This window comes from Methylosinus sp. Sm6, assembly GCF_019802345.1.
Classification (GTDB): domain Bacteria; phylum Pseudomonadota; class Alphaproteobacteria; order Rhizobiales; family Beijerinckiaceae; genus Methylosinus.
Genome location: NZ_JAINDZ010000024.1, coordinates 1 through 57,671 on the forward strand (window position 1 = coordinate 1; position 57,671 = coordinate 57,671).

At 63.9% G+C, this 57,671-nt stretch carries 43 protein-coding genes and 3 pseudogenes (1 of these 46 running past the window's edge); 19 read left to right on the forward strand and 27 right to left on the reverse strand.

The annotated features are described in order from the left end of the window. From K3F48_RS15670 to K3F48_RS15740, 15 genes and pseudogenes are all read right to left on the reverse strand, one after another. A partial coding sequence (locus tag K3F48_RS15670) for a TetR/AcrR family transcriptional regulator (protein ID WP_222576371.1) occupies positions 1 to 408 on the reverse strand: 408 nt, incomplete at its 3' end. Positions 409 to 604: 196 nt separating this feature from the next. After that, on the reverse strand, positions 605 to 823 hold the full coding sequence (locus tag K3F48_RS15675; RefSeq protein ID WP_370631435.1) for an MFS transporter: 219 nt from the start codon (positions 821 to 823) through the stop codon (positions 605 to 607). A gap of 167 nt (positions 824 to 990) precedes the next feature. Then, positions 991 to 1,332, reverse strand: a pseudogene (locus K3F48_RS24960) (MetQ/NlpA family ABC transporter substrate-binding protein); the annotation flags it as partial. 201 nt (positions 1,333 to 1,533) lie between these two features. Continuing rightward, positions 1,534 to 2,430: an S-adenosyl-l-methionine hydroxide adenosyltransferase family protein gene (locus K3F48_RS15685; protein ID WP_222576373.1), complete on the reverse strand. Its 897-nt coding sequence runs from the start codon at positions 2,428 to 2,430 to the stop codon at positions 1,534 to 1,536. 37 nt (positions 2,431 to 2,467) lie between these two features. Beyond that, the gene (locus K3F48_RS15690) at positions 2,468 to 4,300 is read right to left on the reverse strand and encodes a DUF885 family protein (RefSeq protein ID WP_222576374.1); all 1,833 of its coding nucleotides are present in this window, start codon (positions 4,298 to 4,300) and stop codon (positions 2,468 to 2,470) included. A 242-nt stretch (positions 4,301 to 4,542) separates the two neighbouring features. Beyond that, on the reverse strand, positions 4,543 to 5,043 hold the full coding sequence (locus tag K3F48_RS15695) for a RidA family protein (RefSeq protein ID WP_222576375.1): 501 nt from the start codon (positions 5,041 to 5,043) through the stop codon (positions 4,543 to 4,545). Between the two features lie 27 nt (positions 5,044 to 5,070). Beyond that, positions 5,071 to 5,511, reverse strand: coding sequence for a cytochrome c (locus tag K3F48_RS15700; RefSeq protein ID WP_222576376.1), 441 nt, complete (start codon positions 5,509 to 5,511; stop codon positions 5,071 to 5,073). After that, on the reverse strand, positions 5,492 to 7,105 hold the full coding sequence (locus tag K3F48_RS15705; protein WP_222576377.1) for a flavin monoamine oxidase family protein: 1,614 nt from the start codon (positions 7,103 to 7,105) through the stop codon (positions 5,492 to 5,494). The genes K3F48_RS15700 and K3F48_RS15705 overlap by 20 nt, the downstream gene beginning before the upstream one ends. A gap of 265 nt (positions 7,106 to 7,370) precedes the next feature. Beyond that, positions 7,371 to 8,207 carry an SAM-dependent methyltransferase gene (locus K3F48_RS15710; protein WP_222576378.1) on the reverse strand — a complete coding sequence of 279 codons (837 nt, stop codon included), beginning with the start codon at positions 8,205 to 8,207 and terminating at the stop codon, positions 7,371 to 7,373. Positions 8,208 to 8,256: 49 nt separating this feature from the next. Continuing rightward, a complete protein-coding gene (locus K3F48_RS15715; RefSeq protein WP_222576379.1) occupies positions 8,257 to 9,000 on the reverse strand; it encodes an SDR family oxidoreductase in 744 nt (247 codons plus the stop codon). Between the two features lie 9 nt (positions 9,001 to 9,009). Beyond that, positions 9,010 to 9,777, reverse strand: coding sequence for an SDR family NAD(P)-dependent oxidoreductase (locus tag K3F48_RS15720; RefSeq protein WP_222576380.1), 768 nt, complete (start codon positions 9,775 to 9,777; stop codon positions 9,010 to 9,012). Positions 9,778 to 9,787: 10 nt separating this feature from the next. After that, a complete protein-coding gene (locus tag K3F48_RS15725) occupies positions 9,788 to 10,939 on the reverse strand; it encodes an NADH:flavin oxidoreductase (RefSeq protein ID WP_222576381.1) in 1,152 nt (383 codons plus the stop codon). Beyond that, positions 10,923 to 12,149 (reverse strand): AfsA-related hotdog domain-containing protein, encoded by a 1,227-nt coding sequence (locus K3F48_RS15730; protein WP_222576382.1) that lies wholly within the window; start codon positions 12,147 to 12,149, stop codon positions 10,923 to 10,925. Before K3F48_RS15730 ends, K3F48_RS15725 begins: the two co-directional genes overlap by 17 nt. Before the next feature lie 114 nt (positions 12,150 to 12,263). After that, on the reverse strand, positions 12,264 to 12,992 hold the full coding sequence (locus K3F48_RS15735) for a hypothetical protein (RefSeq protein WP_222576383.1): 729 nt from the start codon (positions 12,990 to 12,992) through the stop codon (positions 12,264 to 12,266). Positions 12,993 to 13,189: 197 nt separating this feature from the next. Continuing rightward, on the reverse strand, positions 13,190 to 14,311 hold the full coding sequence (locus K3F48_RS15740) for an LLM class flavin-dependent oxidoreductase (protein WP_222576384.1): 1,122 nt from the start codon (positions 14,309 to 14,311) through the stop codon (positions 13,190 to 13,192). A gap of 434 nt (positions 14,312 to 14,745) precedes the next feature. Here K3F48_RS15740 and K3F48_RS15745 point away from each other — a divergent pair, with 434 nt between their 5' ends. The 8 genes from K3F48_RS15745 to K3F48_RS15780 all read left to right on the forward strand — a co-directional run bounded on the left by K3F48_RS15745 (position 14,746) and on the right by K3F48_RS15780 (position 24,196). Continuing rightward, positions 14,746 to 15,714, forward strand: coding sequence for a LysR substrate-binding domain-containing protein (locus K3F48_RS15745; protein ID WP_222576385.1), 969 nt, complete (start codon positions 14,746 to 14,748; stop codon positions 15,712 to 15,714). Positions 15,715 to 15,858: 144 nt separating this feature from the next. Next, positions 15,859 to 16,821 carry an NAD(P)-dependent oxidoreductase gene (locus tag K3F48_RS15750; protein WP_222576386.1) on the forward strand — a complete coding sequence of 321 codons (963 nt, stop codon included), beginning with the start codon at positions 15,859 to 15,861 and terminating at the stop codon, positions 16,819 to 16,821. 4 nt (positions 16,822 to 16,825) lie between these two features. After that, the gene (locus K3F48_RS15755) at positions 16,826 to 17,989 is read left to right on the forward strand and encodes an acyl-CoA dehydrogenase family protein (RefSeq protein WP_222576387.1); all 1,164 of its coding nucleotides are present in this window, start codon (positions 16,826 to 16,828) and stop codon (positions 17,987 to 17,989) included. 189 nt (positions 17,990 to 18,178) lie between these two features. Beyond that, positions 18,179 to 18,970, forward strand: coding sequence for a class II aldolase/adducin family protein (locus tag K3F48_RS15760; protein ID WP_222576388.1), 792 nt, complete (start codon positions 18,179 to 18,181; stop codon positions 18,968 to 18,970). 90 nt (positions 18,971 to 19,060) lie between these two features. After that, positions 19,061 to 20,698: an ABC transporter substrate-binding protein gene (locus K3F48_RS15765; RefSeq protein ID WP_222576389.1), complete on the forward strand. Its 1,638-nt coding sequence runs from the start codon at positions 19,061 to 19,063 to the stop codon at positions 20,696 to 20,698. Continuing rightward, positions 20,695 to 21,642, forward strand: coding sequence for an ABC transporter permease (locus K3F48_RS15770; protein ID WP_222576390.1), 948 nt, complete (start codon positions 20,695 to 20,697; stop codon positions 21,640 to 21,642). The genes K3F48_RS15765 and K3F48_RS15770 overlap by 4 nt, the downstream gene beginning before the upstream one ends. Before the next feature lie 5 nt (positions 21,643 to 21,647). Next, entirely contained in the window at positions 21,648 to 22,559 is a 912-nt protein-coding gene (locus tag K3F48_RS15775) for an ABC transporter permease (protein WP_222576391.1), read from the forward strand. Further along, positions 22,556 to 24,196: an ABC transporter ATP-binding protein gene (locus K3F48_RS15780; RefSeq protein WP_222576392.1), complete on the forward strand. Its 1,641-nt coding sequence runs from the start codon at positions 22,556 to 22,558 to the stop codon at positions 24,194 to 24,196. Before K3F48_RS15775 ends, K3F48_RS15780 begins: the two co-directional genes overlap by 4 nt. A 31-nt stretch (positions 24,197 to 24,227) precedes the next feature. Here K3F48_RS15780 and K3F48_RS15785 read toward each other — a convergent pair whose 3' ends face one another. Genes K3F48_RS15785 through K3F48_RS15800 form a run of 4 tightly spaced genes read right to left on the reverse strand, consistent with a single transcriptional unit; the run spans position 24,228 to position 29,662 of the window. Continuing rightward, on the reverse strand, positions 24,228 to 26,225 hold the full coding sequence (locus K3F48_RS15785; protein WP_222576393.1) for an ABC transporter ATP-binding protein: 1,998 nt from the start codon (positions 26,223 to 26,225) through the stop codon (positions 24,228 to 24,230). Continuing rightward, positions 26,222 to 27,133, reverse strand: a complete 912-nt coding sequence (locus K3F48_RS15790) for an ABC transporter permease (protein WP_222576394.1) — start codon at positions 27,131 to 27,133, stop codon at positions 26,222 to 26,224. Before K3F48_RS15790 ends, K3F48_RS15785 begins: the two co-directional genes overlap by 4 nt. Continuing rightward, positions 27,130 to 28,047, reverse strand: a complete 918-nt coding sequence (locus K3F48_RS15795) for an ABC transporter permease (RefSeq protein WP_222576395.1) — start codon at positions 28,045 to 28,047, stop codon at positions 27,130 to 27,132. Before K3F48_RS15795 ends, K3F48_RS15790 begins: the two co-directional genes overlap by 4 nt. Before the next feature lie 10 nt (positions 28,048 to 28,057). Continuing rightward, entirely contained in the window at positions 28,058 to 29,662 is a 1,605-nt protein-coding gene (locus tag K3F48_RS15800; RefSeq protein WP_222576396.1) for an ABC transporter substrate-binding protein, read from the reverse strand. A gap of 198 nt (positions 29,663 to 29,860) precedes the next feature. On the opposite strand from K3F48_RS15800, the gene K3F48_RS15805 reads away from it, so the two are divergent. Further along, complete coding sequence (locus tag K3F48_RS15805; protein WP_222576397.1) at positions 29,861 to 30,982, forward strand: LLM class flavin-dependent oxidoreductase; 1,122 nt, start codon at positions 29,861 to 29,863, stop codon at positions 30,980 to 30,982. 46 nt (positions 30,983 to 31,028) lie between these two features. Here K3F48_RS15805 and K3F48_RS15810 read toward each other — a convergent pair whose 3' ends face one another. The 4 genes from K3F48_RS15810 to K3F48_RS15825 form a co-directional block, all read right to left on the reverse strand. Then, positions 31,029 to 32,594: a rhodanese-like domain-containing protein gene (locus tag K3F48_RS15810; RefSeq protein WP_222576398.1), complete on the reverse strand. Its 1,566-nt coding sequence runs from the start codon at positions 32,592 to 32,594 to the stop codon at positions 31,029 to 31,031. Between the two features lie 5 nt (positions 32,595 to 32,599). Further along, positions 32,600 to 33,196, reverse strand: coding sequence for a cysteine dioxygenase (locus tag K3F48_RS15815; RefSeq protein ID WP_222576399.1), 597 nt, complete (start codon positions 33,194 to 33,196; stop codon positions 32,600 to 32,602). Positions 33,197 to 33,332: 136 nt separating this feature from the next. Next, positions 33,333 to 36,476, reverse strand: a complete 3,144-nt coding sequence (locus K3F48_RS15820) for an amidohydrolase family protein (protein WP_222576400.1) — start codon at positions 36,474 to 36,476, stop codon at positions 33,333 to 33,335. Between the two features lie 63 nt (positions 36,477 to 36,539). Further along, positions 36,540 to 39,005, reverse strand: a complete 2,466-nt coding sequence (locus K3F48_RS15825) for a TonB-dependent siderophore receptor (protein ID WP_222576401.1) — start codon at positions 39,003 to 39,005, stop codon at positions 36,540 to 36,542. Between the two features lie 654 nt (positions 39,006 to 39,659). Here K3F48_RS15825 and K3F48_RS15830 point away from each other — a divergent pair. The 5 genes from K3F48_RS15830 (at position 39,660) to K3F48_RS15850 (ending at position 48,381) form a co-directional block, all read left to right on the forward strand. Next, the gene (locus K3F48_RS15830) at positions 39,660 to 42,092 is read left to right on the forward strand and encodes a TonB-dependent siderophore receptor (RefSeq protein ID WP_222576402.1); all 2,433 of its coding nucleotides are present in this window, start codon (positions 39,660 to 39,662) and stop codon (positions 42,090 to 42,092) included. 56 nt (positions 42,093 to 42,148) lie between these two features. Continuing rightward, complete coding sequence (locus K3F48_RS15835) at positions 42,149 to 43,507, forward strand: LLM class flavin-dependent oxidoreductase (protein WP_222576403.1); 1,359 nt, start codon at positions 42,149 to 42,151, stop codon at positions 43,505 to 43,507. Between the two features lie 256 nt (positions 43,508 to 43,763). Further along, complete coding sequence (locus tag K3F48_RS15840; RefSeq protein ID WP_222576404.1) at positions 43,764 to 46,220, forward strand: TonB-dependent siderophore receptor; 2,457 nt, start codon at positions 43,764 to 43,766, stop codon at positions 46,218 to 46,220. A gap of 102 nt (positions 46,221 to 46,322) precedes the next feature. Then, the gene (locus K3F48_RS15845; protein WP_222576405.1) at positions 46,323 to 47,615 is read left to right on the forward strand and encodes a dipeptidase; all 1,293 of its coding nucleotides are present in this window, start codon (positions 46,323 to 46,325) and stop codon (positions 47,613 to 47,615) included. A 148-nt stretch (positions 47,616 to 47,763) separates the two neighbouring features. Next, entirely contained in the window at positions 47,764 to 48,381 is a 618-nt protein-coding gene (locus tag K3F48_RS15850) for a TetR/AcrR family transcriptional regulator (RefSeq protein ID WP_222576406.1), read from the forward strand. Positions 48,382 to 48,480: 99 nt separating this feature from the next. On the opposite strand, the gene K3F48_RS15855 is transcribed toward K3F48_RS15850, so the two are convergent. After that, positions 48,481 to 49,680: an MFS transporter gene (locus K3F48_RS15855; protein ID WP_222576407.1), complete on the reverse strand. Its 1,200-nt coding sequence runs from the start codon at positions 49,678 to 49,680 to the stop codon at positions 48,481 to 48,483. A gap of 83 nt (positions 49,681 to 49,763) precedes the next feature. Here K3F48_RS15855 and K3F48_RS15860 point away from each other — a divergent pair, with 83 nt between their 5' ends. After that, positions 49,764 to 50,756 carry an AraC family transcriptional regulator gene (locus K3F48_RS15860; RefSeq protein ID WP_222576408.1) on the forward strand — a complete coding sequence of 331 codons (993 nt, stop codon included), beginning with the start codon at positions 49,764 to 49,766 and terminating at the stop codon, positions 50,754 to 50,756. A gap of 294 nt (positions 50,757 to 51,050) precedes the next feature. Here the strand turns inward: K3F48_RS15860 and K3F48_RS15865 are convergent, their stop codons facing one another. Next, positions 51,051 to 51,389 (reverse strand): SMC-Scp complex subunit ScpB, encoded by a 339-nt coding sequence (locus tag K3F48_RS15865; RefSeq protein WP_222576409.1) that lies wholly within the window; start codon positions 51,387 to 51,389, stop codon positions 51,051 to 51,053. A gap of 507 nt (positions 51,390 to 51,896) precedes the next feature. Between K3F48_RS15865 and K3F48_RS24425 the strand changes: the two are divergent. From K3F48_RS24425 to K3F48_RS15890, 4 genes and pseudogenes are all read left to right on the forward strand, one after another. Beyond that, positions 51,897 to 52,196 (forward strand): annotated as a pseudogene (locus tag K3F48_RS24425) (transposase domain-containing protein); the annotation flags it as partial. Positions 52,197 to 52,248: 52 nt separating this feature from the next. Then, complete coding sequence (locus tag K3F48_RS15880; protein WP_222576411.1) at positions 52,249 to 52,578, forward strand: hypothetical protein; 330 nt, start codon at positions 52,249 to 52,251, stop codon at positions 52,576 to 52,578. Between the two features lie 77 nt (positions 52,579 to 52,655). Then, the gene (locus K3F48_RS15885) at positions 52,656 to 52,808 is read left to right on the forward strand and encodes a hypothetical protein (RefSeq protein ID WP_222576412.1); all 153 of its coding nucleotides are present in this window, start codon (positions 52,656 to 52,658) and stop codon (positions 52,806 to 52,808) included. A gap of 222 nt (positions 52,809 to 53,030) precedes the next feature. Further along, a pseudogene (locus tag K3F48_RS15890) lies at positions 53,031 to 53,464 on the forward strand (transposase). 233 nt (positions 53,465 to 53,697) lie between these two features. Here the strand turns inward: K3F48_RS15890 and K3F48_RS15895 are convergent. Together K3F48_RS15895 and K3F48_RS15900 are read right to left on the reverse strand one after the other, a co-directional pair. After that, on the reverse strand, positions 53,698 to 55,092 hold the full coding sequence (locus K3F48_RS15895) for an efflux transporter outer membrane subunit (RefSeq protein ID WP_222576413.1): 1,395 nt from the start codon (positions 55,090 to 55,092) through the stop codon (positions 53,698 to 53,700). Then, positions 55,089 to 57,671: the 3' portion of an efflux RND transporter permease subunit gene (locus K3F48_RS15900; protein WP_370631434.1), read on the reverse strand. The gene runs 702 nt beyond the window's last position; 2,583 of the gene's 3,285 nt are visible here — the last part of the coding sequence; its start codon lies beyond the right edge, outside the window; the stop codon is at positions 55,089 to 55,091. The genes K3F48_RS15895 and K3F48_RS15900 overlap by 4 nt, the downstream gene beginning before the upstream one ends.

Below are 57,671 nucleotides of genomic sequence, written 5' to 3' on the forward strand. Positions count from 1 at the left end.
CCTGTCCGGCCCGTTCTCGTAAAATAGCTTGCCGAGTTCGGGAAAGCGCCGGGCCTCGGCTGCGACGATCCGGTTCGTGGCCACCACGTCGGGCGACAGCAATAGATCGAGCACTGCGCCGGCGAGACGCTCCATTTTGTTTCTCAAATCTACGGCGCCTGTTACCCCCGACACCAGGCCAGATGAAAACCGGTCGCCGGCCGACCAGATCACAGCCGTGAACAGTTCGTCCCGGTTGCCATAGTGCGCGTAGAGCGTCGCCTTGCTGACGCCGGCTTCCTGAGCGATCGCCTCCATCGAAGTTCCGGCGAAGCCTCTGCTGAGAAACAGCCGATGAGCCGCCTCGACGATGCGCTCGACGGTACGCGGTCCTCTCGTCCTGACTTTCGGCCTGCCGGGCTCCGCCATTGCGATCCTCATTCGATACCCGTAACTGAACGATATCGTTCAATAGTTGACGGTTGACTTTGTTATTGATAGCCTTTTGCAGTGGAAATACAAAACCAACCCGTTCATTTGAACGGGGCGCGATGTTTCGGAAGAGATGGTCGCGGCGCGGAGACACGCTGCGCGCGCCCGTCCAATCCCACAAAGGACGCCATCGTCAGGGTAGGCGAAAGGGGATCATGAGCAACATTGTCCCGATGAGGACGAAGGCCGCGAGCATCACCGTTTTACGGCCGAGGCGATCGCCGAGCTGCCCCTGGGCGACGACTCCTGTCAGGGAGCCGAAAGAGCCGGCGGCGAATACCGCGCCGAGTTCGGTCGGCGCGATGCCCAATTCCTTGATGATCTCGGGAGGCGGCGAAAGCGATGGCTTGATTGTCGAAGCCGTCCGCCATCGCCAGCAGTCCGCAAAGCGTGACGATCACGATCTGTGGTCGGCCGATCCTGTCCTTCATGCGCAGAGCCGAAGATATGCGATCCTCGGCTCGAGGGATTATATACGACCCTCAGCGGGAGTCGGCGCCGCTCGTTCAAGCAGCCCAATCAAGCCGGCCAGCCGAGCCAATTCTCGAGTTTCAGGCTTCTGACCCGGTTGAACTCCGCTCCTGCGCGATGCGATCCTCGGCCGGCGTCAGGCCGGATTAATTGGTGTTGACCAGACGTGATGTGATAGCCGCGCGTCCTGACCTGATTGTCGAGATATGGCTTGTGCTGAAACGCATTGGCTTCGATGTCGCCGCGCTCCAAGGCTTCGTTGAGCTGCGTGTAGTCGTTGAAGACGGTCTTCAGGGTCACCCCATTCTGGGCCGCCACCACTTTCCAGAGGTCCCCGTCCTCGCCGCCGATGATGCCGACGCGCACGGTCTCGGCTGCGGACCCCAAAGAGCGAGAGCGAAGCCGCAACGAGCGCGACGACGACGTCGGATCCCGCACCGTTCGGAGATTTGGTCATAGCGTCCATTGTCAATATAGTCGCGATCGGGAACGACCCCGACCCGCCGGAGCGCGACCTTGGCCCTGCGCTCGGGTCACGAGACATCTTTCGCCGCCGGCGTGACAGAACCCGATTTTTTCGGAGGCTCGCGATTATTTTTGGCGTGCGAGATCGATCGTCCAGTCGGGACCGGAATCGACGCCGTAGCTCTTGGCGAAATCCCCGAGATTGAGCGCGATGGCCATATCGAAGAGGCTATTGACATAGACGAGCGCCCGTCCCTGCGGAACATCGCCGAAAGTGCGTTGATACGGAGCGACGAGATCGGCGACGAGGCGATCGCCGTGGCGGATCCGCACATGGACGTCCTCGCCGAGAGAGAGCCCCAGCTCGTCGAACTGGGACTTCGGTATGTTCGTCCAGACATTCCCGAAATGCGCGTCGAGCACGGGAATGATTCCGGTGATCGCATCGCCTCTGCGCTCGGCGGCGCGATAGGGAACAACAACCAACGCTTCCTCCGGCAGCTTTCGTCCGATCTGCTCGAAGGACTGAAAGCCGGCGGCGAGGCGCGCGCCGGCATAGACGAAAATATCCCGTCCGTGAAACGTATGCGACTGCTCGGAGCCGGGTCTTCGATTCACGCTCTCGTCGATCTCGCGGAGTTCCTTCACGCCCTCGCGCTCGGCGACGAAGGTGAGCAGCCCGTTGTTGGGCGCGAGAAAAAAACGCCCGCTCTTCGTCTCCAGCGCTATGGCGAGCCTCCCTGTTCCGACCCCGGGATCGACGACGGCGACGAAGACCGAGCCTTTCGGCCAATAGGGCTCGGCCTGATAGAGACGATAGCCGCCGGCGAATATGCTTCCCGGATCCTCATGGCTGAGATCGGCGATCAGCAAATCCTGCGAGATCGAATAGGCGACGCCTTTCATGGCCGCGACGGCGCCGTCGGACGTTCCGAAATCGGTGAACAGCACGAGTGGGGAGCGGGCGGCCGCGGCTCCGCAGGACAGACAAAAGAGCAGAGCGACTATGATCGAGCGATGCATGCGTTCTCCTCTCCCGCGGCGATGCGAAGGCTGACGCTCATATTTTTCCGCTCCGCGCGTAATCGCCGATCACCCGTTCCAGAACCGCGAGCGGCATGGCGCCGGACAGCAGGCCCGCGTCATGAAACTTGCGCAGGTCGAAATCCGGCCCGAGCGCCCGGCGCGCCTCGTCGCGCAGACGCAGCCAGGTGAGCTTTCCGACCATATAGCTGCAGGCTTGACCGGGCCAGACGCAGTAGCGCTCGACCTCGGTGGTCGCGACGCCCGGCGTGTCGCCGAGCGCTTTGACAAAATAATCGATCGCCTGCTCGCGGCTCCAGCCTTTCGCATGCAGGCCCGTGTCGACGACGAGCCGAACCGCGCGGAACAGCGCCGCCTGCAACTGCCCGACATGGCCGAGCGGGTCATCGTCATAGAGGCCCATCTCGACGGCGAGCTGCTCGGAATAGAGCGCCCAGCCTTCGCCATAGCTCGCGAACCAGATGATCTTGCGCAGCAGCGGCAAGTCCGACGTTTCATTGGCCAGAGTGATCTGCAAATGATGTCCGGGGATCGATTCGTGGAAGGTCAGCGTCGGCAGCCTCCAACGGGCGTGCTCCGCCGTGTCGCGCAGATTGATGTAATAGGCGCCGGGACGAGAGCCGTCGAGCGGTCCGGGCTCGTAATAGCCGCTCGGCGTCGCGAGCTCGATCTCCTTCGGCACGCGCCGGATTTCGACGGGCGCCTTGGGCAGGGCGCGGAAATAGCCGTGGAGCTTGCCCTGCACGACCACGACCTTACGATTGAGGTCGGCGATCAGCCGCTCCCTGCCGGCGTCGGTGTTTTCATAGAGAAATTGCGGATCGGCGCGCAGCGCCGCGAGCCTGCCGCCGACCGAGCCGCCGGGAAGCCCCTGAGCGTCGAGCAGAGCCGCGATCTGCGACGACAATTGCGCGACGAGATCCAGCCCGGTCCGATGGATTTCCTCCGGCGAGAGAGTCGACGTCGTTTGATCCTTCAGCGACAGGCGATAGAACTCCTCGCCCTCGGGAAGCCGCGCGACGCTGGCCGTATGAACGGCGCGCGGCAGAAGCTCCCGAATATGGCTCGCCTGACGCTCGAGCGCCGGCAGAATGCGACGCGCGTAGATCGCCTCCGCGCGGCTCTCCCATTCGCCGCCGAGGGATTTTTCGGCGGCGCGGCGCGCGAGCGAGCGCACCAGCGTCGACTTTTCCGCCGGCGTGCGCAGCAGCGTCGTCAGCTGCGCCACGGCTTTCTCGATGACGAAATCGGGCGGGATCGCGCCGGCGTCGACATCGTGCTTCGCGAGCTCCAGCTCCTCGTCGAGAAGCGCGGCGAAGGCCTCGAGGCGCGCGAGATAGAATTCGGCGTCGCCGACCGTCTCGATGCGATGCTTCTTATCCAGAAAGTCGGGAATCCAGCGATAAGAGCCGTTCAATTGGCTGAGCACATAGGGCTCCCCGGCGCCGCCGCCGCCATAGTCGAAGTGGCGATCGGCCTCGGTGCGAACGTCGAGGGTGAAGAGAAGCGTGTCATAGCCGACCGCGTCGGCGCCCGAGAGAGACGTCCGGTCGATGCGCCGAAGTTCCTCGAGCGCCCGAGCGGCCTCGGCCGCCTCGCTCGCGACGGCGGCGGGAGACCGCTCGCCGAGCTTTCCCTTGGCGTCGGCGAGCTCGCCCTTGTCGAGACCGAGACTCGTGACCAGCGTCGGACTTCGCCGCAGACGCTGTTGCGCGAGCTTCTCGAAGAGATCGCGGAGGGCTGCGCTCGCTCGCGATCCTGCGGTCGCGGATGCGTCGCCGAAGGCGGGCGGCACGCGCGCCGCCGCAGTGACGGCGACTGCGGCGAGAAAGTCGCGACGGTTGAACATTTGAAACCCCTCGATCGAATGACTGGAAAGACGATAGCGTCGCCGATTTTTGCAGTCCCGAGCCGAGCGCCCGCCGTTCAAAAGCTCTACGGCATCTCGCGCTGCGAAACTAGATCGCTATCCGACCTGATCGGATCGGATAGCGATCTAGAGTCGACGACTCTCGGAATTCGCGGCGCCCGGAATCGCCGCGACGGCGGCCGGCGCAAATTCGCCGATCCGCCGCTCGCCCGCGCCGATCGTTACTTGCGCGCAGCGACGACTTCGATCTCGACGAGAAAATCCGGACTGGCGAGCCCCGCCACCTGGACAACGGTCCGCGCCGGCAGCGCCGGTTGCTCGGCGGTTCCGAAGAACTGCTTGTAGGCCGCATTGAAGCCGTTGAAATCGAGCTTGCCGCCTGTGGCAGGGTCTCCGACGAGATAGGCTCGAAGATATACGACATCGCCCAGCGTCAGATGCAACGATTCGAGCGATTGGCGAATGCGCTCCAGCGTAAGCTTCGCTTGCGCTTGCGTGCCGTTCGGCGGCGGCGGCGTCTTGCCGTCCTTGTCTGGGAGGGAAAACGGTACCGCGCCACTCAAAAGCACGAGGGCCTTGCCGGCAGGAAGCTCGACGCCGAGCGAGATCGGCACGATGGGCGTCGGCAGAGGATAGCGGACGATCTCCTCCGCGCGCCCGCTGGAGGAGACGAGCGTCGCTGCAGCGACGCCGATCGAGAAAAATGGCGAAAGCTTCCACATATTCGTCTCCCGACTGAAGGCCGCGCGTCAATGACGCGCGCGCCGCACATCCGCCGCCTCCAAGGTCGGCGAAAAGGCGTTTCCGAGCGCTACGCCGCGCGCATAGTTCAGAACCGCGGCGATCTGCTCGTCGTCCAGCAGCTCCTTGAATGACGGCATGGCGCCTTTGCCGGAGACGACAATGTCGATCGCATAGGCTCCATGCGCGAGCTTCGCGCTGCCCGCCAGCGCGGGATAACGGCCGGCGCCCGTCGCCCCTTCGCCGCGCGGCTGATGACAGCCGGCGCAGATGAGCGCATAAACCTCGTCGCCGCCCCGCACCGTCTCGAAAGAGGCCTCGGGAAGAAGAATGTAGAGCGGGTTGCGGCTGGCTGCGCGCGGAGCCTTCGCAGAAGGAGCGAGCGTGACGAGCGCCGCCGCGACTCCGGCGCCGAGCGCCGAGAAACGTCTAATGCTTCGCTGCGACATGCTCGGCTTTCTCCAAAATGCGCTTGTGCAGACGCGTGACGGCGTCGAGCGCCGACAGCGCCGCGCCCTCCTGCCATGCCGGAAGCAGCGAGACATGCTCGCCCGCCAGCACGAGCCTGCCGTCGATCTCCGCGACATTCTTGTAATGCTCGGCGCGCGCCGCATCGCTCCAGAGGCCCGCGCAGCCGAGCGAGAAGGGCGCGCGATGCCAGGCGACGGCGACGCCGTTCTCGAACTCGCTCGGATATTGCGGATGAATCCGAGCGCCGAGCGAGACCGCGCGCCGCACGCGCTCCACTGCCGAAATCGAGCTATATTCGAGCGCCGGCGAGCCGAAGACATAGGCGCCGAGCAGGACGCCCTTGCCACGCCCCAGAAATTCCGAGTTCGGATAGCCGATCTGATGAATCGGCAAATCGGTCGTCGTCACGCCGCCGAAGATGAGATCGTCCTCCTCCCAGAAGCGACGCCTGAATTGAAGGCCGATCTTGACCGCGGCGCCATAGGGCACCGCGGCGACGCCGGCCTTCAAGGCGTCGCTCGCATCGAAATCGATCTGGCTGAGGATCGACAAGGGAATCGTGCAGACGACCCAGTCCGCGGCGATCTCCCTGACCTCGCCGCGCGCGCGCAAATCCTCATAGGCCACGCGCGCGCCGCGCTCGTCCTGGCGAATGGCCACGACCTTGGCGTCGAAACGAACGATATCTCCGAGCTCGCGATAAATCGCCTTCGCGATCTGATCCATGCCGCCGACCGGCTGGAACAACGTCGTCTGAAACAACTGGAGCGATCCCGGCAGCAACGACTGCCAGAGGCCCGGACGCAAGATGTCCTCGAGCGCCAACGGCTTGGAGAGCGTCGGAAAGGGATCGATCCCGCCCCCGAGCGGCTTGTCGAACCCGCGCCGCATGCTCGACGCGAAGCTTGTCGAATAACGCAGATCCTCGTCGAGCGCCCCCCAATTGCGCAACGCCTCGATCAATATTTCCTTGTCCTCCTTATCGACAGCTTCGTCGAGCTTGGATTGGCCGAGGCTCTTGGCGAGAAGCTCGGCGACATATCCCTGGAAATCCGCCGCCACCTCGCGATAGCGGACCGGCCGGCCTCCCAGCGCCTTCGAGCTATGGACCAAAGCATTGTGATTGACCTGGACGAAGGGCTCGAGCGCGACGCCGAGCTTGCGGCAATAATCGAGGATCGCATAATGATGATAGGGAATGCGCCAAGGGCCGGGATTGAAATAGAGCCCTTCGCCGAAGCCGACTTTCTGCGTCTCGTTGCCGAGCTCCGTGTAGACGTCGCCGCCACGGAGCGTCCAGCTCCGTCCGCCGACGCGCGAATTATATTCGAGCACCTCGACCTGATAGCCCGCCCTCCGCAGTTCATAGGCCGAGATGAGCCCCGCCAGCCCAGCGCCGAGCACGAGCACGCGCACGCCCTGAGGAGCGCCCGAGAGATCGGGCGCTGCGCGATAATTCGATTCCCCGGCAAGGCCGAGGCTCGACATAGCCATGGTCATGGCCGCCGGCCCGGCAGCGGCGCCGATCAGAGCGAGCAGATCGCGACGCGATAAGCTGCGTGTTTCTGACATTTTTCCCCACGATCGATCTTCTGCCGCGGCGAGCTCGAGAACATGAAGCAAATGGGTGCTTCTCCCCCGCGAATAGACCTCGCCGTCGCCGTCCGGAGGCCGATTTCGGAGAGTGCGAATCTTGCCGACCTCTCGCCATATCGTTTGTGATCGTCACCTTACCGGAGGCCGACATCGATCGACAAAACAGTAATTTTCAAGAGTCGAGTGACGATCCCGCATTCGACGGCGCGACGCCATACGAGATCAGCTACCGCCCTACCCATCACGAGTTATCGCCTTGTCCTCCTTCCAGCGTGCAGATCCAATAATAGTCGAATATCCGCGAATCGGGCGTCTTGCCGGGCCAATAGCGTCGATAGAGCTCTGCGATGGAAAATCGGTCGGCGACCTGCGCGCCGATCGTGTCGGCGAGAGACTCGATGTCGCTGACCCCGAAGGTCCAAGGCGCTCCCATCGCCGCGAAGCGCGCCACGACCGCGGCTGTCTCCGGATCGCCGGTTTCATTGGCGATCAGCTCCTGCCCGACATAGTCGAAAGAGATCGAGAATCGCCGGAGATTTTGTGCGATGCCATCGAGAACGAGCGCGACCGCCGTGGCGTCGAGATAGGCCGTATTCCCTTCCCAGATAAAATGCGTCGGCAGCGAAAAATCGAAACCATTACGCCGAAGAAGCGTCGTGAGATCGTCCGCGACATAGTCGCCGGAAATATAAACGACTCCCGGATCGAGCCCATTCTCTCGCAAGCGGGCGCTTTTGAAAGCGAGCGTCGCGCCATTGTCGATCTCGAAATAGGCTACCCCCGGCGAAGCTTTTCGTTGTGCGCGAGTGTCCAATCCGGCCCCTAGGATTGCGACCTGACGAAAGCCTCTCTGCAATTGCCGATCGAGCCAATCGTCGACATAGCGGGTTCTTACGCGCACGCTCGATCTCCACTGCGGAAAGGAGACGAAAATGCGATCCGCCACACGTTTCGATTCCTCGTCGAGAAACAAGCTCACGACAGGGTCGAGGTAGAGAGGATTGTCTTCACGGTTTTCGTCGGCGCGACATTCGGCCGCCACGAATGCCGTGCCGGCGACGTTCTGGATGAGAGACATGATGGATCCTCGATCTGTATTGAATTTACGAAAGGCGCGCGGTCACAGGTCAATTCGAGCAGGAATGCGTCAGCTCACGAATCTCCTTGAAGCGACCCGATTGCAACCCGAGTTCCGCGCGCTGTTCGAGAACCGCCGCCAAATGCCGCGCGCGCTCGTCGGGCGACGACAGATAGCCGGGGATGGTCATAGCGCGACCACGCAGCGCGACGAGATCGTCGAAGCGGTCATCGGCCTGCATGATCGTTCTCGCGACCTTGGTGTCGACGTTGCAAAGTCCGAGCACCGCGAAGAAGACATCGGGGTTTTCTATTCCATAGAGCTGCGCGAGGGCGTTCAGCGCCGCCTTGGACACCGCGTAGGAGAGCATGCCGGCGCGAGGGCGGAGGGCCGAGATCGACGCCGAGAACACGACACATTGCGGCCGCTCGCTCCGAGACAGACATGCGTCGAGAACGGCCTTTACGGCGACGAGATTGACCGCCAGCGTCTCTTGAAACTCGGAGATCGACGTTTCGTCCGCACGCTTCGGCGGCGATCCGAATCTGCCTGCATTGAGAAACAATATTTCCGGAGTGGCGACATGGGCTCGGCTCAGCAGCTCGTCGACCAATGACGCGATCCCCTCGAAGCGAGTCAGATCATATCGAATGAAGATCATTTCCGGATGATCGGCCAAATCCAGGGGCGTGCGTCTCGAAACGCCGCAGACTCGAAATCCGCGCGATAGATAGAGCTTCGCGAGCGCATGCCCGATCCCCGTGCTCACTCCGGTGATGAGAACTGTCCGCACGCTCGCCTCTCAGAACTTTCCCGCATGATAGCCGCCATCGACATCGAGGACCGCCCCGGTGATATATCCGGCTCCTGGTCCGAGGAGATAAAGTATGCTGTCGACCACCTCCTCCGGACGCGCGAACCGCTTCATTGCCGTCACCTCGATCTTTCTTCTCGAGCCTTCTGGATTGGCGGCCAGTCGCTCGGCCGTGTTCATTCCGCCGAGAATGGGTCCGGGCGCCACGGCGTTCACGCGGACAGCGAAGCCGCCGTCGTGATCGGTCGCGTTTTCGATCGCCGCCACCTGCGTGAGAATATTCAACGCCGCCTTGCTGGAGACATAGGCGGCCTGATTGGGAATCGCGAGCCGTCCGGCGCAGGACGAGACGTTTACGATCGCGCCGCCGGCCGCGCGACGAATGAGCGCGATCTCGCGCCGCAGGCAATAAAACGGCCCGCTGCAATTCACGCTGATCAGCCGATCCCAATCACTCGGCTCCATGCGCCTGATCGGCGCATGGAGACCTGTGACGCCCGCATTATTGACCGCGAAATGCAGCTCCGATCGATCGGCGAGAGCATCGAAGGCGGCGTCGACGCGTCGTACATCGCCGACGTCACATTCGAGGAATCGCACGCCATCGCCGAGGGCCGCCGCCGCGGCTTCGCCCTTCTCCTTCTGCCGCCCCATGATCACGATGTGACTTCGCAGCTCCAAGAGCTTCCTGGCGATCTCGAATCCCAGTCCGGCCGTGCCGCCGACGACGAGGCTCGTCTTTCCCTTGAATGGCACTCCCCCCTCCTCACGCATATCGAATATGCTCTGGCCGCTTGTATTTCGGATTCACGCAGCAATACACTCTGTCGAGCGCCGGATTGGCCTTGTCTCGAAAGCAATTGCCATCGAAATGACACGCCTCGACAGCGCTCTGCCGACCCGCCAGCGACTTGGCGACGAGATCATTATCGGCGAAAATCGCGCGGGTCATACCGATCAGATCGGCAGTGCGATCGGCGAGCAGGCTTTCTGCCTGCTCCATCGACGCCGTGAATCCGGCGAAGCCGACTGGCAGCGAAGTATGGGCGCGTATATGCTGGACGCCCTCGATCAACCGCCGTCGCATTGCGAGCGTCGGATGGATCAAATAATGAAACGTCTCGCGGATCGACATCGAGCACATGATCGCGGCGACGCCCACTCGCTCGAGCGCTCGCACCACGCCGCCGAGAAGATGCGGCTCCTGTCCCTCTGGACCGAGGCAATCGTCGACGCCCAACCGAACGGTCACATCGATGCCGCCGCGCGTCGCGTCGTGAATGTCGCCGACGACCTCGAGAAGAAAGCGCGCTCTGCGTAGAGCCGACCCGCCATAGGCGTCCTCGCGTCGGTTCGTGTAAGGTGAGAGGAAGCTGCCCAGTAGATATCCGTTCGACGCCTGCAGCTGGATCATTGCAGCGCCGGCGCTTTGCGCGAGGCGCGCCGCGTTTGCAAATTGACGACGCACCGCGGCGATGTCGTGAACGTCCATGATGCGCCACGTCCTATACTCGCCGGATGCGCGTGGCGGATATTTCTTCGGCGCGCTCGGCGCGAGCAGAGGCATTCCGGTGAATCGGCTGCCGCCCTGCGCGCCGTAATGCTGCAATTGGATAACCACCGGACAATTGCGAGACGCTCCATAGGAGAGCAGCGGCTCGAGCTTTCGTGCATGATCATCGTCGTACAAGCAAAGGCCTCGCTCGTGCAAACGTGTCGACGGATCGATCGACGAGTTTCCGAGCACGACCATCCCACATCCTCCGTCGATGACGCCCCTGTAGAACCGCGCCAACTCTTCCGACATGCCGCCGCATTCGTCAGCCATGTCGAGGCCCATGGGCGCGAAATAGATGCGGTTCTTCAGGCTGAGGCGCCCGAGCCGCAGCGGCGCGGTCACCTCAGGATAGAGCTGCATAGCGCGGCGCCGCCCGATCTTCGGAGTTCGATGGCCTGGCCTCGGACAGCCTAGCCGAGGCGAGATCTTCCCGCGCCACGAAGAAGAAGTGCGACTTTATCGCCTCCTTCAACGCGACCGATTGCTCGCGAGACAAGGTGTCGAACCTCAGCACGACGCGATCTCCCGACACGTCGAACGCGCCGATCGGGAAAGACAGAAATCCGACCCCATCGACGTGGATCGATACGCTCTTGAAGTCGTTGCGTCCCTCCAGCGCGGCCGAGTTCCTGACGGAAACGCCTTTCAGTGAAAGCATCTGGAGATCGGCGCGCAGCGAGAGCCGCTCGTCGGTTCCGACGAGCACATTGCAAAGCACGCGATCGGATGGCGCAAACCAATGGCTGTCCGGAAAGTTCAAAATGCGCATGCGCTTGAACAAAGGCATCTTCATCGCCCCGCCCTGCAGACGGACACTCGCGACCTCTCGTCCGTTTTGAAAAAATCGCGCCGTCTTGTCGACGAATTTCGGCATCGTGCGCGCAATGCCTTCGGTCTGGCTGATCAAGACATCGACCGCATAGGTCGACTCGACATAGGAAGAGAAGCGCACGTCGAGCTCGGACATGGAGATCGACACGTCGCCGCGGTCGTAGCCGCTCGCGCTATAAAAATAGTGATACATCGCTTGTCGCGCGACCTCGATGAGCATCAGACCCGGCACGTGCTCATGCGATTTGCGATAAAAGAAATAGTTCTTGGTGTCGTTCAACATTCTGTACGAATTGACCCGCGCTTCGCTCCATCGCTCCGCTTCCGCGAGTCTGATCGCCAAGATCGCCGCATCTTCGCCGCCCACCGGCGTGACATGTGGCAGAAAAGCTCGTCGAAGATGCTCCTCGACGCTCGGCGGCAGATAGGATGCAGAAAGATGCAGGCGCTCGCCGTCACGACGATAAAATTCGGGGAGATTTAGCTCGAACTCCGACAGAACGATCGTGGCGCTCTGGTCGATCGATACCGGGACGCTGCGGAGAATATAGACCTGTTCTTCCGCGCGATAGGTATCGAAGAACAATCGTCGTTCTTCAGGGCCCCAATCATGTACGATCGAATCGGCCAATTCCCGCTCGATGCGAGCCGGGATCAGGGCGCGAACGTCGCTCAACAGAACGTCGTCCACATTGTCCTTATGGAGAATTTGTGGAGTAATCGGCTTTTGAAAGGTCATGACGCCTTGGCCTCTTCATTGCGTTCACAATGGCCGTTCCCGGTTTTCCGAAAGCGGCAAGACTTTTTAATTTTTGTAAAGACAGCGTTTCGCGACAGCGGCGGCTCTCGGCTCTCATTGAACCGATTGCTTCGACTCGGCCAACGTCGCAATGCCGTGTTCGGCGATGCTTTGCCGACCTCTTCGTTCTGCATTGGCGACGAGAATGGTGAGGATGACTCCTGGCGCGATGAAGCCGAGCGTGATGACGAGACCCAGCAGCAGATGCGTGTATGGCTCCGGCAGTGAGGCGATGAATTTCGTCGGCGAGAGCCAGGGCGACAATTGGATGAACAGCACAGCAAGAAAAGCCGCCGGCCAGGCGAGGCTCACTCTGCGTCTCGCGGCGAGCCGCCAGGCCCCGGCGACGAGCAATGCGGAAAATGCGCCTTCGAGCAGCCAGGCTCCGATTCCCAAGCTGGCCCAAAGGCCGCCGCCGAGATGGCGCTCCGCATGAGGATAGAGAGCGAGGTCGCTGTTGTGCAAAGGCAGGTCGAGCAGGAAATGAGAGAAGCTGGCGACGCCGGCGAGCAGCGCCAAGCGCGCGTCACGAAAAAACAGCGCGCCCCAGAAGACCGACAGGAGGATCGCCATGAGCAGAGAATGGTCCCAATCGATGAAGGTCAAATCGAAATACAGATAGGGACCGCTCGCGAGATTCGGCGTGACGTGGTCGATGCCTGTCATGACCGCCAGGCCATTCACGATATCGAGAAGACCGACGCCCATCAGGATCGGCAGCGGCTTCACCGTCGGCGCCTTGGCGATGATGAGCAATCCGGCCGCGAAATGCCCTACGTACATGACGTGTCTCCAAATATAACATGCGTGTCGAAACAATTTACCTATTGTCACTTGCGGCCGGCTACCGATCAAGAATCCGGGCCGCGCCACGAAGGCCCGGCGCGGCGTGCCGATCGGAAGCCCGCGGAATGGCGTTCGATCCAGTAGAGCAAGCGGGTAGCGCCCGTCGTAAATGCGCTAACGAACCACAGCCTTGTTCATTCGGCGGCGGTGACGGCGGGATCGGCGTCGCGGCCGGCAATCTCCTGCTTCACGATGGGGATCAACGCCCGACCATAGTCGACGGCGTCGGAAAAGGGATCGAATCCCCGCAAGAGAAATTGGGTCACTCCGAGATCGTAATAATCCAGCAAGGACTCCGCCACCTGATCGGGCGCGCCGACGAGAGCCGTGGTGTTCCCGCTCGCATTCGGCAGAGCGACCATTTCGGTCCACAGCCGCTTGTCGACGACCGGCCCCTCCGCCGCGGTTCGCAGCAGACGAATCGTGCCGACATTGCCCGGGGCGCCTTGCTTGAGACGGCTGAGGCTGGAAAGAGGCGCCGGGCTCGCGCCGGCCAGCGCTGTGGCGCGCGCCAAAATGCTTTCGGCTCGTTCCCACGCGGCTTTCTCGGTATCGGCCAAGATCGGCCGAACGGATAGGCTGAAACGAATCTGTTCCGCTCGTCCGTATTTTGCGGCGGCGGCCTTGATGCGCAAGATCTGGTCGCGCGTTCCGGCGAGCGATTCCGCCCACAACATGTAGACATCCGCGACTCGCGCGCCGACAGCGATCGCCGCATCCGACGAGCCGGAAAAATAGATTGGAATATGCGGCTTCTGGACGGGCTTCACCGCGGAAAAATTATCGTTGAAGCGATAGTGCTTTCCTTCGTGATCGAACGGCCCTTCGCTGGTCCAGGCGGCTTTCAGGACATCGACGAATTCAGCCGTGCGCTCATAGCGCTCGTCATGCGACAGGTAGTCGCCGTCACGGCGCTGCTCCGTATCGTGACTGCCGCTGATGATGTTGACGGACACGCGGCCATTAGTGAACTGGTCGAGCGTCGCGAACTTGCGCGCCGCGACAGTCGGCGCGACGAAGCCCGGGCGATGAGCGATGAGCACGCCGAGCCGCTTCGTATGGGCCGCCGCGTGCTGCGCGACGACGAAGCCGTCGCCGACATTCGAGGCGTAGCCGATCAACACGCGATCGAAACCGGCGTCCTCCTGCGCCCGCGCGAAGTCTCGCACGAAATCGGGTTGGACCGCAGGACCTCTCGGCGCGAGACTCTCGGATGTCTCCTGATAATGGACGAAGCCGATGAATTGGACTGGCATGCGAGCCTCCGTGACTGAAAATCCGAGCCCCATACCCTCGCGGGCGACCGTCTCACCCCTCTAGATTAGTAGATTTTGAGATGTTGAATATTTCATTCGTCAAATGAGACGCTTGAGAAAAGCTAATTGGCTCTCCAGGCGTCGTGGAGGTGCGGGATCCGTGGATGCGCGCTAGTTTTCCGAAGCTTCGGCGGAATCAATCGATCGCGCCGATGCGTCGCTTGCGACGGTCGACGACGTCCTGGATTCCGACCGGCCGCCGGGAGGCTTCCGAACCGAAACGGAGCCCACGCTTCAAAATATATAAATATGATCGATATTATGGACGAATATCCCTCGGGGTGCTACCCTGTCTACAGAGATGCCGGACGCCTCGCGCGGTCCGCAAAAAAAAAACAATTTGTTGCGTACGGGCGTCGCAAAAGAAAGTCTGCATGATGTTGCCGATCAACCTCGACATGGACGTTCTCCGCTCATTGGTCGTCGCCACCGACCTCGGGAGCTTCGTCAAAGCGGCCGGCCGCCTCGGCCGCACTCAGTCCGCGATCAGCCTGCAGATGAAGAAGCTCGAGGATCAGATCGGGCACGCGATCTTCCGCAAGAACGGCCGAGGCGTCGCGCTCACCGACACGGGCGACGTGCTGCTCGGCTACGCCCGGCGAATTCTGGCGTTGAACGACGAGGCGGTCACGGCGACGCGCGGCGGCGCAGTCGCGGGCTCGGTGCGGCTCGGCCTGCCTCAGGATCTCGCGGATCAATGGCTGACCGGCGTCCTCGGTCCGTTTCACAGCGCCTATCCGCATATCGTCTTCGAGGCGGTCATCGGACGCAGTCGCGATCTTCGCGAACAGGTCGCGCAAGGGGCGGTCGATATCGCCCTCGTCTTCGGGGAGATCGGCAGAGCCTGCGACGAGCCCGACGCCGTCGCCTATCTTCCCGTGGCGTGGATCGGCCCGCGCGACTTCGTGGCTCGTCCGGAGGAGCCCTTGCCGCTCGCTCTGCTGGACGCCCCCTGCATGTTCCGCAATTTCGGCATTGGAGAGCTCGACGCGGCGAGCCGGACTTGGCGTATCTCCTTTACCAGTCCGAGCCTTCCCGGGCTTTGGGGCGCGCTGGAAGCCGGACTCGGCGTGACCGTCCGCACGGCGTTCGAGCTTCCGGCCGCGCTCTGCGTGCTCGACGAGCGCAGCGGCCTGCCGCCGATCGCCGGCGTGACGCCCTTGTCACTGCTGCTGACGCCCAACAGCCGCAGCGAAGCGCTCGAGCATCTGCGATCCATGCTGCTCGAGTCTCTGCTCGCGCATCTGCCGGAAGGCGCATTGCGCGGGCCGGCACTGTTCCCGGCGCCCGCGCGCCCGGGCAGACGACCCCGCGCGGTCCCGAGGCCCATCGCCGCCGAATAGTTGAAAACCAATCATGAAAGGCTGAAGAAAAACTGGCTATTTCGCTATCCTTCAATCGGTATAGTGCCGTTGGCTCACGTAACGGACAGAGCGGCCGACATGATCTTTCGTGAATACGAACCGCCATGCGGAACGCAAGGAGGCATGACGAGATCGTCTGCGACCACTTCGTCGATCCTCGTCGCTCACCAGCTCGGCGAGAGATTTCACGCAGACGTAACGCCGTTGCTGCCGCCCGACGTCGCGCTCGCCGCCTTGTCGCCAGCGAATTTCTGGGATGTTCCGAACGAGGCGCAAGCCCTGATCGCCATTCCGCCGCGAGGAATCGCACGACCGGAAAAGCCCTCGGGCTGGCCCGGCAATCTGCGCTGGGTTCAGACCGTCTCGGCGGGGGTCGATGAGTTTCCTCGATGGATCTTCGATGCGCCCGTGGTCACATGCGGACGCGGCGCGACATCCGTCCCATTGGCGGAATTCGTCATCGCCAGCCTGCTCACCCTCGAGAAGCGCTTTCCCGAAATTTGGCTCGCCGGCCCGCCGAACGGCGCGCCGCCGGAGATCGGCGCGCTGTTCGGCAAGACGCTCGGCCTGCTCGGCGTCGGCTCGATCGGGATCGAAGTCGCGAAGCGGGCGCAAGCCTTCGGCCTGCGCGTTCTGGCGCATCGCCGCACCGACGCGCCGAGCCCCGTCCCCGGCGTCGAATTGACGGAGCTGGAGCCGCTTCTCGCGCAATCCGATCATGTCGCCGTCCTGTTGCCCCTGACCGCTCGGACACGCCACCTGCTCGATGCGCGGGCCTTCGAAGCGCTCAAGCCCGGCGCGCATCTCGTCAATATATCGCGAGGCGGCGTCGTCGATCATGCCGCTCTTCTCGCCGCTCTCGAGACCGGGCGCGTCGGCTTCGCGACCCTCGACGTGACCGAGCCGGAGCCTCTGCCCGCCGGCCATCCGCTGTATGCGCATCCGCGCGTGCGCATCTCGCCGCATGTCGCCTATGGCGGGCTGCCGCTTCGCGAGCTGCTGGTCCGACAGTTCCTCGCAAATCTCGCGCGATTTCTCGCCGGCGAGCCGCTCGCCGAACAGGTCCGCCCCGAAATCGGATATTGACGCCATGAGCTCAGCCAGGATCGAGCCCGATCCCGCAATCGTCGAAGCCGCCATCGAACTCGGCGCGAGATTTTCGCTCGACGCCGCCGCCCTCGACGAGACGGCGCGATTTCCGGTCGACAATCTCGCCGAGCTGCATCGGCGCGGTTTTTTCCGCGCTGTCGTTCCGCCGCCGTTCGGCTCGGCCGGAAGCCTCGTCGAAGCGCTGAAGGTCGTCTCCGCTCTATCGAAAGGCGAGCCCAACACCGGGCTGACTATCGCGCTTCAATATCTCCTCCATTCGCCCCTGCTGCGTCTCGACCGCGATGCGCCATCCTGGCGGCTGCGCGCGCGCATCGCGGAGAGCGCCGTGGAGGATGGCGCGCTCATCAATGTGCTGCGAGTCGAGCACGAGCTGGGCACGCCGGTGCGCGGCGGCCTGCCGGCGACGATCGCCCGGCGGGTGACCGGCGGCTGGCGCCTCACGGGACGTAAAATCTACAGTACGGGCGCCGGCTATCTCGCCTGGAACGCGGTCTGGGCCCGTAGCGACGATGACGCTCCTCTCGTCGGCGTGTGGGTGACGCCACGCGGAGCCGAGGGTGTCGGCGTCGTGAAGAGCTGGAATCATCTCGGCATGCGCGCGAGCGCGAGCGACGAGGTCACCTTCGACGATGTCTTCATTCCCGACGATCATGCGCTCGACATTCGCAGACCCGAGGAATGGGCGCAGCCGGACAACGTCGAGCTCGCCTGGACCTTCGTTCTCTTCTCCGCCATCTATGACGGCGTCGCGCGGGCCGCGCGTGATTGGTTCGTCGAATTCTTGAAGCGGCGCAAGCCGACCAATCTCGGCGCGTCTCTCGCCACGGTTCCTCGCCTCCAGGAGGCGCTCGGCGAGATCGAGCGGCTTCTCTACATCAACGAGACGCTGCTCTTTTCGACCGCCGCCGCCGTCGATCGCTTCGTAGCGCCTTCGGCGACGCAAACGAGCTTCCTCAAATGCACCGTCGCCGACAATTCGATCGCCGCTGTCGAGAAAGCGCTTTCGCTGACTGGAAATCATGGCCTCTCCCGTCACAATCCACTGCAACGTCATTATCGGGACGTGCTCTGCAGCCGGATCCACTCGCCACAGAGCGACACCGTGCTCGCAGCCGCCGGCGCCGCCGCGCTGCGTCGGCCATAGAAAGGAATTGTCTTTCGATCGGCGTCGGCCGAATGAGCCTCATCGGTATGGGAGCGACATTCGAGATGGTTTCGTCCGTTCGGTTTTTCGCATGATCGAATTGAGAATTACTCGCTATGGAGATCCGGTCGATCGTGCGAATGACCGTGGCGTCCCGCTGAATGTCGAGAGCACAAGAGGACCGACAGGATGAGCGCGATAACGTTCAATGTTTCGGAATCGGAGGGACTCGAGAGAAACGTCGGCCCCGAGGAATGGGCGACGCGCGTGGAGCTCGCCGCGCTCTATCGGCTGACGGCGCTCCATGGCTACGACGATTTCCTCTACACGCATATCTCGGCGCGGATTCCCGGACCGGATCGCCATTTTCTGCTCAATCCGTTTGGTCTCTGTTTCAGCGAGGTGACGGCGTCGAATCTCGTGAAGATCGATCTCGACGGCAATGTGCTGCAGGGCGATCATGGAATCAATTACGCGGGGTTCGTCATCCATTCGGCGATCCACGCAGCGCGAGAGGATGCGCGGTTCGTGGCGCATTTCCACACCGACGACGGCGTCGCGGTGTCGTCGCAGAAGGAGGGGCTGCTGCCTCTCAATCAGCGCGCGCTCGCGCTCGCCCCTCGGCTCGCCTATCACGATTATGAAGGCGTTGCGCTCAATCTCGACGAACGCGCGCGTCTCGTCGCGGACCTCGGCGAGAAGTCGCTGCTGCTGCTGCGCAATCACGGGACCTTGGCGCTCGGGCCGACGGCGGTTCGGACCTGGCTCGACATCTGGTCGCTCGAGCGCGCGGCGACCGCGCAAGTCCGGACGCTCTCGGCCGGGCGCGAGAATGTGCTGATCGCGCCCGAGGCGGCGCAGGCGGAAGTTCTTCGTCAGCTCGAACGCCTCGGCGACGATTTCGTCGCCAACCACGACCGGCTCGCCTGGGCGGCGCTCCTGCGTCGCCTCGACAGGGAGCTTCCGGGCTATGATTCATGAAGGTCCATCGACCATCGCGCAACGCGGAGCGCTGGTCGCGGAGAGAGCAGGAGCGCCGAGGTGAAAGTCTTGCGACGATGTTTCATTCGAATGTTTCGCCGCCGCGCCGCTTCCGCGACCATTGTCGCGCTCTCGGCTTTGACGTTCGTCGCAGCGTCCCGCGAGCAAGCGAGCGGCGCGGGCTCGCGCGCCACGACGTTGCGCATCGCCTTCAACGCGGACAATCCGCTTCTCACCAGCCTCGATCCGTTCCAGGTCTATTGGATCGAGCATCGCGTGGTGCTGCGCAATGTGGTCGAGTCGCTCACGGATCAAGACCCGGCGACGGGCAAGATCATTCCCTGGCTGGCCGAGAGCTGGGAGACCGGCGCCGACGGCGCGAGCTATCTGTTCAAGCTGCGCGAGGGCGTGACCTTCAGCAATGGCGAGCCCCTCGACGCCGAGGCTGTAAAGACCGCCTTCGACGCCGACAAGGCGTTTCTCGCAACCTCCCCGGGAGCCTTCGGCGCCGCCTTTCTCGAAGGCTATGACCATGCCGAGGTGATCGATCCCCATCGAATCAGAATCGTCCTGTCGAAGCCGAACGCCGGCTTTCTGCAGGCGACGTCGACGACGACGCTGGCCATTCTCGCGCCCGAATCCTACAAGCGCAGCGCCAAGGAGCGATCTCTCGGCGCGATCATCGGCACCGGACCTTTCGTCCTCGCCAGCTACACGCCGGACGTCGGCCTCGAGCTGGTCCGGCGCAAGGGCTATGGCTGGGCGTCGCACGCGGTCGACAATGGCGGCGAGGCCTATCTCGATCGGATCGAGGTCCGCTACGTGCCGGAGGCCAGCGTCCGCAATGGCCAATTCACTCTCGGAGAGACTGATATTCTCTGGCCGAGAGATCCTTTCAGCGAGGCGGATATTCGCGTGTTCAAAGGCAAGGGCGCCGCGATCGCGAGCCGCTCGCTGCCGGGACCGGCCTATAATCTCTATCCCAATGTCGCGGCCGGACGACCGCTCGCCGATCCCGGCCTGCGCAAGGCGTTGCAAAAGTCCATCGACCGGACGAGCTATGCGAGGACGGTCTACAGCGACGACTTCCCCGTCGTGCAAGGCGTTCTCGACGCGACCACGCCCTATTTCAAATCCGAGAAAGAAAAGCTGGCCTATGATCCGGAAGGCGCGGCGCGGCTGCTCGAAGCGGCGGGCTGGACGCTCGGCAAGGATCGCTACCGATACAAGAACGGGAAGCGCCTGTCGCTGCTCTACGTTCTCTGGACCAAGGAGACCGCGGGCGATCTTCTGCTTCAGGATCAGTTGCGGAAAGTCGGAATCGAACTGAAGCTGAGCTTTCTGGTTCCGGGCGAGATGATCACGGCGCTCTCCGCCGGAAAATATGATTTGGTGGCGCTCTATCTGACGCGCGGCGATCCGATCGCGCTGCAGAGCGTTCTCGATCCTCGCTTCGCGCCGACGGGCAGCCGCGCCGCGGCGCGCAACGTCTTTCCGCCAGAAATCGGCCCTGCGGCGGAGAAATTGTTCGACGCCGGGCTTGTGGCGACGCGCGGCGACGACAGGGCCCGCGCCTATGGCGAGCTCCAGGATCTTCTCATCGACAATAATCTCGCCTTTCCGCTCTTCGAGCGCGTCTGGCAAACGGCGCTCACCGGCAAGGTAAGTGGGTTCGCGTGGACGGCCGAGGGTTTCGCGACATTGAGCAGCGTGAGGAGAACGCCGTGACGCGCTATCTCCTCTCGCGGACCGCGCAAGCTCTGCTCGTGCTCCTCGGCGCCTATACGATCGCCTATCTCATTCTCTATCTGCTGCCCGGCGATCCCTTGGCCATTCTGCTCAACGCCGCAGGCCGGGACATCGACGCATTGTCTCCGGCGGAGATCGCCGAGGCGAGACGCTTCTACGGCCTCGATGGGACGCCGCTCGAGCGTTATTTCGAGCTTCTCTGGAACGCCCTCCATGGCGACTTCGGCTTTTCGGCGAGCAAGAACGCGCCGGTCGCGCAATTGATCTTGGAGCGGTTGCCGCAAACGCTCGCGCTGGGCGGGCTCGCCGTCGCATTTTCGATCGTCGAGGGCGTCGGCTTCGGCTATCTCGCCGCCTCTGTGCGCTCCCCCGTCCTCGCTCGCTTTCTCGCGCGTCTGCCGGCCTTCGGCGTCTCCCTTCCGAGCTTCTGGCTCGGGCTCCTGCTGATCCATCTTTTCGCCTTCACGCTCGGTTGGCTCCCGGCAGCCGGAAACGACGGCTTTCGATCGCTGATCCTGCCCGCCTTCACATTGTCGCTCTACAGCGCGGCGATCTATGCGCAGCTTTTGATTCGCGGGCTCGAGGCGGCTTCACGCGAGCCCTTCATCGTCACCGCCTACGCCAAGGGCCTGACCCGAGGCGAGGTGCAGTTCCGGCACGCCTTCCGCAACGCCGCCCTGCCCATTGTGACGCTGGTCGGCCTCCAGATCGGCAACACCTTTTCGGGAGCCGTTCTGATCGAGACCGTGTTCACTCGGACTGGCGTCGGACGCCTCGCCGAAGAAGCGGTCCTCCGGCAGGACATTCCGGTGGTGCTCGCCGTGGTGACGCTGTCCGCGGCGGGGTTTGTCTTCATTAATCTCCTCGTCGACCTTCTCTATCCGATCCTCGATCCGCGTATCGACCACGCGTCGAAAGGATGATGTCAATGGTCGACGACAGCCGCTCCGAGCTTTCCACGGCTCGCCTTCGCCTCGCAGCCGGGCGAGCTGCGCTCGGAAGGAGCTTGCGGCCATCTCTGCGCGGCGCCGAGCGTCTCGGACATCTGCTGCGGCGACCGGGCCTCGTCCTGTCGCTCGCCATCCTTGCTTTCGTCTTCGTCGCTGCGGCGGCGCCGACGCTTCTGACATCCTATGATCCCTATCTGACCGTGCCGGCCGATCGGCTGGCGCCGCCGGGCGCCGAGCATTGGTTCGGCGCGGACGAGATCGGCCGCGATCTGTTCGCGCGCATCGTTCATGGCTCCTCGCTGTCGGTGCAGGCCTCCTCGATCGCGGTCGGAATCGCCTTCTCGGCCGGCCTCGTGCTCGGAGTGATCGCTGGATTCGCCGGCGGATGGACCGATGCCGCCATCATGCGCTTCATCGACGTGCTTCTGGCTTTGCCGAGCCTGCTCCTGTCGCTCGCCATCATCACCGCGATCGGCTTCGGAACCATTCCGGTCGCCGTTGCGGTCGGGGTCGGAATCATGCCGGGCTTCGCGCGCACGACGCGCTCCGAGGTGCTGCGCGTCAAGACGCTCCCCTATGTCGAAGCGGCCCGGCTCGGCGGCGCCAGTCGCGCGCGGACCTTGCTGCGCCACATTCTGCCGAATTCCTGCGGACCGGTGATCGTGCTCGCGACGCTCGATTTCGGCGTCGCCATCATCGCCGTCGCCGGCTTGAGCTTTCTCGGCTTCGGCGCCGCGCCGCCCGCCGCCGAATGGGGCACGCTGATCGCCAATGGACGCAATTTTCTCGTAACGGCCCCGTGGCTCTCGCTCATTCCCGGCCTCTTCGTCATGGCTGTCGTTCTCGCCGCCAATCATATCGCGCGGACGCTCGAGGACGGGCGGCCATGAGCATCCGCCCGCCGCTTCTCAGCGTCCGACGCCTCTCCATCGCCTATCGCGCCGGCGGATCGCTCGTCGCCGCCGTCCAGAATGTGGAGCTTTCGATCGGGCGCGGCGAGACGCTCGCCATCGTCGGCGAGTCGGGCTCCGGCAAATCCACCATCGCTCTTGCGATCCTCGGCCTTCTTCCCGCCAATGCGCGAATTCTCGCCGGCGACATCCAGGTCGACGGCGGTTCGTCCGTCTCGATGGCCGATGTGGAGACGCTGGGCCTGCGCGGCAGAATCGTCGGCTTCGTGCCGCAGGATCCGATGGTGGGCCTCAACCCCACCATGCGCATCGGCGGACAAATCGGCGAGGCGGTGACGAAAGCGAGCGGCCTGCACGGCCGCCGAGCGGACGCCGAAACCATCGCGCTTCTCGAGCAGGTCGGCGTCGACGAGCCGGCGCTCCGCGCGCGGCAATATCCGCATCAATTGTCGGGAGGCATGCGCCAGCGCGTGCTGATCGCGATCGCCCTCGCCGGAAATCCGGCCCTCATCATCGCCGACGAGCCGACCAGCGCGCTCGATTCGACGGTCCAGAAGAGCATTCTCGACCATCTCGCTCGGCTGGCCGGGGAGCGCGGCGTCGCGCTTCTCGTCATCACCCATGATCTCGGCCTGGCGGCGGATCGCGCCGATCGCGTCCTCGTCATGAAGGATGGCCGCATCGTCGAGCAAGGTCCCCCGCGCGCCATTCTCACGGCGCCCGCCGAGGCGTATACGCGCGCGCTCATCGCCGCCGCGCCGGCTCTCGACGGGAAAGGCCTTTTCGGCGTTCGGCGCGCGAGCCGGCCCGCAGGGGGCGAGCTTTTGCGTTTCGAGGGCGTGTCCAAGCGCTTTCCCTCGCCGATGACTGGCGAACCGTCTCGCGCTTCGACGGCGCTGGACAATGTCGGCTTCACGGTCCACGCCGGCCGAACCCTGGCGGTCGTCGGGGAATCTGGATCTGGAAAAACCACGATCTGTCGGATCGCGCTCGGCCTCGAGAAGCCGAGCGACGGCCGCGTGCTGTTCGAGAATCGCGACATCAGCGGATTGAGCTGGCCCGAGTTTCGACCTCTTCGTCGGCGCATCCAGCTCGTGCAGCAGGATCCTTTCGCCTCGCTCGATCCGAGATTCACCATTGCCGAATGCGTCGTCGAGCCGCTCGTCTCCTTCGGGCTCGAAAAGGGCAAGGGGCTGCAGGCCGCCGCGAGCCGACTGATCGATCTCGTCCAGCTGCCGCGCGAGGCAGCGAGCCGCTATCCGCGCGAATTGTCCGGCGGACAGCGGCAACGCGTCGCGATCGCGCGCGCTCTCGCGCTGAAGCCCGAGCTGCTGTTCCTGGACGAGCCCGTCTCGGCGCTCGACGTCTTGATCCAATCGCAGATTCTCGCTTTGCTCGACGAATTGCAACGCGCGCTGGGCGTCGCCTATGTCCTCGTGTCACACGATCTTTCCGTCGTGACTTCTGTGGCCGATCACGTCGTCGTCATTCGCAAAGGCAGAATCGTCGAGCAAGGACCGGTCGCTGAAGTTTTCGGCGATCCGGCCCATCCCTACACGCGGGAGTTGCTCGAGGCCACGCCCGGTCGCCGCTCGGCGGCGCTCGTCGCCGTCTGAACCAGCGAGCGCGCGTCGGAGCGCTTTGGCCTCAGGCCGAGACATGACAAGCAACAGCACGCGAATCCTCGCCGATCGGAACGAGAGCCGGCGTCTCCTCACGACAGCGCGCAGTCACGGCCGGGCAGCGTGGATGAAAGGCGCAGCCGGACGGCGGCGATACAAAAGACGGGATTTCCCCATCGATCGGCGCGAGCCCGCAGCGAAGACGCGGATCGAGCTTCGGGATCGCCGCGAGCAGAGCCTTCGTATAGGGGTGCGCCGGATGGCGGAAGAGCGTGTCGGCGGGGCCGATCTCGACGAGCCGACCCAGATACATGACGCCGATGCGGTCGGAAACATGGCGCACGACGTCGAGCCCATGTCCGATGAAGAGCATGGTGAGGCCGAGGCGCTCCTTCAGCTCCTGCAGCAGATTGACGATCTGCGCCCGAACCGAGACATCGAGCGCCGAGACGGCCTCGTCCGCGACGATGAAGCGCGGACGTAGCGCGATCGCTCGCGCAATGGCGATGCGCTGGCATTGCCCGCCGGACAATCGATGCGGATACGCGCGCTCCAGCGCCGGATCGAGCCCGACTTCGGCGAGCAGCTCGGCGACCTTGTCCCGCCGTTCCGCGGCGGTCCCCCACTCATGCGTCGCGAGCGGCTCGGAGACGATCTCGCCGACGGTCCAGCGCGGATCGACCGAGCCGTGCGGATTCTGGAAAATCATCTGCATATCGCGCCGCATCTGTCGCAGCCGCCGCCCGCCGAGCCGCGCGAGATCGACGCCGTCGAAGGCGACGTGGCCGGCGTCCGGCCTCTCCAATCTCAGCAGCAAACGGCCGAGCGTCGACTTGCCGCTGCCCGACTCGCCGACGAGGCCGAAGGTCTCGCCGCTCGTGATCGCGAACGACACGTCGTCGACGGCGCGCAGGCTCGCCCGCCGCGCGCCCGGCCGCGCGGAACCGATCGGATAATGGCGGCTGAGCGCGACGGTTTCGATCAGCGGCTCAACAGAGGCCGGCCTCACCGTATGAGGTGGCGCGGGCTCCGCGACCGACGTCGCGAGACTGAGGCTCTCTTCATGCGGATGCCAGCAGGCGACGCGAGCGGCGTTTGTCTCGATGAGCGGCGGCGCCTCGACCAAGCAGCGCCAACTCGACCGCGAGCAGCGCGGATGAAACCGACAGCCCGTCGGCAGAGCCGCGAGGCCGGGAATGGACCCCGGAATGGCGGGCAGCGGCGCGCGGGGGGACGCGGCCTCGCCGACTATGGACCGCAACAGTCCCCGTGTGTAGGGATGCGCGGGCCGCGCGAACAGATCGGCCGCGGGCGCATCCTCGACGATGCGTCCAGCGTACATCACGACGATCCTGTCGGCGATCTCGGCGGCGACGCCCAGATCGTGGGTGATGAGCAGCACCGACATGCCGGTCTCGCTCTGCAGCTCCTGCAGCAGCCTCAGGATCTGCGCCTGAATGGTCACGTCGAGCGCCGTCGTCGGCTCGTCGGCGATCAGCAGATCGGGGCCACAGGCGAGCGCCATCGCGATCGATGCGCGTTGACGCATCCCACCCGACAATTCATGCGGAAGCTGATCCATGCGCAGCTCTGGATCCGCGATGCGGGTCCGGCGCAGCAGAGCGATCGCGTCCCGCCGCGCATCCGCGGCGCCGACGCGTCGATGGCGCCGGATCGCCTCGGTGATCTGGCTGCCTATGGTGAAGAGCGGATCGAAGGCCGTCATCGGGTCCTGGAGCACGACGCCGATCCGTCGGCCGCGCAGCGCGCTCATCTCTTCTTGCGTCCGACGCGCGAGATCGTGGCCGCCGAATCGAATTTCGCCGGATGTGATCGCGCCGCCCGCATAATCGATGAGGCGCAACACCGAGAGCGCCGTCACGGTCTTGCCGCTGCCGGACTCGCCGACGAGACAGACCGTTTCTCCGGCGCCGATCGTCAGATCGATCGCGTCGAGCGCCTCGACACGGGCTCCGCGCCCCTGCAGAGCGACCGAAAGCCCGGCGATCTCGAGGCGCGTCATCGCGGCGCCCGCGTTTCGAGACGCGGGTCGAGCCGATCCCGCAGCGCGTCGCCGAGGAGATTGACGGACATGACCAGCGCCGTGACGGCGAAGCCGGGGAAGGCGGCGAACCACCAGGCGATCGTGATATAGCCGCGGCCCTGATGCGTGAGAAAACCCCAATCCGGCCGGTCGTCGACGACATCGAGCCCGATGAAGCCGAGGGCCGCTCCCGTCAGAATGGAATCCGCGACGCCGAACGTCGCCATGACGAGCAGCGCTGAAAACGCGTGCGGCAACACATGACGCAGCAGGATCGCGCCATCGCCGACGCCGATCGCGCGCGCCGCCTCGACGAATGGACGACGCGCGACGGCGAGCGACTGAGCGCGCATCAGTCGCGCATAGCGCGGCGCGCCCACTCCGCCGACGGCGAGGATGATGCTCCAAAAGCCGGGCCCCAGCGCGGTGGCGATGAGGATGGCGAGCAGGATCGGCGGCGTCGACAGCCACAGATCGACGAAACGCATCGCCACGAGATCGAGCGCGCCGCCGAAATAGCCGCAGACGAGGCCGATCGCCCCGCCGACGGCCGCTCCGAGCAGCGCGGCGAGCGCGCCCATCAGCACGGAGCGGCGCGCGCCGTGAATCACGAGGCTGAGCACGTCGCGACCGAAGTGATCCGTCCCCATCCAATGGGCGAGACTCGGCGGGCGCAGGATCGCATCGGTATCGAAATCGGTCGGGTCATAGGGCGAAAGCCAATCCGGCGCGAGCGCGCAGAGCGCGATCACCGCGATGACGAGCGCCGGCAGCGCCACCGCGACGGACCATGGCGGATTCCGCCGTTCGCGCGTCGATGACGACGTCTCGTCCTTCACGATCGCGATCGATCCTCGCGCCTCGCGCGTCCCCACTGTCCGGTTCAAGATTCGATCCTCGGATCGATGATTCGATGGACGACATCCGTCAGAAGATTGCCGATGCAGAAGACGACGGCGGCGAGCAGCGTCGCTCCGAGCGCCATCGGAATGTCCTTGCCCCCGACCGCTTCCGCGAGCAGCCGGCCGAGACCCTGGCGCGCAAAAACCGTCTCGACGACGACCGCGCCGGAGAGCATCTCGCCCGTGAGAACGCCGAACACGGTGACGGCCGGCGCCAAAGCATTGCGCAGAACATGGCGGTAGAGAACCGCGCGCTCGCCGAGGCCCTTGCCGCGCAACGCGACGACGAAAGGCTCGTGCAGAGTCTCGAGAACATTGGCGCGAACGAGACGCGCGAGAGGGCAAGCGGCGATGAGGCCGAGACAGAACGCCGGCATCACGAGCTGCGCCGCCGCGCCATTGCCGACCGCGGGCAGCCAGCGCAAGGTGACGGAAAACAAGAGGATCAGCAAGACGCCGAGCCAGAAGGGCGGCATGGATGCGAAGAGAAGCAGCGACGATCGAATCGCGTAATCGCCCCATCGGCCGGCATTGACGGCGCTGACGACGCCGAGACCAATTCCGCTCGCGAGCGCCAGAGAGCCGGCGGCGAGCGTGAGCTCGAAGGTGGCGGGCGCCTGCTCCGCCAGCCGATCGAAGACCGGCTCGCCCGTCGTGAAGGAAACGCCGAGATCGGCATGCGCAAGTCGGACGACATAACCCAAATATTGCTCGACGAGTGGCTTGTCCGCGCCGAGGCGATCGCGGATCGTGGCGACGGTCGCAGGATCGGCGTCTGGCCCGGCGACGAGCTCGGCCGGATCGCCGGGCAGCCAAAACAGAATGAGAAAGATGAGCGTGACCGCGCCATAGACGACGACGGCCACGCTCAGCAGACGCTGGAGGAGATAGACGATCACGTTTTGCGTCTCAGCCGCTCAGCCAGGCTTCGTGGAAATGCAGAAAGCCATGCGCGTCGATGACGATTCCCTGCGCCGAGGACGACAGGGCGAGATTATACAGCAGCACATAGATCGGTATCGCATAGACCTCGTCGACGATCCGCCGCTGCGCTCGCAGATAGAGGGCTTTGCGCGCCTCCGGCTCGTCCTCGCGCGCGGCCTTTCGCAGCAAATCGGCGAGCTGGTCATCCTCGACCTGCACCACCGACAGACGATTGCGCGCCTCGGGCGCGAAGACACGGCGCAGAACGTCGGGATCGTCCGCAAATTGCGCGCCGCCTGAAATATCGTAATCGCCCGCGAGTTGACGCTGGACGAGAAGCGGCCCGCTCTGGCTCTCGATCGTCAATGAGACCCCGATCTTGGCGAGCTGCCGACGGACGAGCTGCACGACGTCGAGACGCTGTTCGCGGTTGCCCTGAGCGTCGACGAATCCGAGCGCGAGCTTCTTGCCCGCCTTCTCGCGGACGCCGTCGGCGCCGCGACGCCAGCCCTTGCTCTCGAAAATATCCGCCGCCTGCTTGGGATCCGGCTTCCAGGATCCGGCGAGGTCCTGCTCCGCGGACGCGAACATCGACGGCGAGAGCGGCGACCAAGCGCGGGCGAGCGAGCCGAGATAGACGGTGCGAACGATGGCGTCGACATCGATCGCGAGACGAAGCGCGCGGCGAAGATCGGGATCATCCCAGGGCGCGCGCGTCGGATTGACGAACAGCGCATAATTGGTGTTGAGCAGCTCCTGCTGCACGAGACGAAGATCCGGCGAGGAGCGGATCGTCGCCAGATGCTGCGAGGGGACGAGGTCCGCCACTTGGACTTGCCCGCTCTGCAGCGCGGCGACGCGTGTCGAATGTTCCGGCACATTTTTGAACGTCAGCCGATCGAGCCGCGCAGGGCCCGAAAGAGTCGACGTCGACGGCGGCCAGCGATAGTCCGGATTGCGCTCGAGCCGAATCTCCACGCCCGCCGCGAGGCCGGTGAAGCGAAACGGACCAGTGCCGACCGGATTCTGGCCAATTCCCTCGCCATATTTCGTGATCGCGGCGGGCGAGACGATCCCGAGCTTCGTCGAGCTCAAATTGCGCAGCAGCGGCGCGAAAGGCTCGGCGAGCGTGACGCCGAGCCGATGCGGAGCGAGCGCCTCGGTCGCGACGACAGGGCCGAGCTCGCCGCGCGCATAGGTCGCGACATTCGGGTCGATGACGCGATCCAAATTGAATTTCAGAGCCGCCGCATCGAAGCGGGAGCCGTCGTGGAACAGAACATCATCGCGCAGATCGAATACGTAATGCCGGCGATCCGGCGAAATCTCCCAGGAGCGCGCCAGCCATGGGCCGACGGTCTGATCGGCGCGTAGCACGACGAGGCTGTCGTAGATCGAGCGAAAGACGCGGTTGTGAGGCGCGAACAGCGAATTATGCGGATCCAGCACGAATTTGACAATCGAAGCGCCGTCGAACGCCACCGTCAGCTCGCCGCCCGAGCGCGGCGACTGCGCCGCCAACGAGCCGCCGAATGGCGCGGCGACGAAGGCGCTCGCCAGCAGCTCGTTGAACCGACGCCTCGTCGTCATCGTGACGCGTCCTCACTCGGTGATCGCAGCCGCATCAATCTACCATTTTCAGGCGCCCGGGCAATGCGAGGACCGGATGTCGATCCGCGAGTTTTCTCAATCGATCGAGTTGCGCAAATCAACTTTTCACCGCGATGCGCGCTTCGTAAGCTTCAAATTGGAAGCATGGCCGATGCGGCCGAGATGCGGAGCTTTCTCATGACCGTCGAATTCATCGGCATCCTGCATTACCGCCCCGGCTCCGAGAGCATCGCGGGTAGCGGCCCGGCCGTGCAGCCGGAATTCGCGCGCGAGCTTGCAAAAGCTCACGAGACAGCCGGATTCGATCGTGTGCTGATCGGTTACAGCTCCGCCTCCGGCGACGGCTTCATCGCCGCGCAGCACGCGGCCGCGTACACAGAGACGCTCGGCTTTCTCGTCGCGCATCGTCCCGGCGTCGTCGCCCCGACGGTCGCCGCGCGAAAATTCGCGACTCTCGACCAGTTCACCGGCGGTCGCGCGTCCGTCAACATCATCAGTGGCGGCGACGATCATGAGCAGCGCCGCGACGGCGACTATCTCACCCATGACGAGCGCTACGAACGCACCGGCGAATATATCGAGGTTTTGAAGAGGATTTGGACGAGCGACGCTGCGATCGACCACGCCGGCCGGCATTATCGCTTCGAAGACAATGTCTCGTCGGTGAAGCCGGTTCAAAAGCCTCACATTCCGATTTACTTCTCGGGATCGTCGGATGCGGCGATCGAAATCGGCGCGCGCTTCGCCGACGTCTATATGCTCTGGGCCGAATCGCTCGCCGGAACGCGCGATCAGATCACGCGCATCCGCGCCGCGGCCGCCAGGCACGGGCGCGCCGACGCGATCCGTTTCAGCCTCTCGGTTCGTCCGATCCTCGCTTCGACGGAAGAGAAGGCGTGGGAGCGCGCACGTTCTATCCTCGAGGCGGCGAAGGCGTTGCGCGAAGCGACCACGTCGACCGTGGCGGCCTTTCTACGCCGGCGTAACGATGCTCCGGCCAATACGGGCTCGCTCCGCTTGTTGAAAGTTGCCGCCGAGGGCGCCGTCGTCGACAAGAGGCTCTGGACCGAGATCGCGTCGCTGACCGGCGCGAGCGGCAATTCGACCGCGCTCGTGGGTACAGCCGAGCAGGTCGCGGAGTCTCTGCTCGACTATCGAGCGATCGGCGTCGATGCATTTCTCATCCGCGGCTTCGATCCTCTTCCCGACGCCATCGAATATGGCGAGAAGCTCATTCCGCTCGTCCGGCGCGAAGCCGCGCTTCGAGACGCCTCGCGGTCCGGCGCCGCTGCGGAGTGAGCCGCGACGAAACTCCGCAGCTCGCGCCGCGACGATCGTCGGCCTCCTATCTCACGACGTGAAAGTTGGCGACGCCGTCATTGGCGAGCTGCGCGACGAGCTGAAGCTCCCAGTCGATATAGGCTCGCATCGCCTCGCTTGCATTGTCCGTTCCCTCATAGGGTCTCTTATAGACGTCGTCGGGCGCGCTGATCCAGCGCTCGTCCTCCGTCGTGAGCGCGCCGAAGGCGGCGTTCCCGCCCGCTAGCGCACGAACGTCGCCCGGCCAGCTCGCTCTCGCGCGCGAAAAATTGTCGAGAGCGATTTCGCCGTCGGTCGAGGTCAGCACGATTGTTCGATCGCTCGGGAGCGTCGCGAGGTCGCGCTCGAGATGAGCCGCCGCAGCCCAAAGGGCGCCCGGAATATGCGCGGCCCGATAATCCACCGAGCGACCGATGTCGACGAGGATGAAATCCTCGCGCCGCGCGGCGACCTCCGCCGCGAAAATGACGTTCTCGGCGAGCGCCGGCAAAGGCGGGCGTCGACGCGTCGGCGAGCCGCTCTCAGTTGCGACGCCTGCGTCCGGCGACAGCACATAAGTCTCCCAGCCGAGCTGAACGAGCCAGGCCGCCGTCGTCAGCGCGCGCGCTTCGGCGTCGTCGTAGAGCACGATGCGCGCCCCGCGCACGGCGACCCATTCGTCGGTCGCCTGAACGAGCTGGCCGCCCGGAGCGGAGCGAAATCCGGCGACATGGCCGGCCGCGAACTCCTCGGGCGTGCGAACGTCGAGCAGATAGAGGGTGCGCTCGGCGCGCTGCTCGAGAAGGGCTTTGAAGCGGGCCGCATCGATCGTCTCCACCCCGACCTGCTTCGCCCGCGCGCGCGCCGCGGCGATCGCCTGCGCTCGGCCGCTGGCGCTCGTCGGCGGAGAGCGGCGCGTCTGGCCGACATCGAGCGTGAGGCCCTCGAGCGTCCAGCCGATGGTTCCGTTCCTCAGCGCGGCGACACGATTGGGAATGCCCGTGTCGACGAGCGTCTGAGCGCCGATGATGGAACGCGTCCGGCCCGCGCAATTGACCAGTATGAACGTGTCCGGCGAAGGCGCGATATCGAAGATGCGCAGCGCCAATTCGCCGCCGGGCGTGCTGACGCCCTTGGGGATGCTCATCGCGCGATACTCCTCGAAGCGGCGGGCGTCGACCACGACGAGATTCGGCTCCTCCGCAATGAGCTTCGCCGCCGCCTGCGCCGGAAGCGAGGGCGTGTGGCGTATGGCTTCGACCAATTCGCCGAAGGCTTTCGATGGAACATTGACGTCGCGGAACAATTCGCCGACCTCGCCATAGGCGGACAGCCCTCCGCGGAGGAGGCGGACATCGGCGTAGCCGAGCTCCTCGAGACGGCGCGCCGCTCGTTCGGCGAAGCCTTCGCCATCGTCGTAGACGACGAGCGTCGCGGAGAGTCGAGGCGCGAGCTCCATGACTCGGGAGTCGATCTCGGAGATGGGGAGGGATATGGCGAAGAAAGGGTGCGCCCGCGAATAGGGCGCTTCCTCGCGCGCGTCGAAGAGCGCGACCTCGCCGCCCTCCCGCCAGATTTGCCGCAATGCGTGGGCGGAAATCGATCCTGCCATTCGACTCAGCTCCCGAGCTCGCACGAGCGATCCCACAGATTTGGCGTTGCGCCGTTCGAATAGCCGGATACGAACGCTTTCTCGACGCCCGTCGCCGGATCGAAGGTAGCCCGCCGCACGGCGCCGATATTCCCGCCATAGACGTGTATGCTGATCGAGACGCCATTCGGCCGGGCGTTGGCGATTTCGTGAATGTCGCCGATGCGCGGCGAAACTGCGACGACGGAGCCCTGCTCCAGCAGCCTCGGAGCATCAGCCGTCAGCTTTCCGTCCGGCGCGCGACGATAGTCGATAGAGCGTTCCGCGCCGCGCAGCAGACCGACGAGTCCCCAGACGCGATGATCATGCACCGGCGTCTTCTGCCCGGGGCCCCAGACGAAGCTCACAATCGACAGCCGCTCGAGAGGATCGGCGTGCAGAAGATATTGCCGGTAGAATTGGGGATCCGCGGCGGCATATTCGTCCGGCAGCCAGTCGTCATGGGTGACGAGCTCGTCCAATCGGGGGAGAATGTCGGCGAGCGTCGCGGCTTCATCCCAGCCGCGATCGATGATTTGCGTCGTCTCGACGACGAAGTCGCGCAACCTTCGGATCGATGTCATTCTCGCGCTCCCAAAGCTTCGATTTCCATCTTCATTGCGGAATGGGTTTGGCCCGACAAGCGAGTTCTTCGAAAGGCGCCCATGAGCGGCGTCGCAGATTCCGAAACGGATGTCTCGGGCCGGCGTCGAGCCGCGCTCACGCGAAATGCCCGGCGCAGCAACAGGCGGCGCGGCTCTCGGCGACGAATTGCGCGCTGTGCCACCAATAGTCGGATTCCTGGGCGGCCGTGTCGACCGCGACGCAGCTCATTCGCTTGCGCGCGTTGGTCCCGGAGAAAGGCGCGCGCAATGCGGCCGGCGTATGTATGACGCCATTCGCGACAATGGCGTCGATCGCCGCCGCATCTTCTATGCGTCTCAACGGGTCGCCGTCGACGACCAGAAAATCAGCGAGCGCGCCTTGCTCGATCACGCCGATCGGTTCTTCGAGGAACTCGCCCGAAAAGCGCGTCGCCGTGGACAGCGCCTCCCATGGCGCGACGCCGAATCGCACCATCGCGCGGAGATTGAGATGCAGGCTCAGCCCAGAAAAGTCGAGCGGCGCATCGGTGCCCGTGACGATGCGGCCGCCGGCGTCGAGCGTGTCGCGAATTTGCCGCACGCTGCGCTCGAGGAAGGAAAGCAGAACGGCGCGCGCCGTCGGGTCCTCGCCGAGGCGCTTCACCAGCGCGTTCAGCCGCGCCTGCTCCCATGCGGGATAGAATGCGCGCACGCGCTCGTCGTCGACGATCGACGGAGATTCGCCGAGCAAGGCCCAGGCATGGAACAGGGTCGGCGTGCGCGCCGCCCGCGCCGCGCCGAACAGGCGAGTTACATCCGCATAGCCCGCGCCGAGCGCGCTGATCGTGCGCGAGTAGCCGAATCGGCTCGTCGCGCCCAAATGCTCGACGCCATCGACGCCGAGCGCGAGCGCCGGATAATGATAATGCGAGGTGACGTGCCGTCCCCAACCTTGCGCGATGCGCGCGATCTCGGCCTGCGCAGCGTGCGGCAGGCGCACATAGGTCTTGATCATGTCATAGGAGAGCGCCCGCGCCCGCGCCAGCTCGCGAGCGAGCTGGCCCTCCTCCGTCACCGGGCGCATGAAATTATAGAAGATGCGCGAGCCGTCGAGCGGCTCGCCAGTCCCGAAGAGACGCGGGCCGAGTCGTGCTCCCGCTTCGATCGCTTCTCGGTCCTCGACCATATGATACGACGGCCCGCCGGGCGAGCGCGTCGCCGTCACGCCATAGGCGAGCAGCAAGCGCCCGAAGCGATCGCCGAAGCGCTGCGACTGACGATGCAGATGCATGTCGACAAGGCCGGGAATGGCGGCGCAACTCGAAGCGTCGAGGAAGCGTAGATCACCCTCTTCGGGCGGCGCTGCGGTAGATGGCGAGAGGCTCGCGACACGATTGCCTTCGACGAGAACATCGACGCGCTCGCGATAGTCACGGCCCTTCCCGTCCCAGAGCCGCCCGACGCGAACGAGCGTGCGCGCGGCCGGCGCCGCCCTCGCCCAGGTCAATGGCAGATCGACCGCGCGCGGCGGACCGCCATCGATGTCAACGAGGCGCAATTTTCCGTTCGAGAGATAGAGGAGCGTGCGCGAATCGCCGCTCCAGCTCGGCGCGTCGGCGACCTCGTCGGAGAGCCGGCGCGGCTCCCCGACAAAGCGGCCCTGCTCATCGACTGGCGCGATCCAGAGCGTGCTGGCGAACACGTAAGCGAGATGACGCCCGTCGGGCGCCCATGCCGGACCATCGTCGCCGCGCGTGGCGATGGAGCGATGAGGCGCGATCGGCGCATAGATCGCCTTGCCGGTCGCGCGCTCGATCGTGAGAATTTCGTTCAGCCCCTCGCGATAGCGCGCCGAATAGGGCTTGAAGGCGGCAAGCGCGATATAGCGTCCATAGGGACCGAAGCTCGGACGACCAGGCTCCCACAGCGGGCCATGAGCCATGCGCGTCTCGCCGGTCGCGACCTCGACCGTATGCACGGCGCCGTTCTGATCGAGAAAGACGAGCGAGGCGCCGTCCGGCGACCAGCTGGCCGCGAAGGAGGCGTCGGAGCGGCGCGTCAATTGCCGGTCTTCTCCCGTGGCGAGATCGCGCAGCCAGATGTCGAGCACGCCCGCCCGATCGGACGAATAGGCGAGCCATTTGCCGTCCGGGGACCAAGAGGGATCACATTTGTGAAAGCCGTCGCGGATCACAGGCGTCGCGTCGCCGCCGATCTCCAGCACATAGATGTCGTTCAACGCGCGAAAGGCGATGCGCTTGCCGTCCGGCGAAAGGACCGGGCTGCCGATGCCGACGACCGGGCGGGGAGCGGTCGAATCGAAATCGCGACGCCGCTTGTCATAGCTCGGCGACGTGGCCGTGACCGACACCGCGAAGGGAATCACCCTCGCGGATCCGCCCGCCATCGGCGCCCGCCTGATCTTCCCGTTCGAGGCGTAGAGGAGGTCGCCGCCAGGCAGAATGTTCGCCCGGAATGGAAACACATCCTCTCCGGTCACGACGACGGCGCTGTCATTCATCAGCCGCGTCTCTCCATCCGCCAGCATGACGTGAAGCAAGCCGCCGTCGGGCCCGAAGCTCGGCGCGAAGAGGCCGGACGGGCGCAGCAGATCCGTGGAGCGAGGAATGGCGAGGCGCGTCTCGGCGACGCCGTCGAAATCGGCGACGATCAGCTTCGCGCCGCCCGCGACATAGGCGATGCGCCTGCCGTCCGGTGACCAGGCCGGCTCCGAATCCTGCGTGTCGCCGCGCGAAAAGAGGCGGATCTCGCCGCTCGCGAGATCGAGGATATGAATAGCGTAACGGCCCTCGCTGCGGTCCGACGAAAAGGCGATGCGTCGCCCGTCGGGAGAAAAGCGTGGCTCGCGATGATCATAGGGGCCGCTGGTCAGCTGCTTCGAGCCGGATCCGTCGGCGCGGATCGTCCAGATATGAAAATTGCCCGTGCGATAGGATTGGAAGCAGAGCGTCTCGCCGTCGGGAGACCAGTCGGGCTGCGCGATATCGGCGAAATCGTCGGTCAGTCGGCGCGCGACGCCGCCCTCGGCGTCGACGATCCAGAGAACACCCAGCAGATCGAAGGCGATGCGCTGTCCGTCCGGCGCGGCGGCGACCGCGATATTGGTGCCCTCGGCGAGAGTGATCTCCTGCGACGGCGGATCGGCTCGCTCGAAAGCTGGGGGCGCGCCGAGCGTGGGCGCGCCCGCGCTGGCGAGAGCCGCGCCGCCTCCCAGCAGCAATGTCCGGCGATCGACGCCTCGGCGCAACTGGTCGATCATTGCGTTCTCCGTGAAATTCTCGCGATGCGACTGCGGATCACGCCCCAGAGCTCGGCGCTTTTTTTAAAACTTCCAGGACGCGCGGGCGTAGTAGTAGCCGCCGTTGAAGCCGTAGGGTGAGAAGAAATTATAGGTATTCGCGTGATAATACTGCGCATACAGCGGCGTGGCGTCGGGCCGCACGCCGAACACATTATTGCCGCCGATCGCGGCATGGACGCCGAAGTCGAAATCATAACCGATCTCGAGATCGGTGATGATCTTCGGCGAGGTGACGGCGACGGTGTAGGGCGCGGCGCCAGTGAGAAAATAGGCCGTGGTCGAGGACACCCAACCGTAATGGGTGAAGTTCAGAGCGAATGTCCAATTGTCTCGAAGATAGGTTCCGCCGACGATGATCTTCTCGTGCGGCACGTTGGAGGTGAGATAGGAACGCGCCTGCGCGTCGAGCAAGGGCGCGCCGTGGAATGCCGCCGGCGAAGCGGCGACGCGCAGGATCGCCGTCTCGAAGAAGGACGCCGCCGCGTTGAAGCGAAATATGCCATCTTCGCCGGCGTCGATCGAGTAGTCGGCCTTGATATCGACGCCGCGCGTGCGCGTGTCGGCGCCGTTCACATAGAAGCTCACATAGCCGGCGGAGCCCGGCGGAGGAATATTGCCGCTCGCCGCGATCGCGGCGTCCGCCGCCGAGCCGTTCACTGTGCCGGTCGAGACGATGCGGTCGCGAAGATCGATCTGATAGGCGTCGACCGAAGCGCGCAGGTTCGGCAGCGGCTCCAGCACGAGGCCGACCGTCACATTGGTCGATTTCTCCGGCTTCAGCGCTTGCGCGCCGGCAAGCGCCGCGGCCGCCGAATTGGGGGCGAGCTGAATGATCGCCGAGAACGGCGAGACTTTCGACTGAGAGTAGAATTCCTCGGCCAGCGTCGGCGCGCGGAAGCCGGTGCTGACCGTTCCGCGAACCGCGATCTGGGGAGAGATATCATAGCGCGTGGAGAGCTTTCCGTTCACGGTGTCGCCGAAGTCGCTATAGGTCTCGTAGCGGCCGGCGATGTCGACTTTCCATTGCGGCAGCGGCTTGGTGGCGACGTCGATATAGCCGGCGAAGGAATCGCGGCCGTGCTCGCTCGCGTCGGTCGGACGGATCCCGGCCCCGGCCGCGGCTCCGCTGTTGTAGTAGGACCAGTAGTCGCCTTGGACGATTCGATAGGAGTCACGCCGGTTCTCGGCTCCGATGGCGACATTGATCGGCGCGGACAGAAATGACAACGACACCGGCTTGACGAAGTCGAGATTGATCGTGCGCTGCGAATTGGAATATTGCCCGATATAGAATGTCGTGGGCGTCCAGCCCTGGTCGCGGAACAGCTCGGGATTGGCCGTGGTGTTGGCGCCGACGTCGATGACGTTGGCTCCATAAGTGAAGCTGAGATCCCAACGGCCGTTTTCGAGGAAGGCTCCCTTGAGGCCGCCCGTCACCGACCAATCATTTTCATGAATCGTCGTCGCTGGGGCAAAGCCGGAGGGATAGATGGACGACAAATTCACGCCGCTCACGACTGGCGCTCGAAAATTCTGAAGCGACTCGCCTCTGCGCCCGCCACCGGTGCCGAAGACATAGGCTTCGACGCCATTGTCGAATTTGTATCCGCCGTTCAATCCGGCGGCGCCACGAATATAGGCGGCGTCGCCGGCGATGACGCCGACCGTTTTCGGATCGATCCAGGGATAGGCCGTGCCCGGCCCGAAGCGCGGCGTATAGCTGTATAAGTTCGTGTCCGATCCGCTCTGATTGGAATGCAAATGCGAGACGAGATCCGCGCTGAGGTGCAAAAAGCCCTCGTCGCCCAGGGAGAAGCCCTTGTCGATCTGCCCCGTTCGGGTCAGGCCATTGCCATGGGTGCTGGTGTTGTCGCTCGGCCCGTACGAGCCGACGAGAACGCTCGCCTGGCCCGAATCGGACGAGTTCTTCAGGATGATGTTGATGACGCCGGCGATGGCGTCCGAGCCATATTGCGCAGCGGCGCCGTCTTCCAGGATTTCGATATGATCGATTGCGGAGACGGGAATTTGCTCGAGATCGACTCCGCTCGCGCCACTGTTGACGAGTGATCCGATATTCGCCGTCGTGTGGCGGCGCTTGCCGTTGACGAGCACGAGCACATGATTCGACGTCAGTCCGCGCAGACGGACTTGACGCACGAGATTGTCGAGAACGCCGTCGAATCCAGTGAAGGAAAATGACGGCGCGAGCTTTTGCAGTGCGCCCGCCAGATTGCTCTGACCCGTCTGCTCGAGCCGGCTGGCGTTGAGGACGGTGACCGGCGCAGCGCTCTCGCGCGCCTTCACTTGATAGTCACGCGTTCCAGTGACGATGATGTCGTCGACGGCGAGCGGCGTCACCGGCTTCTGCGCAGCGTCTTCGGCATGAGCGGAATGCGAAGCCAGCGCCAGAGCGAGCGCGACGAGGCTCGCTTCGGCCGGGCGCCCGTGGAAAACAGAAAACTTCCTGCTCTGAACAGCGACCATTTCGTCCCTCATCGCACTCGTCACTCGGCGAGGACATCGCAGATGCGCGCAACGCCGCCGACACGCTCGTACAGCGTTAGCTCGACCGAGAGGCTAGCAGCAGCATATCGATGTCCACAAAGGAGAAATTCTAAAGACAAGCATGAGGGGTTCTGCTCGGATCGCCTCGGCAGGTGTGACCGCCGCTATTTGGACAGCCCTTCGACGCGAGCATCGGCCCTTTGCACCAGCCCCCTCGAGAATGGGGCCTCGGCCGATGGGCGGTCGTCTGTCACGGAAAAGCGGCGGCGCTCGCCAATCCAGATTACCCTGAATTGCAATGCAGAAGCCGACCAGCCTCGTCTCTCGACGACGCAATAACGTTTTGCTTCGTGCAACGTCGCGCTCGGCATGTTTCATCTCCGCACGAGCTGATGCTCATGAATTTGTTCCGCCTCCGTCCGAAGCTCGAGGTGAATGCGTGACAAATCTATGATTCTCATGTGCGCCTTTAAATTTTCTCCTTTGTCGATATCGCGAGACTACTGATAGAGCAAAGGCTCCGGGAGGCGATACGTAATTTCTGCGCCTTTATGCGCATCTGCGAAATCGTCGCGGAATGCCGATTTCGATGGGGGGAGTCGAATGGCCGTCGGTCAGCGCAAGAATTTGCTCATGTCCCCTGGACGCTCGATCGAGGCGAGCCTCGCTGCGCTCGTCCTGGCGCTGGCCGCGCAATCCGCTCGCGCGGAGGACATCAGGTCGAATCCGGTGACCCCGCTTTCCGTCGACGACATCATCGTCACCGGGACGCGGGACTATAATGTGAAAGCGCGCGAGAGCACAGCGCCGGTCACTGTGCTCGGCTCCAATCGCCTGGCGCAGACCGGCGCGAACAATCTGTTCGACGCTCTGCAAAAGCTCGATCCATCCTTCTCTTTCAGCGGCTTCGGCACCGATCTGGACAATCTCGTGCGCAAGCCGCGCTTGCGCGGGCTCACCGCCAATCACGTCCTCGTCCTCGTAAACGGCAAGCGGCGGCATGGCACCGCCAACATGGGCGAATTCTCCAACATCGGGTCGAGTGGCGTCGACTTGGAGCAGATACCGGTGTCGGCAATCGACCATATCGAGATTCTCGAAGACGGAGCTGCGGCCCAATATGGCTCGGACGCCATTGCCGGTGTCATCAACATTATCTTGAAGAACTCGCCAGACTCAGGTGAAATCAGCGCGCTCATCGGCTCCTACGGCCCGAGCTACAACGCCAACACCCACGGAAACGGCCTCACACGAACCGGCCAAGTCGACAAGGGCTTCGCTCTCGGCGACAACGGCTTCCTGCATCTTTCCACGGATATCACCTCGCATCTGCATTCCAATCAGAGCGGGCGAGACACGGCCTTCTACAGCGCCTCGCCCCGCGTCGGTCCGGGCACACCCTTTCCCTGGCTCAATCCCGACACAGTCGGCACCTTCTTCAGCGACGCCGCTTACATACGCGGCGCAGCCGGTGTGAACGCCGGCTACAAATTCGACAATGGCGCCGAAGCCTATCTGTTCGGCACCGTCGGAAGACGGCGAGCCGAATCCTTCCAGAGCTACGGCACACCGACCCTCGACGGCGCCCTTCCCCAGATTCTCTCGGCGAGCGGATTTCAATCAGCCCAAACGATTCACGAGACCGATTGGTCGGTCACCGGCGGCCTGAAAGGCTCCTTCCTCGCGGACGGCCACTGGGATCTCAGCCTCACCTATGGCGCCGACATCGTCGACGTGGGCGCCAACGACACGGCCAACGCCTCGTTGTTCGACGATCGAGGCTGGACGCCACGTCAATTCCACATCGGCCAATATTCCAACTCGCAACGCACGATCAACCTCGACTTCATCAAGCCCGTCTCTCTGTCCTTCTGGTCCTCGGCTTTCAATATCGCCTTCGGCGCAGAAAACAGGCGCGACACCTATCGCATCCTTTCGGGCGACGTCTGGTCCTACTATGGGGCCGGCGCGGCCGTCCTACCCGGAATTCGTCCGACCGACGCTAGCGACCACAGCCGAAATTCCTTCGCGGCCTATGTCGACGTGAGCAACAAGCCGCTGCCGCAATGGAAGCTGGACATCGCCGGTCGTTACGAAACCTACAGCGACTTCGGCGACACGGTGAACGGCAAGCTCTCGACGCGCTATGACATTACTCCTCAGATCGCCGCGAGAGGAACGGTCAGCACGGGTTTTCGCGCGCCCACGCTCTCCGAGGAATATTACTCCAAGACACAATTAACTCCGCCCCTGTCGGCGAACGTCGTTCTGCCTCCCAATTCGGCGGCGGCGGCGCTCGCCGGCGCGCAACCGCTGAAGCCCGAGAAGTCGACCAATGTCACCGTCGGCCTCGTGCTGGCGCCATTGCAGAATCTCCACGCCTCGATCGACGCTTATCAGATCGACTTGCGTGACCGCATCGTAACGACCGGAAGTTTGAGCGGCTCCGCGGCCGATGCGGCCATCGCGGCGAGCGGCAATACTCTCGGCTATCCTGGCTTTGTCAATTATTTCGTCAATGGCGCAGACACGCGCACGCGCGGAGTCGATCTGAAGGCAGACTATTCGATCGACGTGGGATCGGATGGCTCGTTCCGCTTCGATTTCGCCGCGAGCTTCTTCGACGCGACCATTCTCCGCGTCGCCAATGCGCCGGCGACGTTCAACGGCGCTCCGTTGCTCGATGCGAAGGCGAGATCCTTTCTCACGGACACCGTGCCGCATGAGAAGATCATTTTCGGCGGCTCATATCTGCGCGACGCGTGGACCTTCACGCTCCATTTCACTCACTATGGCTGGGTCACGCAGGTCACTCCGAACTACGCCACAGGCGGTGCGCCCTACTCCACCTCCATCAACTCGCCGAAGCTCATCACCGATCTCGAGATCGGCTATGATTTCGACTTCGGCCTGCATGCGGCGATCGGCGGCAACAATGTGTTCGGCGTGCGTCCCGACGTCTCGCCCTTCTATGTGCGCTTCAACAACGCGAACACGACCAACAACATGTCTCCCTATGGCATCAACGGGGGCTACTACTACGCGCGCGCATCCTGGAAATTTTGATCGCTGGCGAGCGCCGACAGACTTCAGGCGAACTTCCGAGCAAGGAGCTTTATCCGATGGCCGAGCAGCTTCATCTCGCGGCGTTTCTCTTGGCGTCGCATATGACGCATAGTCACGCGTCATGGCGACATCCACGCAACGATCCGAGCTTCCTGACGCCGGAATATTACGAGAACTTGGCGAGGATCGCGGAAAAGGGCAAATTCGATTTTGTCTTCTTCGCGGATGGCTTGTTGATTCCCGATCGTTATGGCGCCGGAGTCAGGGACACGGTTCAGCGCGGAGTGCAGGGGGCGGCCTCGCTCGATCCGGCGTACATCGTTCCCCTCGTCGCGGCCGCGACCAAGCGCCTCGGGATCGGCCTCACGCGTTCCACATCCTATTATCAGCCATTCGACATCGCTCGAGGCTTCGCGACGCTCGATCATCTTTCGCGTGGCCGCATCGCCTGGAATGTCGTGACGTCTGGCTGTCAGTCCGAGGCGCGCAATTTCGGCATGGACGCACACATCGATCATGACTTGCGTTATGACAGGGCGGAAGAATTCCTCGAGGCGACATTCAAGCTTTGGGGCTCCTGGGATGAAGGAGCTCTCATACAGGATAAGGCATCCGGGCTCTTCGCCGATCCCGACAAGGTGCATTATGCCGATCATGAGGGAAAATGGTTCAAGGTTCGGGGTCCCTTGACAGTTCCGCGCTCGCCAGAGGGGCGCCCGGCTATCATGCAGGCGGGATCATCGAATCGAGGTCGAGATTTCGCGGCGCGCTGGGCAGAAATCGTTTTCGAGATCGACCCGACGCCAGAAGGTCGTAAGGCCTATTACGCAGACGTAAAGTCGCGATTGACGAAGTTCGGCCGCAAGCCGAACGACGTGAAGATTTTCCCCGCATTCATACCGTTCGTCGGCGAAACCGAAGCCATCGCACGCGAAAAGCAGCAATTCAACAATGAGCTGGCGGACCCGATCGCCGGCATCGTCACCTTGTCGAGCCACCTCGACCACGACTTGTCACAATACGACCCCAATGCCCCGCTCGCCGACATCGATTCCAACGGCACCCAGGGGATGCTCGCGTTAGCAAAGCGTCTCACCGATGCGAATAATTTGACGTTACGCGATATCGGGAAGCTTTTCGCGCAAGGCGTGCTGCTGCCGCATTTTGTCGGCACCCCTACTCAGATCGCAGATGAAATCGAAGCCAGCTTCAAGAACGAGGAAGCCGACGGCTTCATCGTCTCCGCGAGCCATACGCCGGGAGGCTACGAGGAATTCGTCGACCTCGTGGTCCCGGAGCTGCAGCGCCGTAAATTGTTTCGTGCGGAGTACGAGAGCTCCACTCTCAGAGGACACCTCGGATTCGACAAAGGCAGCCTCGTTCCTCCCGCACGCCCCGCCTCGACGGAAACGTGAGAGCAAGGCATGTCCCCGACATGGCTTCTCCTCGATAGCGCAAAGGTAGGTTCGCCGGACGCGCGCTCGTGTCGATCGACGAAATTGGACACGCCGTAATCGTCGTGACTTGTCGATCTCCTTGAGAATTTCTCCTTTGAAGGAGCGAAGACGCTACCGATAGAGCTGCCATCTCGGATGGCGATACGCAAGGACGTCCGGCGCGTTTGCGCTTCGCGAAATCCCCCCGCCGAATGATGATCTTGAGGAGGTCCAAATGACTGTTCTTCCGCGCGAGAGAATTTTCTTTTCTCGTAGAGGCCCGACGGAAGCGAGCCTCGCCGCGCTCGTTCTGTCAGTCGCCACGCAATCCGCTCTTGCGGAGGACCGGAAGGCGACCGCGCTTTCCGTCGACGACATCATCGTCACCGGGACGCGGGACTATAATGTGAAAGCGCGCGAGAGCACCACGCCGGTCACCGTGCTCGGCTCCAATCGCCTGGCGCAGACGGGCGCGAGCAATCTGTTCGACGCGCTGCAAAAGCTCGATCCGTCATACGCCTTCAGCGGCTTCGGCGGCGATCTCGACAATCTGGTCCGCACGCCGAGCCTGCGCGGCCTCACCGCCAATCATGTGCTCGTGCTCGTCAACGGCAAGCGCCGGCACGGCACGGCCAATATGGGCGAGTTCAACAATAATGGCGTGAACGGCGTCGATCTCGAGCAGATACCCCTTTCGGCGATCGACCATGTCGAGATCCTGGAAGATGGAGCGGCGGCGCAATATGGCTCGGACGCGATTGCCGGCGTCATCAACATCATTTTGAAGGACTCGCCCGACTCGGGTGAAATCAGCGCGCTCATCGGCTCCTACGGCCCGAGCTACAACGCCAACACCCATGGCAACGGCCTCACGCGAACGGGACGCGTCGACAAGGGATTTGCTCTCGGCGAAAGCGGGTTTCTGCATCTTTCCGCCGATCTCGCGTCGCATCTGCATTCCAATCAGGCCGGACCGGACAGAGCCTTCTACAGCGCCTCGCCCCGCGTCGGACCAGGCACGTCCTTTCCCTGGCTCAATCCCGACACGGTCGGGCTCTTCTACGGCGACGCCGCTTATCTGCGTGGCGCCGGCGGTCTGAACGCCGGCTATAAATTCGACAATGGCGTCGAAGCCTATCTGTTCGGCACGGGCGCGCGACGCCGAGGCGAATCCTTCCAGGGCTTCCGCACGCCGACGCTCAACGGCGCCCTCCCGCTGATGCTCTCGACGAGCGGATTTCTCCCGGCCGAGACGATTCACGAGACCGACTGGTCGGTCACCGGCGGCCTGAAAGGCTCCTTCCTCGAGGACGGCCGCTGGGATATCGCCTTCACCTATGGCGCCGACGAGGTCGACGTCGGCCTCAACGACTCGGCCAACGCCTCGCTGTTCAACGCTCAGGGCTGGACGCCGCGTCAATTCTACATCGGCCAATATTCCAACTCGCAACGCACGATCAATCTCGATTTCACCAAGCCCGTTTCCCTGCCTTTCTGGTCGTCGCCCTTCAACATTGCATTCGGCGCGGAAAACAGGCGCGACACCTATCGCATCATTTCAGGCGACGCCTGGTCCTATTATCTCGCTGGTCCGGCGGCCCTGGTCGGAATTCGTCCCACCGACGCCGGCGCGCATGGCCGCGATTCCTTCGCCGGCTATGTCGATGTCAGCAACAAGCCCTTGCCGCAATGGAAGGTCGAAGTCGCGGGCCGCTACGAAACCTACAGCGACTTCGGCGACACGGTGAACGGCAAGCTTTCGACGCGCTATGACGTGACGCCGCAGATCGCGGTGAGAGGCACGGTCAGCACGGGCTTTCGCGCGCCGACACTCGCCGAGGAATTCTACACCAAATCATTGGTCACGCCCGTGTCGGCGAATATTGTTCTCGCTCCGAATTCGGCGGCGGCGGCGCTCGCCGGCGCGCAGCCGCTGAAGCCGGAGAAGTCGACCAATGTCACGATCGGCCTCGTGCTGGAGCCCTTGCAGAATCTCCATGCTTCGATCGACGCCTATCAGATCGACCTTCGCGATCGCATCGTGTCGACCGGCACGCTGACCGGCGACGCGGCCAATGCGGCGATCGCCGCGAGCGGGAATGTCGTCTCGGCGGGCTTCGCGGGTTTCGTCAGCTATTTCGTCAATGGCGCCGACACGCGCACGCGCGGAGTGGATGTGAAGGTCGATTATTCGATCGACGCGGGTTCCGACGGCCTCTTCCGCTTCGATTTCGCGGCGAGCTTCTTCGAGACAACCATTCTTCGCACCACCGACGCGCCGGCGGCGTTCAACGGCGCGACGCTTCTGGACGCCTCGGCGAAATCCTTCCTCACCGACAGCGTGCCGCATGAGAAGATTATTTTCGGCGGCTCCTATCTGCTCGACGCTTGGACCTTCACGCTTCATTTCACTCATTACGGATGGGTCACGCAGACCACCCCGAACTACGCGACCGGCGGGGCGCCCTACACGACGGCGATCAACTCGCCGAAGCTCATCACCGATCTCGAGATCGGCTATGATTTCGATTTCGGCCTGCACGCTGCAATCGGCGGCAATAATGTCTTCGGCGTGCGTCCCGACGCCTCGCCCTTCTATGCGCGTTTCACCAATGCGAACGTGACCAATACCTTCTCTCCCTACGGCATCAACGGGGGCTACTATTACGCTCGCGCGTCCTGGAAGTTCTAATTCGCACGTCGAGCGCTTTCCGATCGAACGGAGCATTCCTTCGCTCCAGTGGAAGACCGCGCGAGACGCCGCCACGCTCCGAACCAGAAGGCAGTCGCTCGCATGTCCGAAATTTCGTCGCGCCGCGGCGCTCGCGCGTCGCATCGCCGCCGTCTCTCGAACCGTGTTCTCGCCGCCGCTGTCACGACGCTCGTCTTCGTGACTCCGCCCGCGCGCGGCGATCACGCCGCCGATCCGGCGACCGCCGCTGCGGACTCGATCCACAAGCGAGTGTTGACACTCGACAGCCATGTCGACATTCCCTTCGAGTTCATGTCGCCGCAGGCCGACCCCGGCAGGCCGAGCAAAATGCAGGTCGACCTGCCGAAGATGCGCGAGGGCGGGCTGGGGGCCGCCTTCTTCATCGTCTATGTCGGCCAAGCGCAGCGCACAGCGGAGACCTACGAGCAGGCGCGCTCGGGCGCCGAGACGAAGTTCGCGGCGATCCACAAGATGGTCGAGACCTACCCTGAACAGATCGAGCTCGCGACTCGCGCCGGCGACGTCGCGCGCATTCGCGCGAACGGAAAGCTGGTCGCTTTGATCGGCGTGGAGAACGGCTTCGTCATCGGCAAGGATCTGAGCCTCCTGCAGCGCTATCACGATCTCGGCGCGCGCTATTTCGGACTCGTCCACGCCGGGCACAATGATCTCGGCGATTCCGCCAATCCGATCTCCTGGCTCGACAACGGGCCCGAGCACAATGGCCTCAGTCCGCTCGGCCGGGAGGCCGTCGTCGAGCTCAACCGACTGGGGATCATTGTCGACATCTCGCATGCGTCCAAGGAGACGTCGCTGCAGGCGATCGAATTGTCGCGCGCGCCGGTCATCGCCTCGCATTCGGACGTCGGCGCGCTCAATCCGATCTCGCGCAATCTCGACGACGAGACTCTGGAAGCGCTGGCGAGAAAAGGCGGCGTCGCCCAGATCGTCGCCTTCGACTCCTATCTATGGGTCGGCGTCGTCGCCAAGCACAAGGCGCAGGAGGCGTTACGTCGAGAGTATGGGATCGACGATCCGTTCGCGGTCGGTAAGCTCCCGCCGGAAAAGGCCGCCGAATATTTTCGGCGTCTCCTGGCGCTCGACCAGGTCTGGGCGCGCACCGATGTGAAGCGCCTCGTCGATCATATCGACCACGCCGTCGCGAAGATCGGCGTCGACCATGTGGGCTTGGCGTCGGATTTCGGAGGCGGTGGCGGGATCGTCGGCTGGAAGGACGCAAGCGAAACCTACAATGTGACGCGCGAGCTGGCGCGGCGCGGCTACAGTGAGCAGGACATCGCGAAGCTCTGGGGCGGCAATCTGCTGCGCGTGCTGGCGAAGGTGGAGGAGATCGCGGAAAAATCGCGTGACTAGCCCCTATTCGATTCGATCGAAATGGATGGCGCTCTGGCATCTTTTCTCTCGGGGTTTTGCGATCGACAGAGCAATCCGGGAGCGCCGTTCGGCATCGACCGACCCGATGGCGCGGCGACCGCAAAACGTCGTCACAGAGAGCGAAGCGATGGAAAAGGGCGCCGCATCGCGCAAAGACGTCATTCGCACGGCGGCGCGAGCGCGATTTTTGGAGCAGGGCTTCTCGGAGACCAGCATGGATGCGATCGCGCGGTCGGCAGGCGTGTCGAAGGCGACGCTCTATACATATTTTGCGAGCAAGGAAGCTCTTTTCGCCGATCTGGTCGAGATCGAGTTTCGAGCGAAGGCGCTACGCTGCGCCGCGCCGGATCTGGGCCACGGCATCGCGCCCGCGTTGCGCGTGCTGGCGAGGGAGCTGGTGGGATGCTGGCTCAGAAGGGATTCCACCGCGCTCTTCCAAGCCGTATGCAGCGAACGCTGGCGCTTTCCGGCACTTTGCCTTCTCGTGTTCGAGAGCAATCAGCGAGCTGCGCTCGATCTCGTGACGTCCGTCTTCGAAGAGGCCGAGCAAAAGGGACTTCTCGCTTGTCCCGACGCGAAGATCGCCGCCGCGCAGCTGCTTCATCTCGTCTTCGCGGATATGCCGCTTCGGATCGCGCTCGGCATCGAGCCGCCGAGCCGAGCAGAGGCCGAGGCGACGCTCCAAGCTGGAATAGATTGCTTTTTGAGAGCGTATGGAACGCCACGGCTTGCGTCTCGAGGATAGTCCGGTCCGAGACGACGCCATCCGCGGACAGTCGAATGAACTGGAAAGACCGTCCCAATCCACGAGACGAGCCGAGCCGCCCGTCCACGACCTCAAAAGTCACGGCGCCGCGATCCGATGCGCGTTCACGCCGAGGGCAACCACGATCGCCGTGAAGAGGAGAATCACGCTCGCCGCCGCGACCGCGCCGCCGCCGCCGGCGATGTCGAAGGCATATCCCCCTCCCGCCGCGCCGATGGAGATCGCGAGTTGAACGGCGGCGACGAGCAGGCCGCCGGCGGTCTCGGCCTGGTCGGGCACAGTTCGGGTCAACCATGTCGACCATGCGACCGGAATCGCGCCAAAGGAGAGACCCCAGAGCGCGAACAGCGCCGCATGGGCCGCCAGGCTGCCGTGAATTGCGACCAAGCCGACGCCGAGCATCCCCATCAGAAGCGGCATGGAGAAGAGCGCGAGCTTGAGGCTCCGATCGATCAGCGGCCCTGCCAGCAGCGTGCCGATGAAATTGGCGAGACCGAAGCCGAGCAGGACCGCCGACACCGAGTCGACGCCGACGCCGGTGACGGTTTCCAAAAATGGTCGGATATAGGTGAACACCGCGAAGTGACCGGCGAAGGTCAACATCACCGCCGTGATGCCGAGCGCGACTCCCGGCCGGCGCAAGACGACGCCGAGCATGCGCAGAGGCGCCGCCGCCGCCGGCGCCATGCGCGGAAGCGCCGCGAATTGGGCCGCGATCGTCACGACGCCGAGTCCGGCCGCGAATAGGAAGACGCTGCGCCAGCCGAGCCGATCGCCGAGATAGCTGCCGACCGGGGCCGCGAAGATCGTCGCCGCGGACACGCCGCTGAAGAGGACCGACAGCGCGCGCGCCACCAGCGCCTCCGGCGCCAACCGCATCACCAGAGCCGCCGACATGGCCCAGAAGCCGCCGAGGCCGACACCGAGCAGCACGCGACCGGCGATCAGGAGCGGCAGGCTCGGCGCAGCCGCGACGAGCAGATTCGACGCGATCAGCAAGGCGGAGAAGCCGATGAGCAGATGGCGGCGGTCGATGCGCCGCGTCACGGCGGCGACGAGTGTCGCGGACAGCAGCGCAACCAGGGCCGTCGCGGTGACCGCCTGGCCGGCCGCGCCTTCCGTGACTTGGAGATCGGCCGCCATCGGCGTCAGCAGGCTCGCCGGCAAGAATTCGGCCGCAACCAATGCGAACACGCCGAGCGTCATCGAACCGATCGCCGCCCAGGCCGGCTCGTCGGGCGCCGCGGTCGTTTCCGCGAATGCAATCTCCTCGCTCATCTCATCGGTCCTTTTCACGGAAAGGCTATGATCGCGCCAAGCTAGGCTGGCGCGGTCGGACGATATATGCCAGGATATCCGGAATGTTTGATCAATCGTCCGATACTGGCTCGGCCGCGACGGCGCCCTCCGGTGTGGTGAGCGAGCTGCTCGTCGGCATGCGTCTCGTCGGCATCAATTACCGGCGCATCCAGATCTCGCCGCCGTTCGGCCTCAACTTCGGCGGCGACGAGGGGGGCGCGCGGCTCCATTTCGTCGCGCGCGGCTCTGTTTTCCTGCGGCGTCCGGGCGCAGACGACCTCGCGCTCGATGCCGGAGCCGCGGTCTTGCTTCCGCACGGCGGGGCGCATGATCTCGTCTCGCGACCGAACCAGCCGAGCCGCGCAGTCACGAGTTTCGACAGCGCCCCGCTATGCCGCACGGTCGACGACATCAATGCTTGCATCGAGGGGGCCTGCCACGGCAATGATACGGTGATCTTCAGCGGCTGCATGCAATTCGAGCTCGGCAGCATGCATGCTTTGGTGGCGCTGATGCCGGAGGTGATATCGGCGGACACGCTGCTGGACCGCTATCCGGAGATCCTGCCCATGCTCGAAGCGATGGAACGGGAGACCCGCAACGAACGAGCGGGCTTTGCCGGCATCCTGGCGCGACTGGCCGAAGTGGTCTCGGCGTTCATCGTGCGGGCCTGGGTCGAGTGCGGATGTGGCGCGGCGACGGGATGGGCGGCGGCGCTGCGCGACCCGCGGCTCGCCCGCGTCATCGCCGCGATGCACCGGGATCCCGGGCGCAGCTGGACGGTTCGTGACCTCGCCGCCGAGATGGGCGCCTCTCGTTCCGTCTTCGCGGAGCGCTTTTTGGCTGTGACCGGAATGACGCCGCTGCGGTATCTGACCGAGCTCCGCATGCGGCTCGCAACGCAATGGATCGCCCGCGATCGGGTGTCGATCGACGACGCCGCACATCGCCTCGGCTATGGCTCGCAGGCGGCGTTCAGCCGTGCTTTCAAGCGCGTCATCGGGTGTGCGCCGGGAACGCTGCGCTCTGGCGCGGAGACGGCGCGCGAACCGTAGAACGGGCCGCCAGGGCGTAAGCTGAAAACAAAGGCCTTCCTCGATCATCGCGACGCGCCCGCCGGCAACATTGGCGACGCCGACCAACAGACACGGCACAAAGACGCCTTCGCCTTCCTCCGCGACGATGACGACGTCGCGACCGGCGGCGCGTGGACCGAAAACAGCGGGCGTGGCTTCGACGACCATGTCCCGGTCGCACCTCGTCGACGCGAGACCGGTCGGCGAATTCCATCGGGGGACTCCGACGTGATCCGCCTGAGAAAATTCCACCCGCATCAATAGAGCGCCAGACTAACCAATCCGCCGATCGACATCGGTCCCCGTCATCGACATCGGCGCCGTCCGCGAGCACTTCCGGCTCACCGCTATCGGGCGGCCAGTCCCAGGACCCCCGTCGAGATCGCCGTCGTAGCTCGGACGCTGCAGCAGGCCTTCATCCTCCAGCCGGTCGAGGTCGGGCAGGTCGCGCAGGCTGGCGAGGCCGAACGCCGCGAGGAATTTCCACGTCGTGACATAGGCGAAGGGCGCGCCGGGCTCGGGCGCGCGCAACGCCACGTCGATGAGATCGAGACGCTTCAACCGGCCGATGACGTCCCGGCTGATCTCGCGGCCGGCGAGCCGAAGTGTCATCCGAGCACTATAGCAAGAGCTGGCTGCTCAACGAGGTCGTGCCCGGCTTCGATACTGAGGCGTTGCGCATCACGCCGTCCATTAGCAAAGGCGCCACCGCATACGTCCCGCTCCACTTAGGCGTCGCGCTTCTGGCTGGCCTCTCGGCCGCCGCAAAAGACACGATCGGAACGCTACGCTATCTCCGGCCAGCGTGCCGACCATTCAATCTGAGGCGCTTCGACGAGCTCGTCGCCTCGGCCGTAGGCGACAGTGACGATTTCTCAATTTAAATGTCCGAACACGAAAGGCTCCCGGTAATTCTCAAATAAGCTGTCCAAACCCGCCACGAACTACGAATTTCCAACAATAAGTTGTACCCTGACATGCGGCCGTCCCGAGGCGCTGGCCGGAATTTCGTGATTCGATCACCGACAACTTTCGCGTCATCGATCCGAAGGATTTTCGGGTTCTGCCGTGAGCGGGGTATAGCGTACAAAAAATCACAAACCTTGAGATGACCTCAAGTTCCTCGACGACGGACGTCTGGAGACGGACACCAACACGGTGGAGCGATCGATCAGGCCCATATCGATCGGCAAGAGGAACAGCCTGTTCTGCGGCGACGAAGGCGGCGGCGAGACCTAAGCCATTTTGGCGTCGCTCCTCAACACGGCGAAACTGAATGGCGTCGATCCGCAAACCTATCTGACGGATGTTCTCGAGCGTCTCGTCTCCGGCCGCACCAAGATCAATCGGCTGAGCGACCTGCTCGTGTGGAACTGCAAGGCCGCGCGCACGGCCGAAGCCGGCGCGGCTGCGGCATGAGCCGACGCGCTCGCAAGTCACGACGAACGCGAAGACGACGGCCGACTACGCCATGTCGACCGAAAGGCTCGACCATTGGCTGCGTGACCGCGCCATCGCGGCGCCCTTCGACAAACGCGAACTGCGCTTCTTCGGCGAATTGGCGCCGCTCAGCGAACGGCGCGCTTTCGCCGAGCGCATCGGCTCGCTGCGCAACACGGATTGGATCGTCTCCGCCAAGCCGCCTTTCGGCGGCCCCGAGCAGGTGCTCAGCGAGAGACCGGCCTGCTCGCGCGTTATTGGGAAAGCCATGGCTTCATGTACGCGATCGGCGCGGAAGTCGACGTCTGGCGCGCACGCGGATTTACTGTCGTCGTCAGCGGCGCACGCGCCGCGTGGCTAGTCGCGAGGACGCGTTATCCGGACACCATCAGCGTATTGATCGACGCTCCCGCCTCACTTCGCGAGAGGCGACTGTCCATGCGCGGCCGCGAGGACGAGGCCGCGATTTGTGAAAGGCTCCATCGCGAGGTTCCCGTGCAGACGGTCCAAGGAACGCTCGATAACCGCGGCGCCGTGGCGATTGCGGGCGATCGCTTCGTTCGTCTGCTGCAACGACTAGCTCAGGCCTGAAACAGGTCGCGTCATTCGGCGGCAGTCTCGCATGTGAAAAAGGACCATTTCGTGCGGTCACGAATTTTTCTCGCGGGTCAGATGGGGCTATGATCGTCGGGCGTGGAGCTGGCGGAATAGTGCGATGATCGATTTCAAGGGCAGTATGCGCCTTTACTGGAGAAACAGATTCGTGTTCACAAGCGTGCGATCGGATCCAGCTGGCGTCTCGACGAGACCTATGTGAAAGTCAAAAGCTGCTGGAAATATCTGTATCGGGTGGTCGATAAGGCAGGCGCGACCGTGGATTTCCTGCCGACGGCGAAGAGGGACTGCAAAGCCGCCTTGCGCTTTTTGCGCAAGGCGATGGTCAGCATGGCGAGTCGGAGAAGATCACGATCGACAAGAGCGACGCCGACACGGCGGCGATCGAAAGCTACAATGCGGAGCATGAAGCGGACATCGAAACCCTGCGTATCAAATATCACAATCATATCGTCGAACAGGATCATCGAGCGGTGAAACGAATGACGCGGCCGATGTTGGGTTTCAAATCATTTCGATCGGCTGCTGCGGCACTCTCGGGGATCGAACTGATGCATATGATCCGAAAGGACCAGTTGCAGACCAGGGCCAAACTGCGTCCAGCGCAGCAGTTCTATGCCCTCGCCTCGTGAGCCGCGTCACTCTCGGACGCCCGTGTCGCGCCCGTAGACAAAATTTGCGACGCAACCCGACGTCATCTGGCCGCAGCTTGGACCGGAGCGGCGTGATAAAGCGCTGATAGGCGGAGGAGTTTCCATGCAACTCCCGCAGTTTCAGGCTCGTCCCTTCGTTGCAGGGGCCCTCGTAGGCGACAGAGTCGTCCTCGAACGCATAGCGGGGCGCATGCAACACAAAGGAGGCTCGCTCAACGCTCCAAGGGCGCGGGCCTCCAGCCGCCTCCGAGCGCCATCATCAGATTCGCGCTCGCAGTGAGCCGGCGCTGCCGGATTTGCAGCGCAGTCTCTTCATTGGAGAGCGCAGTTGCTTGCGCCGTGACCACTGCCGTATAGGCCGAGGCTCCCGCCTTATATTGATTGAGCGTGATCTCGACGGCGCGCTGCGAGACTCGAACCGCTTCCGCCTGCGCTGAGGCTTGTCGGGCGAGGATGCGAAGATCGGAGAGCTGATCCTCCACCGCCTGGAAGGCGGCGAGCACGGTTTGGCGATAATTGGCGACGCTCTGTTCATATGCCGCTCGAGCAGCGTCGACGGTCGCTTCGCGCGCGCCGCCGTCGAGCAGCAGCAGACTGCCGCTTGCCGCCAGCGACCAAGCGGCGTTGCTGGCCGAGATCAGCGGCGGCGCGCCCGAATAGCCGGCGACGGCTGCGAGGTCGATGGTGGGAAAATAGGCCGCAATCGCGACGCCGATCAGCGCATTCTGCTGTTGCATCTTGCGCTCCGCCTCGGCGATGTCCGGCCGACGCTCGAGCAGTGAGGACGGAAGCGCGGCGGGAGACGTCGGAACAGCGCGCGGCAGCTCGCCGCGCGGAATCGACAGATCGGACGGAGGCTTGCCGATCAGCAGCGCGATCGCATGCTCGTATTGCGCGCGCGAGACCTCCGCGCCGATGGCCGAGGCGCGCGTCGTCTCGAGTTGCGTCTGAGCAGTAATCACATCCGACTGGGCGGCGACGCCCGCGGCATATTGGTTCTGCGTGATCTTCAGGCTGCGTTCGTAGGCGCGCGCCGTGTCGTTCAGCAGACGCGCCAGCGAGTCCTGATAGCGCAGTGAGAAATAGTCGGTGACGAGCGTCGCTTGCGCGGAGAGCGTCAGATCGGCGAGCTGCGCAGCGCTAGCTCCCGCGCTGGCTTCGGCGCTCTCGATCTGACGACGGATCTTTCCCCATAGGTCGATCTCCCAGCTCGCCGTGGCTTCCGCCGTCTGCGTCGTGACTATCGATCCGGAGCTGCGCGCGCGCGTCGAAGAGGCGCTGGCCGATAGGCTCGGGTACAGGTTCGACTGATCCTCACGCACGACGGCGAGCGCTTGGCGATAGGCTGCCTCATAGGACTTCAAATTCTGGTTGTCGATCGCGACCAGCGGAACGAGCTTGTCGAGCACCGGATCCTTGAACACGCGCCACCAGGATCCGCGATCGGCGCCGTCGGCCGGCTCGGCGACCTTCCAGCCTTTCGGCGCCTCTTTGAACGCGACGGGCGAGGCGACCTCGGGCCGCAGATAATCGGGGCCGACCATCAGACAGCCCTGAAGCGACATCAGTGCGCCGCAGAGACAGAAGAACATCGAAAGGCGCTTCATTCCGCGAGCTCCGCGACACTCGACCCCGGAAAGACGCGCCGCCAGAACCGGCGCGACCACAGCCGGAGGCGATCGAGATAGAGATAGACGACGGGAGTCGTATAGAGCGTCAGCAATTGGCTGACGATCAGCCCGCCGATGATAGAGACGCCGAGTGGACGTCGCAGCTCGGCGCCGACGCCTTGATCGAGCACCAGCGGCGCGGCCCCGAGCAGAGCCGCGAAGGTCGTCATCATGATGGGGCGAAAGCGCGCGAGGCAGGCGCGATGTATCGCCTCGGCCGGCGGCAGGCCGTCCTCCCGTTCTGCCTGCAGCGCGAAATCGACGATCATTATGGCGTTCTTCTTGACGATGCCGATGAGCAGGAACACGCCTATGAGCGCGATGACGGTGAAATCCGAGCCGGCGAGGATCAATGCGAGCACGGCGCCGACTCCCGCGGAGGGGAGAGTCGAGAGGATCGTCAGCGGATGCACATAGCTCTCGTAGAGAATTCCGAGCACGGCGTAGACGGCGAGAAGCGCTGATCCGATCAGCAGCGGCATGGTGCCGATGAGCGACCTGGACGCGCCGGCCGAGCCGCCGAAGGAGCCGTGGATCGAGCTCGGCAAATGGATCTCTGCGACCGCCGTCTCGATCGCGGCGGTCGCATCGGCGAGCGTCCTCCCCGGCGCGAGATTGAAGGAAATCGTCGCTGCGGCGGCCTGGCCTTGGTGGTTGATCTGGACAGGGGTCGTCGTCGCCTCGAGCCGCGCGAAGGCGGTGATCGGAATCATCGCCGCCCGGCTGGAGCTGATGGCGGCGGCGCTCGACGCGCGGCCGCCGCTGCTCGTGGCGATCGAATTGGTCGCCTTGTTGCGCGCCGAGGAGCTTCCGGATGTCGACTGCGTCGAGCTGTTCGTCGAGGAAGTCGACACGGTCCCATAGGTGGCGTTGGTCGAGGAGCTCCCGCTCGCGGTCTCTCCCGAGGTGCTGACATAGATCTGCTCGATCGAGGAGGGATCCTGCAGATAGCGCGGCGCTAGTCCCATCACGACATGGTATTGATTTTGATCTTGATAGATGGTCGACACCTGCCGCTGCCCGAAGGCGTCGTAGAGCGTCGCGTCGATAACGTCCGGCGTCACCCCGTAGCGCGCCGCCGTCGCCCGATCGATCACGACCTTGGTTTCGAGGCCGCCGATCTGCTGATCGGATGTGACGTCGACGAGCGCCGGCTGCTGCTTCATTGCGGCGTAGAGCTTCGGCCCCCACTTCCGAAGCTCGGCGGCGTCGTCTGCGAGCAGCGTGTATTGGAACTGGGCGAAGCTCATGCGGCCGCCGAGAAAAAGCTCTTGTCGCGGAAACATCATCACCTCCGCGCCGGGAATTTCAGCGAGCTTCGGCCGCAGCCGCGCCATCACCGCGAAAGCGGAATCGCGCCCCTTGTCGAGGGGCTCGAGCGTGGTGAACATTCGCGCCTGATTGACCGCGCCGTCGCCGATGGAGGCCGTCACCGTCTCGACGGCCGGATCGGCCCGCACGATCGCGAGCGTCTGCTCGACTTTCCGACGCATCGCCTCGAAGGAGATGCTTTGATCGGCGCGGATGCCGCCCAGCATCAACCCGCCGTCCTCCTGCGGAAAAAGGCTCTTCGGCGCCACGGCGAAGAGGAAGATGTTGAAGGCGATCGTGAGGAAAAGGGAGAGAAGGACGAGGCGCGGATGGGAGAGCGCGCCGCGCAGAGAAAGGTCGTAGCTCCGCCGCATCGCGTCGAGCGCGGCTCCGGCCGCACGTACGAGACGACTGGAGCGGCGCTCGTCTTCGCCCGAGAGAAAGAGTGCGCACATCACCGGCGTCGTGGTGAGCGCGAGCAGCAGGGACACGCCGATCGCGATCGAGAGCACGATGGCGAATTCGTGGAACAGCCGACCGACGAGGCCGCCCATGAGAAAGATCGGCAGAAACACGGCGATGAGCGAGACACTCATCGAGACGACGGTGAAGCTCACCTCCCCGGCGCCGCGAATGGCGGCCTCTATGCGCGGAGCGCCGGCTTCCCTGTGGCGAGCGATGTTCTCCAATACGACGATCGAATCGTCGACGACGAAGCCGGTGGCGATCGTCAGAGCCATCAGCGAGAGATTGTCGAGACTGTAACCGCATAATTTCATCACGGCAAAGGAGCCCAGGATCGACACCGGCACGGTCACGGCCGGGATCAGCGTCGCGCGGAAGCTGCGCAGAAAGACGAAGACGACGAGCACGACCAGCGCCACGGCGATGACGAGCGACTGCTCCGCGTGAGCGAGCGACGAGCGTATGGTGACGCTGCGGTCGCCGGAAAGATTGAGCTCGACATCGCCGGGCAATGCGGCTCGCAGCTGCGGCAGCAAGGTCTTCACATGATCGACGATCTCGACGATATTGCCGCCCGGCTGCTTGAAAAGAACCAGCACGACTGCGGTTCTGTCGTTCACATAGCCGATGTTGCGCACATTCTCGACCGAGTCGGAGACCTCCGCGATGTCGCGAAGGAGGACGGGTCGACCGTCGCGAAAGGCGACGACGAGATCGGCGTAGTCGGAAGCATGCGTCGC

What these genes read in the sequence shown, in the direction of transcription:
- K3F48_RS15850 (WP_222576406.1), top strand. Translation starts at nt 47,764, where the DNA reads ATGGAAAAGGGCGCCGCATCGCGCAAAGACGTCATTCGCACGGCGGCG.
- K3F48_RS15725 (WP_222576381.1), bottom strand. Translation starts at nt 10,939, where the DNA reads ATGCAGCTCTATCCTGAGGTGACCGCGCCGCTGCGGCTCGGGCGCCTC.
- K3F48_RS15855 (WP_222576407.1), bottom strand. Translation starts at nt 49,680, where the DNA reads ATGAGCGAGGAGATTGCATTCGCGGAAACGACCGCGGCGCCCGACGAG.
- K3F48_RS15835 (WP_222576403.1), top strand. Translation starts at nt 42,149, where the DNA reads ATGGCCGAGCAGCTTCATCTCGCGGCGTTTCTCTTGGCGTCGCATATG.
- K3F48_RS15820 (WP_222576400.1), bottom strand. Translation starts at nt 36,476, where the DNA reads ATGATCGACCAGTTGCGCCGAGGCGTCGATCGCCGGACATTGCTGCTG.
- K3F48_RS15690 (WP_222576374.1), bottom strand. Translation starts at nt 4,300, where the DNA reads ATGTTCAACCGTCGCGACTTTCTCGCCGCAGTCGCCGTCACTGCGGCG.
- K3F48_RS15750 (WP_222576386.1), top strand. Translation starts at nt 15,859, where the DNA reads ATGACGAGATCGTCTGCGACCACTTCGTCGATCCTCGTCGCTCACCAG.
- K3F48_RS15830 (WP_222576402.1), top strand. Translation starts at nt 39,660, where the DNA reads ATGTCCCCTGGACGCTCGATCGAGGCGAGCCTCGCTGCGCTCGTCCTG.
- K3F48_RS15755 (WP_222576387.1), top strand. Translation starts at nt 16,826, where the DNA reads ATGAGCTCAGCCAGGATCGAGCCCGATCCCGCAATCGTCGAAGCCGCC.
- K3F48_RS15780 (WP_222576392.1), top strand. Translation starts at nt 22,556, where the DNA reads ATGAGCATCCGCCCGCCGCTTCTCAGCGTCCGACGCCTCTCCATCGCC.
- K3F48_RS15815 (WP_222576399.1), bottom strand. Translation starts at nt 33,196, where the DNA reads ATGACATCGATCCGAAGGTTGCGCGACTTCGTCGTCGAGACGACGCAA.
- K3F48_RS15685 (WP_222576373.1), bottom strand. Translation starts at nt 2,430, where the DNA reads ATGCATCGCTCGATCATAGTCGCTCTGCTCTTTTGTCTGTCCTGCGGA.
- K3F48_RS15845 (WP_222576405.1), top strand. Translation starts at nt 46,323, where the DNA reads ATGTCCGAAATTTCGTCGCGCCGCGGCGCTCGCGCGTCGCATCGCCGC.
- K3F48_RS15825 (WP_222576401.1), bottom strand. Translation starts at nt 39,005, where the DNA reads ATGGTCGCTGTTCAGAGCAGGAAGTTTTCTGTTTTCCACGGGCGCCCG.
- K3F48_RS15745 (WP_222576385.1), top strand. Translation starts at nt 14,746, where the DNA reads ATGATGTTGCCGATCAACCTCGACATGGACGTTCTCCGCTCATTGGTC.
- K3F48_RS15865 (WP_222576409.1), bottom strand. Translation starts at nt 51,389, where the DNA reads ATGACACTTCGGCTCGCCGGCCGCGAGATCAGCCGGGACGTCATCGGC.
- K3F48_RS15740 (WP_222576384.1), bottom strand. Translation starts at nt 14,311, where the DNA reads ATGCCAGTCCAATTCATCGGCTTCGTCCATTATCAGGAGACATCCGAG.
- K3F48_RS15730 (WP_222576382.1), bottom strand. Translation starts at nt 12,149, where the DNA reads ATGACCTTTCAAAAGCCGATTACTCCACAAATTCTCCATAAGGACAAT.
- K3F48_RS15785 (WP_222576393.1), bottom strand. Translation starts at nt 26,225, where the DNA reads ATGACGCGCCTCGAGATCGCCGGGCTTTCGGTCGCTCTGCAGGGGCGC.
- K3F48_RS15840 (WP_222576404.1), top strand. Translation starts at nt 43,764, where the DNA reads ATGACTGTTCTTCCGCGCGAGAGAATTTTCTTTTCTCGTAGAGGCCCG.
- K3F48_RS15695 (WP_222576375.1), bottom strand. Translation starts at nt 5,043, where the DNA reads ATGTGGAAGCTTTCGCCATTTTTCTCGATCGGCGTCGCTGCAGCGACG.
- K3F48_RS15885 (WP_222576412.1), top strand. Translation starts at nt 52,656, where the DNA reads ATGCGCGGCCGCGAGGACGAGGCCGCGATTTGTGAAAGGCTCCATCGC.
- K3F48_RS15800 (WP_222576396.1), bottom strand. Translation starts at nt 29,662, where the DNA reads ATGACGACGAGGCGTCGGTTCAACGAGCTGCTGGCGAGCGCCTTCGTC.
- K3F48_RS15735 (WP_222576383.1), bottom strand. Translation starts at nt 12,992, where the DNA reads ATGTACGTAGGGCATTTCGCGGCCGGATTGCTCATCATCGCCAAGGCG.
- K3F48_RS15805 (WP_222576397.1), top strand. Translation starts at nt 29,861, where the DNA reads ATGACCGTCGAATTCATCGGCATCCTGCATTACCGCCCCGGCTCCGAG.
- K3F48_RS15760 (WP_222576388.1), top strand. Translation starts at nt 18,179, where the DNA reads ATGAGCGCGATAACGTTCAATGTTTCGGAATCGGAGGGACTCGAGAGA.
- K3F48_RS15775 (WP_222576391.1), top strand. Translation starts at nt 21,648, where the DNA reads ATGGTCGACGACAGCCGCTCCGAGCTTTCCACGGCTCGCCTTCGCCTC.
- K3F48_RS15880 (WP_222576411.1), top strand. Translation starts at nt 52,249, where the DNA reads ATGTCGACCGAAAGGCTCGACCATTGGCTGCGTGACCGCGCCATCGCG.
- K3F48_RS15710 (WP_222576378.1), bottom strand. Translation starts at nt 8,207, where the DNA reads ATGTCTCTCATCCAGAACGTCGCCGGCACGGCATTCGTGGCGGCCGAA.
- K3F48_RS15895 (WP_222576413.1), bottom strand. Translation starts at nt 55,092, where the DNA reads ATGAAGCGCCTTTCGATGTTCTTCTGTCTCTGCGGCGCACTGATGTCG.
- K3F48_RS15705 (WP_222576377.1), bottom strand. Translation starts at nt 7,105, where the DNA reads ATGTCAGAAACACGCAGCTTATCGCGTCGCGATCTGCTCGCTCTGATC.
- K3F48_RS15860 (WP_222576408.1), top strand. Translation starts at nt 49,764, where the DNA reads ATGTTTGATCAATCGTCCGATACTGGCTCGGCCGCGACGGCGCCCTCC.
- K3F48_RS15765 (WP_222576389.1), top strand. Translation starts at nt 19,061, where the DNA reads ATGTTTCGCCGCCGCGCCGCTTCCGCGACCATTGTCGCGCTCTCGGCT.
- K3F48_RS15700 (WP_222576376.1), bottom strand. Translation starts at nt 5,511, where the DNA reads ATGTCGCAGCGAAGCATTAGACGTTTCTCGGCGCTCGGCGCCGGAGTC.
- K3F48_RS15810 (WP_222576398.1), bottom strand. Translation starts at nt 32,594, where the DNA reads ATGGCAGGATCGATTTCCGCCCACGCATTGCGGCAAATCTGGCGGGAG.